This window comes from Skermania sp. ID1734, from assembly GCF_007489285.1.
GTDB lineage: Bacteria > Actinomycetota > Actinomycetes > Mycobacteriales > Mycobacteriaceae > ID1734.
The window spans coordinates 1-55,517 of sequence record NZ_VLIY01000014.1 but is presented as its reverse complement, the minus strand read 5'-3'; the positions used below and the strand labels follow the sequence as shown (position 1 = coordinate 55,517).

57 protein-coding genes and 1 pseudogene are annotated in these 55,517 nt (G+C 66.2%); 17 read left to right on the top strand and 41 right to left on the bottom strand.

Going from position 1 to position 55,517, the window contains the following annotated elements:
- The first annotated feature begins 205 nt into the window (after positions 1–205).
- The 3 genes from FOS14_RS17635 to disA all read left to right on the top strand — a co-directional run bounded on the left by FOS14_RS17635 (position 206) and on the right by disA (position 3,422).
- Entirely contained in the window at positions 206–808 is a 603-nt protein-coding gene (locus FOS14_RS17635) for a hypothetical protein (RefSeq protein ID WP_143772122.1), read from the top strand.
- A gap of 44 nt (positions 809–852) precedes the next feature.
- Positions 853–2,214 carry a DNA repair protein RadA gene (gene radA, locus FOS14_RS17630; RefSeq protein WP_143772121.1) on the top strand — a complete coding sequence of 454 codons (1,362 nt, stop codon included), beginning with the start codon at positions 853–855 and terminating at the stop codon, positions 2,212–2,214.
- Between the two features lie 92 nt (positions 2,215–2,306).
- Positions 2,307–3,422 (top strand): DNA integrity scanning diadenylate cyclase DisA, encoded by a 1,116-nt coding sequence (disA, locus tag FOS14_RS17625; RefSeq protein ID WP_143772120.1) that lies wholly within the window; start codon positions 2,307–2,309, stop codon positions 3,420–3,422.
- A gap of 12 nt (positions 3,423–3,434) precedes the next feature.
- On the opposite strand, the gene FOS14_RS17620 is transcribed toward disA, so the two are convergent.
- Both FOS14_RS17620 and FOS14_RS17615 read right to left on the bottom strand, forming a co-directional pair.
- Positions 3,435–4,115, bottom strand: coding sequence for a hypothetical protein (locus FOS14_RS17620; RefSeq protein WP_143772119.1), 681 nt, complete (start codon positions 4,113–4,115; stop codon positions 3,435–3,437).
- A 68-nt stretch (positions 4,116–4,183) separates the two neighbouring features.
- Positions 4,184–4,825, bottom strand: a complete 642-nt coding sequence (locus tag FOS14_RS17615; RefSeq protein ID WP_143772118.1) for a carbonic anhydrase — start codon at positions 4,823–4,825, stop codon at positions 4,184–4,186.
- A gap of 63 nt (positions 4,826–4,888) precedes the next feature.
- Between FOS14_RS17615 and FOS14_RS17610 the strand changes: the two genes are divergently transcribed.
- Positions 4,889–5,752 (top strand): A/G-specific adenine glycosylase, encoded by an 864-nt coding sequence (locus tag FOS14_RS17610; protein ID WP_143772117.1) that lies wholly within the window; start codon positions 4,889–4,891, stop codon positions 5,750–5,752.
- On the opposite strand, the gene FOS14_RS17605 is transcribed toward FOS14_RS17610, so the two are convergent.
- Complete coding sequence (locus FOS14_RS17605; protein ID WP_143772116.1) at positions 5,735–6,487, bottom strand: alpha/beta fold hydrolase; 753 nt, start codon at positions 6,485–6,487, stop codon at positions 5,735–5,737. The two genes, FOS14_RS17610 and FOS14_RS17605, sit on opposite strands and share 18 nt — an antisense overlap.
- A 35-nt stretch (positions 6,488–6,522) precedes the next feature.
- Between FOS14_RS17605 and FOS14_RS17600 the strand changes: the two genes are divergently transcribed.
- Positions 6,523–6,840: an antibiotic biosynthesis monooxygenase gene (locus FOS14_RS17600; protein ID WP_143772115.1), complete on the top strand. Its 318-nt coding sequence runs from the start codon at positions 6,523–6,525 to the stop codon at positions 6,838–6,840.
- A 26-nt stretch (positions 6,841–6,866) separates the two neighbouring features.
- Here FOS14_RS17600 and FOS14_RS17595 read toward each other — a convergent pair whose 3' ends face one another.
- The 5 genes from FOS14_RS17595 to FOS14_RS17575 all read right to left on the bottom strand — a co-directional run bounded on the left by FOS14_RS17595 (position 6,867) and on the right by FOS14_RS17575 (position 17,131).
- A complete protein-coding gene (locus FOS14_RS17595) occupies positions 6,867–7,307 on the bottom strand; it encodes an OsmC family peroxiredoxin (RefSeq protein ID WP_143772114.1) in 441 nt (146 codons plus the stop codon).
- A gap of 385 nt (positions 7,308–7,692) precedes the next feature.
- Positions 7,693–11,658 (bottom strand): bifunctional nitrate reductase/sulfite reductase flavoprotein subunit alpha, encoded by a 3,966-nt coding sequence (locus FOS14_RS17590; RefSeq protein ID WP_143772113.1) that lies wholly within the window; start codon positions 11,656–11,658, stop codon positions 7,693–7,695.
- Between the two features lie 262 nt (positions 11,659–11,920).
- Positions 11,921–14,464: an ATP-dependent Clp protease ATP-binding subunit gene (locus FOS14_RS17585; protein WP_143772112.1), complete on the bottom strand. Its 2,544-nt coding sequence runs from the start codon at positions 14,462–14,464 to the stop codon at positions 11,921–11,923.
- 228 nt (positions 14,465–14,692) lie between these two features.
- Positions 14,693–16,177: a phospholipase D-like domain-containing protein gene (locus FOS14_RS17580; protein WP_185981817.1), complete on the bottom strand. Its 1,485-nt coding sequence runs from the start codon at positions 16,175–16,177 to the stop codon at positions 14,693–14,695.
- A 12-nt stretch (positions 16,178–16,189) separates the two neighbouring features.
- The gene (locus tag FOS14_RS17575; protein ID WP_143772111.1) at positions 16,190–17,131 is read right to left on the bottom strand and encodes a triacylglycerol lipase; all 942 of its coding nucleotides are present in this window, start codon (positions 17,129–17,131) and stop codon (positions 16,190–16,192) included.
- A 173-nt stretch (positions 17,132–17,304) separates the two neighbouring features.
- Between FOS14_RS17575 and FOS14_RS17570 the strand changes: the two genes are divergently transcribed.
- On the top strand, positions 17,305–18,288 hold the full coding sequence (locus FOS14_RS17570; protein ID WP_143772110.1) for an alpha/beta fold hydrolase: 984 nt from the start codon (positions 17,305–17,307) through the stop codon (positions 18,286–18,288).
- A gap of 21 nt (positions 18,289–18,309) precedes the next feature.
- Here the strand turns inward: FOS14_RS17570 and FOS14_RS17565 are convergent, their stop codons facing one another.
- The 17 genes from FOS14_RS17565 to ftsH form a co-directional block, all read right to left on the bottom strand.
- Positions 18,310–18,933 (bottom strand): FHA domain-containing protein, encoded by a 624-nt coding sequence (locus FOS14_RS17565; RefSeq protein WP_255450434.1) that lies wholly within the window; start codon positions 18,931–18,933, stop codon positions 18,310–18,312.
- A 61-nt stretch (positions 18,934–18,994) separates the two neighbouring features.
- A complete protein-coding gene (locus FOS14_RS17560; protein WP_143772108.1) occupies positions 18,995–19,306 on the bottom strand; it encodes a chorismate mutase in 312 nt (103 codons plus the stop codon).
- Between the two features lie 137 nt (positions 19,307–19,443).
- The gene (locus FOS14_RS17555; RefSeq protein ID WP_143772107.1) at positions 19,444–19,797 is read right to left on the bottom strand and encodes an Lsr2 family protein; all 354 of its coding nucleotides are present in this window, start codon (positions 19,795–19,797) and stop codon (positions 19,444–19,446) included.
- 197 nt (positions 19,798–19,994) lie between these two features.
- A complete protein-coding gene (lysS, locus tag FOS14_RS17550; RefSeq protein WP_143772106.1) occupies positions 19,995–21,503 on the bottom strand; it encodes a lysine--tRNA ligase in 1,509 nt (502 codons plus the stop codon).
- 51 nt (positions 21,504–21,554) lie between these two features.
- Positions 21,555–21,980 (bottom strand): rhodanese-like domain-containing protein, encoded by a 426-nt coding sequence (locus FOS14_RS17545; RefSeq protein WP_143772207.1) that lies wholly within the window; start codon positions 21,978–21,980, stop codon positions 21,555–21,557.
- 18 nt (positions 21,981–21,998) lie between these two features.
- Positions 21,999–22,565, bottom strand: a complete 567-nt coding sequence (locus tag FOS14_RS17540) for a cysteine dioxygenase family protein (protein WP_255450433.1) — start codon at positions 22,563–22,565, stop codon at positions 21,999–22,001.
- Positions 22,566–22,712: 147 nt separating this feature from the next.
- Positions 22,713–23,513: a type III pantothenate kinase gene (locus tag FOS14_RS17535; protein WP_143772105.1), complete on the bottom strand. Its 801-nt coding sequence runs from the start codon at positions 23,511–23,513 to the stop codon at positions 22,713–22,715.
- Between the two features lie 4 nt (positions 23,514–23,517).
- The gene (gene panD, locus FOS14_RS17530) at positions 23,518–23,937 is read right to left on the bottom strand and encodes an aspartate 1-decarboxylase (RefSeq protein WP_143772104.1); all 420 of its coding nucleotides are present in this window, start codon (positions 23,935–23,937) and stop codon (positions 23,518–23,520) included.
- A gap of 13 nt (positions 23,938–23,950) precedes the next feature.
- A complete protein-coding gene (panC, locus tag FOS14_RS17525; protein ID WP_143772103.1) occupies positions 23,951–24,901 on the bottom strand; it encodes a pantoate--beta-alanine ligase in 951 nt (316 codons plus the stop codon).
- Complete coding sequence (locus FOS14_RS17520; protein ID WP_143772102.1) at positions 24,898–25,851, bottom strand: Rossmann-like and DUF2520 domain-containing protein; 954 nt, start codon at positions 25,849–25,851, stop codon at positions 24,898–24,900. Before FOS14_RS17520 ends, panC begins: the two co-directional genes overlap by 4 nt.
- A 116-nt stretch (positions 25,852–25,967) precedes the next feature.
- Positions 25,968–26,864: a DUF6779 domain-containing protein gene (locus FOS14_RS17515; RefSeq protein WP_185981816.1), complete on the bottom strand. Its 897-nt coding sequence runs from the start codon at positions 26,862–26,864 to the stop codon at positions 25,968–25,970.
- 66 nt (positions 26,865–26,930) lie between these two features.
- A complete protein-coding gene (locus FOS14_RS17510) occupies positions 26,931–27,398 on the bottom strand; it encodes a DUF3180 domain-containing protein (protein WP_143772101.1) in 468 nt (155 codons plus the stop codon).
- Positions 27,395–27,907 (bottom strand): 2-amino-4-hydroxy-6-hydroxymethyldihydropteridine diphosphokinase, encoded by a 513-nt coding sequence (gene folK / locus FOS14_RS17505; RefSeq protein ID WP_143772100.1) that lies wholly within the window; start codon positions 27,905–27,907, stop codon positions 27,395–27,397. The genes FOS14_RS17510 and folK overlap by 4 nt, the downstream gene beginning before the upstream one ends.
- Positions 27,904–28,278, bottom strand: coding sequence for a dihydroneopterin aldolase (gene folB / locus FOS14_RS17500; protein ID WP_143772099.1), 375 nt, complete (start codon positions 28,276–28,278; stop codon positions 27,904–27,906). The genes folK and folB overlap by 4 nt, the downstream gene beginning before the upstream one ends.
- Positions 28,275–29,081, bottom strand: coding sequence for a dihydropteroate synthase (gene folP / locus FOS14_RS17495; RefSeq protein WP_143772204.1), 807 nt, complete (start codon positions 29,079–29,081; stop codon positions 28,275–28,277). The genes folB and folP overlap by 4 nt, the downstream gene beginning before the upstream one ends.
- 41 nt (positions 29,082–29,122) lie before the next feature.
- A complete protein-coding gene (folE, locus tag FOS14_RS17490) occupies positions 29,123–29,752 on the bottom strand; it encodes a GTP cyclohydrolase I FolE (protein WP_143772203.1) in 630 nt (209 codons plus the stop codon).
- Positions 29,753–29,922: 170 nt separating this feature from the next.
- Positions 29,923–32,277 (bottom strand): ATP-dependent zinc metalloprotease FtsH, encoded by a 2,355-nt coding sequence (gene ftsH / locus FOS14_RS17485; RefSeq protein ID WP_143772098.1) that lies wholly within the window; start codon positions 32,275–32,277, stop codon positions 29,923–29,925.
- Between the two features lie 274 nt (positions 32,278–32,551).
- Here ftsH and FOS14_RS17480 point away from each other — a divergent pair, with 274 nt between their 5' ends.
- Positions 32,552–32,800, top strand: coding sequence for a DUF2277 family protein (locus FOS14_RS17480; RefSeq protein ID WP_143772097.1), 249 nt, complete (start codon positions 32,552–32,554; stop codon positions 32,798–32,800).
- Positions 32,801–32,827: 27 nt separating this feature from the next.
- Here FOS14_RS17480 and FOS14_RS17475 read toward each other — a convergent pair whose 3' ends face one another.
- Positions 32,828–34,078: a CdaR family transcriptional regulator gene (locus tag FOS14_RS17475; RefSeq protein WP_143772096.1), complete on the bottom strand. Its 1,251-nt coding sequence runs from the start codon at positions 34,076–34,078 to the stop codon at positions 32,828–32,830.
- A gap of 180 nt (positions 34,079–34,258) precedes the next feature.
- On the opposite strand from FOS14_RS17475, the gene FOS14_RS17470 reads away from it, so the two are divergent.
- Both FOS14_RS17470 and FOS14_RS17465 read left to right on the top strand, forming a co-directional pair.
- On the top strand, positions 34,259–35,806 hold the full coding sequence (locus FOS14_RS17470; protein ID WP_143772095.1) for an aldehyde dehydrogenase family protein: 1,548 nt from the start codon (positions 34,259–34,261) through the stop codon (positions 35,804–35,806).
- Positions 35,807–35,829: 23 nt separating this feature from the next.
- Positions 35,830–36,672, top strand: coding sequence for an SDR family oxidoreductase (locus tag FOS14_RS17465; RefSeq protein WP_143772094.1), 843 nt, complete (start codon positions 35,830–35,832; stop codon positions 36,670–36,672).
- On the opposite strand, the gene FOS14_RS17460 is transcribed toward FOS14_RS17465, so the two are convergent.
- Positions 36,669–37,520: a LysR substrate-binding domain-containing protein gene (locus FOS14_RS17460; protein ID WP_143772093.1), complete on the bottom strand. Its 852-nt coding sequence runs from the start codon at positions 37,518–37,520 to the stop codon at positions 36,669–36,671. The two genes, FOS14_RS17465 and FOS14_RS17460, sit on opposite strands and share 4 nt — an antisense overlap.
- A gap of 23 nt (positions 37,521–37,543) precedes the next feature.
- Positions 37,544–38,914: an amidase gene (locus FOS14_RS17455; RefSeq protein WP_143772092.1), complete on the bottom strand. Its 1,371-nt coding sequence runs from the start codon at positions 38,912–38,914 to the stop codon at positions 37,544–37,546.
- 125 nt (positions 38,915–39,039) lie between these two features.
- Between FOS14_RS17455 and FOS14_RS17450 the strand changes: the two genes are divergently transcribed.
- A complete protein-coding gene (locus FOS14_RS17450) occupies positions 39,040–40,992 on the top strand; it encodes a serine/threonine-protein kinase (protein WP_370512253.1) in 1,953 nt (650 codons plus the stop codon).
- 5 nt (positions 40,993–40,997) lie between these two features.
- On the opposite strand, the gene hpt is transcribed toward FOS14_RS17450, so the two are convergent.
- The 4 genes from hpt to dacB are packed head-to-tail and all read right to left on the bottom strand — an operon-like array spanning position 40,998 to position 44,978.
- Positions 40,998–41,549 carry a hypoxanthine phosphoribosyltransferase gene (gene hpt / locus FOS14_RS17445; protein ID WP_143772202.1) on the bottom strand — a complete coding sequence of 184 codons (552 nt, stop codon included), beginning with the start codon at positions 41,547–41,549 and terminating at the stop codon, positions 40,998–41,000.
- A gap of 14 nt (positions 41,550–41,563) precedes the next feature.
- Positions 41,564–42,592: a tRNA lysidine(34) synthetase TilS gene (gene tilS / locus FOS14_RS17440; RefSeq protein ID WP_143772090.1), complete on the bottom strand. Its 1,029-nt coding sequence runs from the start codon at positions 42,590–42,592 to the stop codon at positions 41,564–41,566.
- Positions 42,568–43,629: a zinc-dependent metalloprotease gene (locus FOS14_RS17435; protein WP_255450427.1), complete on the bottom strand. Its 1,062-nt coding sequence runs from the start codon at positions 43,627–43,629 to the stop codon at positions 42,568–42,570. The genes tilS and FOS14_RS17435 overlap by 25 nt, the downstream gene beginning before the upstream one ends.
- Positions 43,626–44,978, bottom strand: coding sequence for a D-alanyl-D-alanine carboxypeptidase/D-alanyl-D-alanine-endopeptidase (gene dacB / locus FOS14_RS17430; RefSeq protein ID WP_143772201.1), 1,353 nt, complete (start codon positions 44,976–44,978; stop codon positions 43,626–43,628). Before dacB ends, FOS14_RS17435 begins: the two co-directional genes overlap by 4 nt.
- 213 nt (positions 44,979–45,191) lie before the next feature.
- Between dacB and FOS14_RS17425 the strand changes: the two genes are divergently transcribed.
- Complete coding sequence (locus tag FOS14_RS17425; RefSeq protein WP_143772088.1) at positions 45,192–45,683, top strand: inorganic diphosphatase; 492 nt, start codon at positions 45,192–45,194, stop codon at positions 45,681–45,683.
- Positions 45,684–45,792: 109 nt separating this feature from the next.
- On the opposite strand, the gene FOS14_RS17420 is transcribed toward FOS14_RS17425, so the two are convergent.
- The 3 genes from FOS14_RS17420 to FOS14_RS17410 all read right to left on the bottom strand — a co-directional run bounded on the left by FOS14_RS17420 (position 45,793) and on the right by FOS14_RS17410 (position 48,859).
- Positions 45,793–47,409 (bottom strand): MDR family MFS transporter, encoded by a 1,617-nt coding sequence (locus tag FOS14_RS17420; protein ID WP_370512252.1) that lies wholly within the window; start codon positions 47,407–47,409, stop codon positions 45,793–45,795.
- 56 nt (positions 47,410–47,465) lie between these two features.
- The gene (locus tag FOS14_RS17415; RefSeq protein WP_143772086.1) at positions 47,466–47,954 is read right to left on the bottom strand and encodes a MarR family winged helix-turn-helix transcriptional regulator; all 489 of its coding nucleotides are present in this window, start codon (positions 47,952–47,954) and stop codon (positions 47,466–47,468) included.
- 83 nt (positions 47,955–48,037) lie between these two features.
- On the bottom strand, positions 48,038–48,859 hold the full coding sequence (locus FOS14_RS17410; protein ID WP_143772085.1) for a crotonase/enoyl-CoA hydratase family protein: 822 nt from the start codon (positions 48,857–48,859) through the stop codon (positions 48,038–48,040).
- Between the two features lie 121 nt (positions 48,860–48,980).
- On the opposite strand from FOS14_RS17410, the gene FOS14_RS17405 reads away from it, so the two are divergent.
- The 3 genes from FOS14_RS17405 (at position 48,981) to FOS14_RS17395 (ending at position 51,273) form a co-directional block, all read left to right on the top strand.
- On the top strand, positions 48,981–49,304 hold the full coding sequence (locus FOS14_RS17405) for a 2-oxo-4-hydroxy-4-carboxy-5-ureidoimidazoline decarboxylase (RefSeq protein ID WP_143772084.1): 324 nt from the start codon (positions 48,981–48,983) through the stop codon (positions 49,302–49,304).
- Between the two features lie 135 nt (positions 49,305–49,439).
- Complete coding sequence (locus FOS14_RS17400; protein WP_143772200.1) at positions 49,440–49,907, top strand: flavin reductase family protein; 468 nt, start codon at positions 49,440–49,442, stop codon at positions 49,905–49,907.
- Positions 49,908–49,953: 46 nt separating this feature from the next.
- Positions 49,954–51,273: a M1 family metallopeptidase gene (locus tag FOS14_RS17395; RefSeq protein WP_143772083.1), complete on the top strand. Its 1,320-nt coding sequence runs from the start codon at positions 49,954–49,956 to the stop codon at positions 51,271–51,273.
- A 4-nt stretch (positions 51,274–51,277) separates the two neighbouring features.
- On the opposite strand, the gene FOS14_RS17390 is transcribed toward FOS14_RS17395, so the two are convergent.
- The 4 genes from FOS14_RS17390 to FOS14_RS17375 all read right to left on the bottom strand — a co-directional run bounded on the left by FOS14_RS17390 (position 51,278) and on the right by FOS14_RS17375 (position 53,085).
- Complete coding sequence (locus FOS14_RS17390) at positions 51,278–51,475, bottom strand: hypothetical protein (protein ID WP_143772082.1); 198 nt, start codon at positions 51,473–51,475, stop codon at positions 51,278–51,280.
- A 68-nt stretch (positions 51,476–51,543) separates the two neighbouring features.
- A complete protein-coding gene (locus FOS14_RS17385) occupies positions 51,544–51,975 on the bottom strand; it encodes a DUF2752 domain-containing protein (protein WP_143772081.1) in 432 nt (143 codons plus the stop codon).
- 158 nt (positions 51,976–52,133) lie between these two features.
- Complete coding sequence (locus FOS14_RS17380) at positions 52,134–52,544, bottom strand: HIT family protein (protein WP_143772080.1); 411 nt, start codon at positions 52,542–52,544, stop codon at positions 52,134–52,136.
- A gap of 61 nt (positions 52,545–52,605) precedes the next feature.
- Positions 52,606–53,085 carry a MaoC family dehydratase gene (locus FOS14_RS17375; protein ID WP_143772079.1) on the bottom strand — a complete coding sequence of 160 codons (480 nt, stop codon included), beginning with the start codon at positions 53,083–53,085 and terminating at the stop codon, positions 52,606–52,608.
- A gap of 129 nt (positions 53,086–53,214) precedes the next feature.
- Between FOS14_RS17375 and FOS14_RS17370 the strand changes: the two genes are divergently transcribed.
- Positions 53,215–53,778, top strand: coding sequence for a helix-turn-helix domain-containing protein (locus FOS14_RS17370; protein ID WP_143772078.1), 564 nt, complete (start codon positions 53,215–53,217; stop codon positions 53,776–53,778).
- Between the two features lie 221 nt (positions 53,779–53,999).
- Positions 54,000–54,152, top strand: coding sequence for a hypothetical protein (locus tag FOS14_RS24800; RefSeq protein WP_185981815.1), 153 nt, complete (start codon positions 54,000–54,002; stop codon positions 54,150–54,152).
- 92 nt (positions 54,153–54,244) lie between these two features.
- On the opposite strand, the gene FOS14_RS17365 is transcribed toward FOS14_RS24800, so the two are convergent.
- Both FOS14_RS17365 and FOS14_RS25010 read right to left on the bottom strand, forming a co-directional pair.
- On the bottom strand, positions 54,245–54,478 hold the full coding sequence (locus FOS14_RS17365) for a hypothetical protein (RefSeq protein ID WP_143772077.1): 234 nt from the start codon (positions 54,476–54,478) through the stop codon (positions 54,245–54,247).
- Complete coding sequence (locus FOS14_RS25010; RefSeq protein WP_221936734.1) at positions 54,475–55,164, bottom strand: DUF2510 domain-containing protein; 690 nt, start codon at positions 55,162–55,164, stop codon at positions 54,475–54,477. The genes FOS14_RS17365 and FOS14_RS25010 overlap by 4 nt, the downstream gene beginning before the upstream one ends.
- A 190-nt stretch (positions 55,165–55,354) precedes the next feature.
- Between FOS14_RS25010 and FOS14_RS17355 the strand changes: the two are divergent.
- Positions 55,355–55,517 (top strand): annotated as a pseudogene (locus FOS14_RS17355) (IS256 family transposase); the annotation flags it as partial.

Sequence of the window (55,517 nt, the reverse complement as noted above, 5' to 3'; positions counted from 1 at the left end):
TCATGCATCGCGCCGGCTCCCGGCCGCGTGTGCGGTAGTCCTGACCTGGCTACGACACCATCGAATCGACGGATTCCCCACGGCACGCAACCCGCAAGACCTAGGCTTCCTGCTTGACTACTACGCTCACCTACTACGCTGCCTAGTTGATTGCGCTTGTAGTCACTGTCGGCAGTCATTCGGCCTGACTCGATGGAGGAACACCGTGAACGCTCGGACAGCTGTGGGAGCTCGTCGAGTTACCGTCGCCGCCATTGCCGTAGGCGCAGCGCTGGCCCTTTCCGGCTGCGGCGCTGGTCAAATTTCGCAGACCGCGCAGCAGGTCGCGGCCGTCAACGGCAACTACGCTACGCAGGGCCAGATCGCGCTCCGCGACGTCCGGATCCTCTATCCCGCGACTCAGGAATACACCAACAGCAAGGGCGGCAAGGCTGCCTTGGCGTTCAATGCGATCAACTCCAGTGCCGACAAGCCGGACCAGCTCACCGGCATCAGCACCGACCTCGGTGACATCCACGTGACACCCGCCGACAAGGCCACGATCAAGCCGCTCAGCGAACTCGTCGCGGCCGGGCCCGGCGTGCAGAGCAACCCGAGCGCGGACGCCAATGGCGCCGACCCCGAGGCCAAGCCGATCCGGGTCGAGATCACCGGCCTGCGAAAGAACGTCACTCCCGGACTGACGTACCCGATGACGTTCACGTTTGCCAAGGCGGGCACCATCAAGATCGACGTGCCGGTGGATGCCGGCCCGAAGACGCCGCGCTTCGAGTCCTCCAAGTCCGGCACCGCCGGCGGCGAGGGCTGATCAAGCTGCGGGATTTGTCGTAGCGGCACCCTAGGCTGCCCTGCGTGACCAAACCGAAGACCGAGTACCGCTGCCGCGAGTGCGGCCATGTTGTCGCGAAGTGGGTGGGCAAATGCCCCGACTGCGGCGGGTGGGGGTCGATCGAAGAGTCCGTCGTGAGTCCGCTCGTGCGTTCTGGTTCGTCGCGAGCCGCCATGCTGCCGAGCTCGGTCGCCACCCCGATCACAGCGGTCGATGCGCAGGCAGCGCTCGTCAAACCGACCGGCGTCGGCGAGTTGGATCGGGTGCTCGGCGGCGGACTAGTTCCAGGCTCGGTCGTCCTGCTCGCCGGTGAGCCGGGCGTGGGCAAGTCCACCTTGCTGCTCGAGGTCGTGCACAACTGGGCGCGGCGCTCACCGGAAGACCGGGCACTTTACGTGACCGGCGAGGAATCCGCGGGTCAGGTTCGATTGCGCGCGGATCGCACCGGCGCGCTGCACGATCGGGTCTACCTCGCCGCCGAATCGGATCTGGCCATGGTCTGTGCTCAAGTCGACGCCGTCGCCCCGACGCTGCTGGTGGTCGACTCGGTGCAAACACTGAGCACGTCGGAAGCCGACGGCGTGCTCGGTGGCGTAACACAGGTCCGGGCCATCACCGCGGCATTGACCGGGCTGGCGAAGCGCACCGGCGTCGCGGTCGTGCTGGTCGGCCATGTGACGAAAGAAGGCGCGATCGCCGGACCGCGCACGCTCGAGCATCTAGTGGACGTCGTATTGCATTTCGAAGGCGACCGACACTCGACCTTGCGACTGGTCCGCGGAGTGAAGAACCGCTTCGGCGCTGCCGACGAGGTCGGTTGCTTCGAACTGCACGATGCGGGCATCGTCGGGATCGCAGATCCGTCTGCGCTATTCCTTCACCACCAATCCGACCCCGTACCCGGCACCGCAGTGACGGTGACGATGGACGGCAAGCGCGCCATGGTGGCTGAGGTGCAAGCACTGGTGCACAAGACCGCCAACCCGGCGCCCCGGCGGGCCGTCAGCGGGCTCGATTACAACCGCGTGTCGATGACCGTCGCAGTGCTCGGAAGTCGCTGCGGCGTAAAGCTTTTCGAGCATGACGTGTACACGTCAACGGTTGGCGGCATGCGGATCGGCGAGCCGGCCGCGGATCTCGCGGTCGCCGTAGCCATTGCCTCGGCGGCCGGCGGCACGGCGCTGCCGAGCGGGATGGTGGCGATCGGTGAGGTCGGTCTCGCGGGCGAAGTGCGGCGCGTCTCCGCCATCGGTCGTCGACTGCTCGAGGCCCGACGCCTCGGCTTCGATCGCGCACTCGTGCCGCCGCAAGCGGGACCGGTACCACCAGGTATGGAAGTGCTCGAGGTCGCTGACCTGGCCGGCGCGCTACGGCACCTCAGCTAGCCCGAGACATCGTCCAACCTGCACGAATCTGTAATCAGCTGTGAGCTGGGTAACCTGAATAGTCGCGCGCAACCGGAAGGAAAGGGGGCGAAATGGACCAGTCGAGGTCAGCGGCGCTGCGGTCGTCGGCGCTGCACACGTCCGCAGCGCTGCGTGATGCCATCGCCCGCCTTGCTCCCGGCACGGCTCTGCGGGACGGCCTCGAACGCATTCTGCGTGGTCGCACCGGCGGGCTGATTGTGCTCGGCTACGACGAAAACGTCGAAGCCATCTGCGACGGCGGCTTCGAATTGGACGTCGAGTTCGCGCCCACCCGGTTGCGGGAGTTGTCGAAGATGGACGGCGCCGTGGTGCTGTCCACCGACGGCAAACGGGTGGTCCGCGCGAACGTGCAGTTGGTGCCGGATCCGAAGATTCCCACGGTGGAGTCCGGCACCCGGCATCGCGCGGCGGAGCGCACGGCCATCCAGACGGGTTATCCCGTCGTGTCGGTGAGCCAGTCGATGAGCATAGTCAGCGTTTATGTAGACAGCGTGCGACATGTGATGGTCGGTTCGCCGACCATTCTGTCGCGCGCGAACCAGGCAGTGGCGACCCTCGAGCGCTATAAGGCCCGGCTCGACGAGGTGACCACCCAGCTTTCCCTCGTCGAGATCGAGGACTACGTGACGCTGCGGGATGCGCTGACCGTCGTGCAGCGACTCGAGATGGTTCGCCGGATATCCCTGGAGATTTCCCAGGATGTCCTCGAGCTCGGCAGCGACGGACGCCAGTTGGCCCTGCAACTCGAGGAGCTCGTGGGCGACAACGAGGCCGTGCGCCAGTTGTTGATTCGCGACTACCTCGCCGGCTCGAGCGCGCCCAGCAGAGTCGCCGTCGAACAGGCGCTGGCCATGCTCGACGCTCTTACGGACTCCGATTTGCTGGACCTCACGGCGCTGGCTCCGGTTCTGGGCCAACCCGCCACAATCGAGGCTCTCGATACCCCGATGAGCCCGCGGGGTTACCGGATGCTGTCGCGCATTCCGCGGGTTCAGTCGACGCAGATCGACCGGCTGGTGACCGCGTTCGGCACCTTGCAGGGACTGCTCGCGGCAACCGCGGCCGACCTGGAAACGGTTGCCGGGATCGGCAACCACTGGGCCCGCCACATCCGGGAGGGCCTGTCCCGACTGGCCGAGGCGGGTATCGCTGGCCAGTTCGACTGACCAGCGGCGCCTTTAAGAAATGTTGAACGGCTCGGGCGGACTGCGCAGCGCCCCGAGTTGTGCGACCACCGTGTAGGCGCCCGGCTGGACCGGTACCCGGTCTCCCGCGCACTGCGGCTGGGAGGTCTCGCCCGACCATTCCACCTTGAACACGGCCTGCTGGCCTGGGTTCAGGGTCCGGACGTCGGGAGTGTTGCTGGGGAAGCAGTCGGTGTTCGACCAGATCCGCTGGGTGCCATCGATGCTGTACACCAGCATCTGCTGCAGACCTGCGCCGAGATCGCGCTGGCAAGGCGCGGTCGAGATGTTGGTGATAACCATTCCGAACTGCGGCTTCTGACCGGCCGGGTAGGTGGGCTGACCAACCGTTGCCTTGAGCGCCAACGACTGGTCCGGGCATTGCCCGGCCGGCACCGGCGCGGCCGCCTGACCGCTGGGCGCCGCCACACCGCTGGCGGCAGGCTGTCCCGGTGCGGGTGCGCCCGACGCCCCGGCCGTTGCGCTGGCCGCAGTCGAGGAGGCCGCAGCAGCGGAACTGGACGCGGCAGCGGCCGCAGACGACGAGTCGTCACCACCTCGCATCGAGGCGATGATCCAGACGAGTACAACGAGGACAACCACCGCGATGACTATCGCGGCAACTCTGCGCCGCCGATAGACCTCAGGCGGCAGCGGGCCGTTCGGTTCCAACACGTTTCCACGGTAGGCGCAGCGACCCCGCACGCCGTCGATCAGACATCGGCGTGTCGGGGGCTAGCGCGTCACACTGTCAGTGGCGCGTCGGGTTGGGCGCCGATGTCGCCGACCACGCTGCGCAAAATCGCGCGGCCGTCTTCGAGTCGGTAGGTGACGGCAGCGACGGCGAGCTTTCCGGTGGCGATCTTCTCGGCGATTATTGGCGAGTAGTCGGCGAGCAGCGTGCAGGTTTCCACGACATGGCGCGCTTCCAGGTCGTCAACGCTCGACAGCCCTTCCTTGCGTCCGATCAGAATCGACGGCATCACGCGCTCGACCAGGCTACGGATGTGACCGGGCGGGATGCTGCCGGCGTCGATCGCGTCCAGGCTGGCCTTCACGGCACCGCAGGAGTCGTGGCCGAGCACGACGATCAGCGGGACGTTGAGCAACTCGACCGCGTATTCGATCGACCCGAGCACCGAGCTGTCGATGACATGGCCGGCCGTCCGGACGACGAACATGTCGCCGAGACCCTGGTCGAAGATGATCTCTGCCGCGACGCGGGAATCTCCGCAACCGAAGAGTACGGCGGTGGGATGTTGGCCCTTGACCAACTCTTCACGGTCCGCCGCACCCTGACTAGGATGCTGCTGCGAGCCTGCAACAAAGCGCTCGTTTCCTTCGCGCAACGACTTCCAGGCACTGATCGGGTTGCTGTTCGGCATAAGGCCATTCTGCACACCTCGTTAACGGGTAGGAACACCTACCGTCGAAACTGGTTGGAGGCCATGATCGACGCTGCACTGCGACACTGGTATCGCGACGTCGCCCGCGACCTGCCGTGGCGGCGCTATGGCGTGACCGCGTGGCAGATTCTGATGAGCGAGATCATGCTGCAGCAAACGCCGGTGGCACGGGTAGAACCGATCTGGCTCGAATGGGTGACCCGCTGGCCGGTTCCGTCTGCCATGGCTGCCGACAGCCCAGGAGAAGTGCTGCGAGCCTGGGGGAAACTCGGCTATCCGCGCCGCGCGCTGCGGTTGCACGAATGCGCCGGAATCATCGCGCGCGAACACGGCGACATCGTTCCGTCCGACGTCGACACGCTGCTCACGCTACCCGGAATCGGCGAATACACCGCGCGGGCCGTCGCCTGTTTTGCCTACGGTGCGCGCGTGCCGGTGGTCGACACGAACGTGCGCAGAGTCGTCGCCAGAGCTGTCCTCGGGCAGGCGGTCCCGGGTGCGCCCAGCCGTCGCGACCTGGCCGATGTCGAGGCCTTACTTCCCGCGAAAAAGGCTGCAGCAGCGGAATTTTCCGCGGCGCTGATGGAGCTGGGCGCAACCGTGTGCACCGCCCGGTCACCACGCTGCCAGGACTGTCCGCTGCCGCGCTGCGCCTGGCGGGAGGCGGGCCGTCCCGACTCAGCGCAACGCCAGCGCACGCAACGCTACGAGGGCACCGACCGCCAAGCCCGCGGCCGGTTGCTCGACGTGTTGCGCTCAGCCCACCACCCGGTTCCCAAGGCGCAACTGGACGTGGCATGGACGCGCGATCCGGCGCAGCGCGACCGCGCACTGGATTCCCTGCTGGTCGACGGGCTCGTCGAGCAGACCGACAATGGCCTCTTCGCGCTAGCCGGCGAAGCCTGACTGGTTGCGCAGGAACCTCTCGACTTCGCGACGAAAGAGCTCCGGTTGCTCATCGTGCACCAGGTGGGCGGCGCCGACAACCCGCACGTACTCGGAGTTCGGGTGCAATTGCGCCATCCGCCGCATCTGACCGGGCGGGGTGATCGAGTGTTCGCCCTCGATCAGCAGCGCCGGCGCCCGAACCTGCGCCCACTCGTCCCAGAAATGCCTTGTCCCCCACTCCTCGGAGATGGCCACAAAGGTGTCGACGGAGCCGTGCAGGTGCCAGCCGTCGCCGCGGTGTTCGAACGAGTCGAGAAAGTAGCGGCCGGCGACCGGCCCGAAATAGTCGAGCATCGCCTGCTCGGAAGCGAACGGCTGCGGCCACGACTTGATCAGCCGTGCCCAATCGGCGGCCGTGCGGCCCCGGAAATCCGGCGCCATGTCCTCGACTACCAGTGCGGATACCCGGTCGGGTTCGGACGCCGCGAGACACCAGGCATGCAGGCCGCCCATAGAGTGCCCGATAACGGTCATCGGCTCGTCGATCACTCCGAGCGCGGCGAGGAGGTCGGCAACGAACGCTTCGGTGCTGAGTTGTGCCGGAGCCGGCCTGCCGTGCGCGGCGGCGTCAAAGGTGTAGACCCTGCCGTGACCGCGCAGCCACGGCAGTTGGCGGGCCCATGTGCGGGCGCTGCCCATCAATCCATGCAAGAGCAGGATCGGCGCGCCTTCGCCACCCTCGTCATGCAGCACAGGCTCGACGGTAACCGCGCGAGTACTGTTCAACCATGGCTGTGGTGAAGATCAACGCAATCGAGGTGCCCGAGGGCGCGGGCCCCGAACTGGAGAAGCGGTTCGCCAACCGAGCCCACACGGTGGACAGCGCCAAGGGCTTCCTGGGCTTCCAGTTGTTGCGCCCGGTCCGTGGGGACGACCGCTATTTCGTTGTCACGCAGTGGGATTCCGAGGAGTCCTTCGCGGCGTGGCGGGACGGCCCCGCGCGCGAGGCGCACGCCGGTGAGCGATCGCGACCGGTCGCATCGGGATCGTCACTGCTCGAATTCGAGGTGGTCCTCGACGTTACGGCTCAGCCCGCGGAGGGCTGAGCCGTAGTCATGGGTTCGTCCCGGGACTAACTGTCCATCGCCGCGTCGAGGGTGATCTCGGTGCCACTGAGCGCCTTGCTGACCGGGCAGCCCGATTTCGCGGCCTCGGCCGCCTTGACGAAGCCTGCCTCATCGAGCCCACCGGCCTTGCCGCGCACGGTGAGCTTGATGCCGGTGAGCCGGAAGCCGCCGGCGGGGTCGGGGCCCAGCGACACGGCGGCCGACACGTCGAGGCTCTCCGGCGTCCCGCCGGCACGGGCGATTTCACCCGACATGGCCATGGCAAAGCACGACGAATGCGCTGCCGCGATCAGTTCCTCGGGGCTCGTGGTGCCGTCGGCCTCTTCGGCAGCACGCTTGGGGAAGGACACGTCGTACGTGCCGACCCCGGAACTCGACAGCTCTACTCGGCCGGAGCCGTCCTGCAACGAGCCAGTCCAAGCAGTTTTCGCGGTACGTGTTGCCATGAGTGCGTTTCCCTCCAGTCGTTCGCCGAAAGCCTCTCAAGTCGAACCTACTCCGATCACCACGTCAGGTCTCGAGTACGCGTCAACCATGTCATGACGGCGCCGCATACGACGAGATAGATAGCCAGTGCCACAACGGATTCCGACCTGTTCAGCACGTTGAGAACTCCAGGCACCGATTCTCCGCCGACGCTGCGCAACCAACCGGCGAGCGAGCTGTTCCGGCCCGCGGGCGATGGCACCGATCAACGCGCTATGAGTCGGGATTGGTCCGGCCGGGCTGGTGACTGCACGTATCGGCGTTGCGGTGAGCCAACCACTTGCGGTCGCTCGACGCCACGAACGAGCAGTCGCGGCGACAACTGGAGCGTCACCGTAACTGCCGCTAGTAGACGTCGCGCACGTAGCGTTTCTCGTTCATCAGTTGCTTGCGAAACGCCAGCGCTTCCTCCTCGTCCAGGTTGCCGTGGATGCCGAAAATCTGTACGAGTGTGTCGTCGACATCCTTGGCCATCCGGGCAGCATCACCGCACACGTAGAAGTGGGCGCCGTCGGAGATCCATCGCCATAGTTGCGCGCCATGCTCGATCATCCTGTGCTGCACATAGATTCGCTCGCGCTGGTCGCGTGAAAAGGCAAGGTCAAGGCGGTTGAGGAAGCCGTCGCGGAACATGTCTTCCAGCTCGTCGCGGTAATAGAAGTTGGTGGCCGAATTCTGTTCGCCGAAGAACAGCCAGTTCTTGCCCGTGGCGCCCAAGGCTCGCCGCTCCTGCAGGAAGGCGCGAAACGGAGCGACCCCCGTGCCGGGCCCGACCATGATCATCGGTACCGTCGGGTCCGCTGGCGGCCGGAAGTGCGGCGCACGTTGCAAAAAGATCGGCACGGGCTGCTCTGCGCGATCAGCCAGAAATGTGGAACACACTCCCCCGGCGCCGCTTTCGTAGCGCACCACCGACACGGTCAGTTCCACCTCGCGAGGGCTGACCAACGGGCTCGACGAAATGGAGTAGAGCCGCGGCTGCAGCTTCTTCAGCACGCTCAACCAGTCGACAAGATCAGCGTCAACCGGGAAGGCGCGCAGCACGTCGACCATCTGCCGGCCCCAGAGCCAGCTGTCGAGTTCATTTCGGTTGTCGCGCCGAAGCAATTTGGCCAGCAGTGGGTCTTCGTTGCGGTCCGCAACGAAGCGCAGCAACGCCGGTGTGACACCACAGATGTCGAGCCGGGTCCGCAAGGTTTCGGCGAGTGGCAGCTCGCCATCGAGGTCCACGGTCTGGGCGCCGTCCAATCCCGTCACCGATAGCCATTCCGACACCGCGCCTTCGGCGATGGTGGGAAATACTCCGAGCGCGTCACCGGCGTCGTAGGTGACACCCTCACCGAGCTCGAACCCTAGCTGGCGCACCTCCTTCGCCGAACCTGTGCCGGTAAGAAGCACATTGCGTACCAACGGCGCCTGCAGCGGATCGGTGCGGGTAAAGCCAGGTGCCGCAGTCGGAGCGACGCGGGGCGAGGAGAGCAGCTTGACAACGTCGGCCGCCCAACGGTGCGCGAGGTCATCGTCATCAGCCTCACACTCCACGCGAGTGAGCATCCGCCGGGCGCCCAACTCGGCCAGCCGATCGTCGATCTTGCGGCCGTGGCCGCAGAAGTCGTCGTACGACGAATCACCAAGGGCCAGCACCGAATAGTGCAGACTGTCCAGCTTGGGCGCATCGGCCGCGGTGAGTCGCTCCCAGAAATCGGCACCATTGTCCGGTGGTCCGCCATCACCGAAGGTACTCGAAAAGATCACGGCGCGTTCGGCCTTGGCCAGCTCGGCAATGTCGCACGCGTCCATGCTGAGCGTGCGGGCACGAATATTGGTGCCGGACAACCGGTCCGCAAATCGATGCGCCAGTTCCTCCGCGTTGCCCGTTTGCGAAGCCCATAGTACGAGCACGGGTGCGTCGACCTCGACCGAGGTTTCGGTGGCGTCGGCCAGCCGTGGCGCGGAATAGGTTCCGGCGAGCAACCCTTCCACCCAGACGCGGGTAGCTGGAGCCAACGGTGCGCTGGCGGGCAACGTCGGCACCCCGAGAGGCGCAGCGAGATCCAATGCCGCGAAGAACCCGTTCAGGAAGGTTCTTTCTAACTCGGTCGGGACCGGTGGAGTGACCGTGTCTGCGCCGGTGATTGCGGCAAGGCGGCGTGCGGGATTCACGGAGGTGGGCTGCGTCTTGGTCATTGGCGCCACCGGGCGCAGGCTCACCGCGCTGACCTTGAACTCCGGCTGCAGTGACTCCTGGTCTACCGCGTCGTTGGTGACGGCGTTGACAGTGAGGTATTCGCCGTGCTCGTCGTTCCAGTGGAACGGTGCGAAGCAATTGCCCGGTGATACGCGGTCGGTGCGGACTGCGGGCAGCACCGCTCGTCCTCGCCGCGAGGTGATTTCGACTTGATGCTCCTCGGTGATGCCCAGCGCGTCGGCATCCGCAGCATTGATTTCGACAAACGGTGCGGGACTGAGCTTGTTGAGCTTGTCCACCTTTCCGGTTTTGGTCATCGTGTGCCATTGGTATTGTAGCCGACCGGTATTGAGCACGAACGGGTAGTTGTCGTCGGGCATTTCCGCCGGTGCCAGGTGCGGACGCGGGAGAAACTTCGCCCTGCCGTTGGGCGTCGGGAAACGTAGGCGTTCTTCCGTGACATACCGAATTGGATTGCGCGGCGACGCACCCGGTGGCGCCGGCCACTGCATCGATGATCGCCGCAATCGCGGGTAATCGATTCCGCGCAGGTCGTATCCCGTTCGGGGATTGACGAATTGCCGAATTTCATCGAAGATCTCTGCGCTGCTGGCATAGTCGAACGCGGCGCCATAACCGAGCGCGGCGGCCATCTGCGCGATCAGCTGCCAGTCCGGCCGCGCCTGCCCTACCGGCTCGACCGCCTGCTGCACCAACGTCACGTTCCGCTCCGAATTCACCATGACGCCTTCGGATTCGGTCCACGATGCGGCCGGGAGCATGATGTCGGCATAGGCGTTGGTGGCGGTTTCCGTAAACACGTCCTGCGTGATGACGAGGTCCGCGGCCTCCAATCCCGCCACGACGGTCTTCCGGTTTGCCACGGACGCCACAGGATTGGTGCAGATGATCCAGCAGGCCTTGATTTCACCCGCCGCAATCTTGGCGAACATGTCGACAGTGCCGGTGCCGATGTCGGTGCGGATGGTTCCCGGGCCGAGTCCCCATGCGGCCTCCACAAATGCGCGATCGGCGGGGTCGACCACGCTGCGTTGTCCGGGCAAACCCGGCCCCATGTAGCCCATTTCGCGACCACCCATGGCGTTCGGTTGGCCGGTCAGCGAGAACGGCCCACTGCCCGTTCGGCAGATCGCGCCGGTGGCCAGGTGCAGGTTACAGATGGCGTTGGTGTTCCAGGTGCCGTGCGTGCTCTGGTTCAGACCCATCGTCCAGCAGGACATCCAGTTGTCGGCCGCACCTATCCACCGGGCGGCCGTGCGGATATCGTCCTCTGTGAGCCCGGTGATTGCCGCGACGCGGCTCGGTGGGTAGTCCGCCAGCAGCGGCTCCATGGCTGCCCAGCCCTCGGTGTGTTCGGCAATGAATTCCCGGTCTATATCGCCATTTTCGACGAGCAGGTGCAGCAGCCCGTTCAGCAGCGCCAGGTCGGTGCCCGGCTTGATCTGCAGAAACAGGTCGGCCTTGTCCGCCGTAGCGGTGCGTCGCGGGCCGACGACGATCAGCTTCGCACCTGACTTGATCCGGTCGGTCATGCGCAGGAAAAGGATCGGGTGGCAGTCGGCCATGTTGGAGCCGCTGACGAAGAAGAGATCGGCGTGGTCGAAATCGTCGTAGCTGCCGGGCGGGCCGTCGGCGCCGAGAGACTGTTTGTAGCCCGTGCCGGCACTGGCCATGCACAGCCGCGAGTTCGATTCGAGGTGCACAGTGCGCAGGTAGCCCTTGGCGAGTTTGGCCGCCAGATACTGCGCCTCGAGCGTCATCTGGCCGGAGACGTAGATCGCCACCGCATCGGGCCCGTGCTCGTCGACGATGTCGCGGATCCGCGCGGCAGCCTGTTGAATCGCGCCGTCGACGTCGACCGGTTCCGGTGGGTGCTGGCGGGAAGGACGGACGTAGGCGGTCGTCATTCGGCCGGGGGCGCTCATCATTTCGGCGTGGGTCGCACCCTTGGTGCACAGCCTGCCTGCGTTTGCCGGGTGCAGTTTGTCGCCCGACACCTTTGCGATGACCTGCCTGGTCGCGTCGGTTTCCACGGTGATCCCGCAGCCGACACCGCAGTACGAGCATTGCGCTCGCACCGTGGGCGTCTCGTTGGCGGTCATGAGTCGATGATCGCGGCGCGGCGTTTCGCCGACGTTTCGGCTGGTGTTAGCAGCCGGTGACGGCGCGGGGCCGGTTGTTACGTCTGGATGTCGCGGGTGACGCGTGATTGGGCGCAACTGCACGAACAAATCTGCGGCCGATAGACGGTTTTCCGTCGCTGAGCCGAACTTTTGTTGGGTGAGTTGCGGCTCCTCGCACTAGCCGCAAACACGCAAAAGCCCGGGCTCCGATGAACCGGAACCCGGGCTTTGCGCTGTGTGGTTACTCCGCTTCGGCCGCGCCCTCACCGGCGCCCGCCAGCGCTGGAGCCGGCGAGTCCGGCACCTTGGCCGGCTTCGGCGCACCGCGGAAGGTGAACTTGGCGTCCTCGCCGGAGCCTTCGCCGTCCCAGCCTTCGACGTCGACCAACACGATCTGGCCGGGGCCGATCTCGCCGAAGAGGATCTTCTCCGACAGCTGGTCTTCGATCTCGCGCTGGATGGTCCGGCGCAGCGGCCGCGCGCCGAGCACCGGGTCGAAGCCGCGCTTGGCCAGCAGCGCCTTGGCCTTCTCGGTGAGCTTGAGCGCCATGTCCTTGTTCTTCAACTGGGCCTCGACGCGGGTGATCATCAGATCCACCATCTCCACGATCTGCTGCGTGGTGAGCTGGTGGAAGACGATCACGTCGTCGATGCGGTTGAGGAATTCAGGCCGGAAGTGCTTCTTCAGCTCGTCGTTGACCTTCATCTTCATGCGCTCGTAGTTCGAGCCCTCAGCGTTGGACTGCGTGAAGCCCAAGCCGACCGCCTTGGAGATGTCGGAGGTACCCAGGTTCGAGGTGAAGATCAGCACGGTGTTCTTGAAGTCGACCGTGCGACCCTGGCCGTCGGTGAGACGACCATCCTCGAGCACCTGCAGGAGGGTGTTGTAGATCTCCTGGTGCGCCTTCTCGATCTCGTCGAACAGAACCACACTGAACGGCTTGCGGCGCACCTTCTCGGTGAGCTGGCCGCCCTCCTCGTAGCCGACGTATCCAGGGGGAGCGCCGAACAGCCGCGACGCGGTGAAGCGGTCGTGGAACTCGCCCATGTCGATCTGAATCAGCGCATCGTCGTCGCCGAAGAGGAAGTTCGCCAGCGCCTTGGACAGCTCGGTCTTACCGACACCCGACGGGCCGGCGAAGATGAACGAGCCCGAGGGCCGCTTGGGGTCCTTCAGGCCGGCACGGGTACGCCGGATCGCCTTCGAGACAGCCCGAACCGCATCCTCTTGACCGATGATGCGCTTGTGCAGCTCGTCCTCCATCCGGAGCAGGCGAGTGGTCTCCTCCTCGGTGAGCTTGAACACCGGGATACCGGTCCAGTTGGCCAGCACCTCGGCGATCTGCTCGTCGTCGACCTCGGCGATCACGTCGAGGTCGCCGGAGCGCCACTGCTTCTCCCGCTCGGCCCGCTTGGCGACGAGTTGCTTCTCCTTGTCGCGCAACGACGCGGCCTTCTCGAAGTCCTGCGCGTCGATCGCGGACTCCTTTTCACGCCGCGCCTCGGCGATCTTGTCGTCGAACTCGCGCAGGTCTGGCGGTGCGGTCATCCGGCGGATACGCATCCGTGCACCGGCCTCGTCGATCAGGTCGATCGCCTTGTCCGGCAAGAAGCGGTCGTTGATGTAGCGGTCCGCGAGGGTCGCCGCGGCCACCAGCGCACCGTCGGTGATGGAGACCCGGTGGTGTGCCTCGTAGCGGTCACGAAGGCCTTTGAGGATGTTGATGGTGTGCTCGACCGTCGGCTCGCCGACCTGCACCGGCTGGAACCGGCGCTCGAGGGCGGCGTCCTTCTCGATGTACTTGCGGTACTCGTCGAGGGTGGTGGCGCCGATGGTCTGCAATTCACCGCGGGCCAACTTCGGCTTCAAGATGCTCGCCGCGTCGATCGCGCCTTCCGCGGCGCCCGCCCCGACCAGCGTGTGCAGCTCGTCGATGAACAGGATGATGTCGCCACGCGTGTTGATCTCCTTGAGCACCTTCTTCAGGCGCTCCTCGAAGTCACCGCGGTAACGGCTGCCGGCGACCAGCGAACCGAGGTCAAGGGTGTAGAGCTGCTTGTCCTTGAGCGTCTCCGGCACCTCGCCGTTGACGATCGCCTGGGCCAGCCCCTCGACCACGGCGGTCTTACCGACGCCGGGCTCTCCGATCAGCACCGGGTTGTTCTTGGTGCGCCGGCTCAGCACCTGCATGACCCGCTCGATTTCCTTCGAGCGGCCGATCACCGGGTCGAGTTTGCCTTCTAGTGCGGCCTGGGTGAGGTTGCGCCCGAACTGGTCGAGCACCAGCGACGTCGACGGGGTGCCCGCTTCGCCGCGGCTGCCGCCGGACTCCGCCGGCTCCTTGCCCTGGTAGCCCGAGAGCAGTTGAATGACCTGCTGGCGCACGCGGTTCAGGTCAGCGCCGAGCTTCACCAAGACTTGCGCCGCGACACCTTCACCCTCACGGATGAGGCCCAGCAGGATGTGCTCGGTGCCTATGTAGTTGTGGCCGAGCTGCAATGCCTCGCGCAGGCTGAGCTCGAGCACCTTCTTGGCCCGTGGCGTAAATGGAATGTGTCCGGACGGGGCTTGCTGGCCCTGCCCGATGATCTCTTCGACCTGGCTGCGCACGCCCTCGAGCGAAATACCCAACGACTCCAGCGACTTGGCCGCGACGCCCTCGCCCTCGTGGATGAGGCCCAGCAGGATGTGCTCGGTGCCGATGTAGTTGTGGTTGAGCATCCGGGCCTCTTCTTGGGCCAGGACGACAACCCGCCGTGCCCGGTCGGTAAACCTCTCGAACATCGCTCTCCCTCACTTTTGGCAACGAATCCGGCACGCAAACGCGCACCGAGCCCATTCCCGGATCACCGTGAAACCGGTCCTTGGCGGCTCGACCAAAACTGGTTCCTCTGCCCCGATGTCTACTCTAGTTCCCGGGGATTCCGACCGCCGCTCGTCCACCTGTTTTGCACGAGTTGCACCGGCTTACGTAGATAACGCCGCGACGTGACCTTTCGTTTCCCGCCGCCGCTACGCTGACAGCGAACGGCCGCGCAGGTCGATTACCCGCCGAAGGCGACCGAGCAAACTAAACGGTCGCCGCGCGGGATCGAGAAGCTCGCTTTCGGCCAGTGGGCTGTCCTCGCCCGCGACGACACCCGAATCGAATGGCACCAGCGTTCGGCCTTCGCCGGCCTCGAGGCGCAGCGCGTCGATCGCTGCGACCAGTGAACCGTTGGAGTCCGTCAACTCCGCGCGCAACCGGTCGATTCCAACTCCGAGGTGCTCGGCGATCAGATCGTCGCGAATATCGAGAATGCGGCCGGCGAGCTCAGCGTCGGACGCGTTCGCCTCCACCGCGATGTCGCACTCGGTGTCGAAGCCCATGGATCGGTTGTTCAGATTCGCCGAGCCGACCCGAACCAGCCGGTCATCGACAACCAGCAACTTGGCATGCACATAGATCGGCTGCCCGCCGGCCGTGACGGGGAAGTACACCCGCAGCCGGTCGTGCTCGTCGGCCTCCCATAACTCGGCGAGCAGGCGGTACCGGGCTCCGTCCATCGCCTGACGTTCGAGCCATCCCTCTGAGTGCCGGGGCAGCACGATGACAACTTCCGGTCCGTCCTGCGCGCGCAACCGTGCCGCGATTTCATCGACCAGCCCGCGTGCGGCCAGATACTGATTCTCGAAGTACAAGACGTTGCGCGCCGCCCGGATCGCCCGCACGTACAGCTCCTCGATCTCGCGGACCTCGGTGCGCTCGTTGAGTTCGGGCAAGGTCCGGGCGATCGCGACGTCCACCTTTTCCATCGTCGGCTGCAGTGCCCGCGGCCACAGCCGTGCCGCGGCGATGCCCGCGTCGATCGGCTCCAGGTTCTCGCCCGTCATCGTGAGCCACCGCTCCCGCGCCACCTCCCCGATCAGCGCGGCCGCCGCGCCATCGACGGCAACCGTGGCGTCGTGCCACGGGCCATGCTGCGCACCGTTCGGGTTGGTGCGCCGCACGTCGTCGTCGGGGTGGTCCCGGGTGTCCCAGCGGTCCACCGTCATGTCGATACCGCCGCAGAACGCCAGGGCATCGTCGATCACGACGATCTTCTGATGGTGTGCGGCGCCCGGCGGGTGCGCACCGTCCTCGACCAGGTGCATCCGCTTACTTGTGAACAGGTTGAGCAGAAACACCGGAGGCATGCCGCGGGCGAGGCCATCGGTGAGGGTGCCGAGGTCCCACTTGAGCAGATAGATATGCACGTCCGGGCGCGACTTGGTCAGCCAGACCAGGAATCGACCCAGCCGGTTGGGGCCCGGAAGCTCCCGTTCACGCGGTTCCAACTCGATGCGGGTGTCGAAGTCCCAACCGATCAGCATGATCCGGTGCTGCGCGGCCAGCATCGCGGCCTTGGCGGCACGGAAGTACCCGTCCGCATCCACGATCAGGGCCAACCGGTCCGCCGGCGCTGTCCGCCAGCACGTCTGGCCCGGCACCAGCAGCGGTGTCGAGTCCGCGATCATGTCTCCAGTCTGTCAGCCGGTGAACGGGGGCACGAAGACGCACGGCACCGGGTGTGGGTGCGCCGGGTCGAGCGCGTTGAGGACGAACGCTGCCGCTCGTGGGCTGCCGGCCAGCCCGGCGTGGTCCGAATAGTCCTGGGCACAGCCGTTCTGCACGACGATGTTGGTCGCGTTCGGCGCGGCCAGCAGTCCGCTCGTGTAGGGCACCACCGCCTCGTCGTACGCCGTGGTGATGTTCGTATAGGTGATGTTGGGCGCGTAGATCCCGCCGCTTTGCAGGTCCTGCATGAACGGCGCACCGGTCAGGAACTCGACGCAGGCACCGCACAACGCGCCGACCGATGAGTTCAGGACGTCGGCTGCGCCCAGGCGACGGGCGAACGCTGCGATGTCGCCGCCACCCGCCGCGTTTGAGCCGTTCCACAGCGGCGCCAACGAAATGTACTTGTCGATCTTGGCCGCCCCGCCGAGGTGCTTGACGTAGTAGGTGGGCATCAGCGTGCCCTGCGAATGTCCGACGATGTCCACGCGGTTGGCGCCGGTAGCCGCGAGCACGCGATCCACGAACGCGCTGAGCTCAGCGGCACTCTGCTCCATCGGCCGCATGCCGCCGATCGCCGATATCGGCCACGGCAGGTTGGTGTAGTTGCCGTACGTCAGCGCGTAGACGCAGTACCCCTCGTTCGCCAACAGCGGCGCGTACACGCCCCAGTTGGTTTGCGCACCACCGCCGGTGCCGTGCACCAGCACAACCGGGTTCGGGTGCTCCGGCGAAGGCTTGCAGTTCCAGTCGTTGCTGCCTGGCAGAGACCCGCCCGGATGCGTCAACTCGTCGGGAATTCCGGCGAAGAAGTTGTAGTCGACCGGCAATGGAGCCGGCGCCGCGAAGGCGGGCGCCGAGAAGGCCAAACAGCAGCTCAGAACCACCGACAGCACCGCGAGCAGCTTGCGCACGAATCACTCCATCATCCCCGCGAATTAGAACGTGTTGCAGGATAGCAACCGGCTCACACCTTGGGTGGTAAAAGACGCACCCTGCAGGGCGGACCGCTCACCACTCGGGTTCCTACTTTCGGTTGCCCGCGCGCGCGACATTGATTAGGCAACCCGCGCAGAAGGAGCCCGGCATGTTCACCACGCAGAACGCCAATGGCCCAAGCACCACCGTGCACAGCACCGTGGTGACCCCGGACGGCGTGCGGCTCGCGGTGCGCGAAGAGGGCGACCTTAGCGCCGACCTGACCGTCCTGTTGCTGCACGGGCACTGCCTACGCAGCGAAAGCTGGGCCTACGTGCGCGATCAGATCGACCCCAACCTCTCGGTGCGGGTGGTCAGCTACGACCACCGCGGGCACGGCGATTCCGAGGAAGCGCCGGCGAGCACATACACCATCGGCCAGCTTGCCGATGACCTGCACGCGGTGATCGACGCGGTGGCTCCCACCGGGCCCGTCATGCTGGTCGGACACTCGATGGGCGGGATGACGGCCATTACCTACGCCGGGCGCTACCCCGCCGAGATCGGCACCCGCATCGTCGGGATGGGCCTGGTCGCCACCGCCGCGAGCAACCTGTCCGACGCCGGATTCGGCCGCTTGCTGCGCAACCCCGCGACGGGGTGGTTTCAAGCCGCCGTTCGACGGGCGCCCGGGCTGATGCGGCGGGTCAAGCACCTGGGCTGCCGCGCGCTCGCTCCGGTCATCGAGACGGCCGAGTTCGGCAACCGCAAGGTAAGCCCGCGGATCGTCGCACTGGCGGCAGCGATGCACAACCAGACCCCGATCACCACGATGGCGACCTTCCTGAGTTCGTTTCGCACCTTCGACGAAACCGACTCGCTTGGCGTGCTCGCCGAGATCCCTACGCTGGTGCTGTGCGGGACAGCGGACCTGATGACCCCGCTGACGCATTCGGTCACGATCGCTGCCCAGGTCCGCGGCGCCGAGTTGGTGTGCGTCGACGGCGCCGGGCACTCGGTGATCCTCGAGCAGCCGGCCGCCGTGGCACACGGGATTGCGCGGCTCATCTCGCGCGCCCGGGCAGCGAGCGGTGACACGGCCCACGACGCGAGCGGTGACTCTGTCGGCGCTCGCGTCGTACTCGCCGCGTGAGCCGGCTGTACAAGTAGCGCCTTAAAGATCTCGCTCGGAGATGACGCCGTTCTGCATGGCCAGTTCAGCCAGCCGGATGCGCTTCTGATTCTGCGGTAAGTCTTCTACGCCGAACTTCGAAAAAAGCGCGCGCAGATGAGTCTTGATGGCGTCGACGCTGAGGAACAGTTCCGCGGCGATCTGTTGATTGGAGGCAGGACTCGCGAAGGCGGCACCGTGCTTGTACGGCCGGCACAACGCGAGCAGCACCGAACGCTGTGTCTCGGTCAGTGACCGAACGGTCGGGATCGCGCCGGACGACACTCTCGTGACATCGTCGGCGCCCGCGCCGAACTCGTGAAACGTCAAAACGACAGCGCCGATACGGATCCGGTCTCCGGCGTGCAGCCGACGCCGGCCAGCCAGGCGCTCGCCGTTGATGAATGTTCCGTTGCGGGACAGCCCGTCATCGAGAATCGTCCAGTGGGTGCCCATCCATTCCAGGGCCGCATGCAGACGCGACACCTCACCGTCCCAGGTGAGTGCAATATCAGCCTGCGCCGATCTGCCTACCGTCAACCGCGGCTTCTCGACCGACAGCCCAACCTCATGCTGTCGGCCGGAGCCGTCGGCAAAACGTAAACAGGGTCCGTCAAGTACAGACACGTTGGCCTCGTCCCACGAGCACAATCGTGCCTGTACCGGCGGCTTAGTAGCAACATCTGGCTCAGCGCAGGCAACCGCCCGAGCGACCGAGCCGCAGCAGCGACAGCGCGATGCTGACGCCATCGCGGCCGAAGTGTCGCTCGTAGTGGCGGACCACGCTCATCTCGTCGTGGTGCGCGGCAGTGACAACGCTGACCGACTTGCGAATCAGTCCGGCCCGCCGAGTCAGTTCAGCGCGACGGCGCACGATGGCGACCAATTCGGCGTCGAGTCGCTCGAGTTCGCTGCGCACTCGCTGTGCTTCCGCATCCGACGCCGCCGGCACCGTGGCGTCGAACGGCGTTGCTGCTGCGGCGTTCATGGTGACAGTCATATCTACTCCCGAAGACGAAGGCGTTGGATCTAGGAACAATCCTCTGCTCGTACAACCGTCCTCGAAAGCCACCCCAGGGGTGGTTACTCACCACCCCTGGGCACCCGCTTGGATTCGCCGACTATTCGGCTACGCGATTACTTCTTGGCCTTGTTGTAGGCCTCGGTTATTTCTGCCGAGATCCGGCCGCGCGCGGAAACCTTGTAACCATTTCGGCGTGCCCAATCGCGGATTGCTGCACTCTGCTCACGATCGACCGCGGCCCGGCTCTTCGGGGCCGAGGTGGCAGCCGCAGCCTTTCCGCGGCGGCGGCCGCTGACCTTTCGCGCACTCGCAATCCAAGCTTCGAGTTCATCGCGAAGTTTACTGGCGTTCCCAGCAGACAGGTCTATTTCGTAATTGACCCCATCCAAACCAAACTCAACGGTCTCATCGGCAGCAGCCTCGCCGTCCAGATCATCGATCAGAGTGACGGTGACCTTCTTTGCCATGCGGGTATTTTCCTCTCGGATGAAGTACCGAAACTTCGGCGGTTCTTACTCGCACTAAGGGTAGGCGGAATTTCGAAAGATTCCAACTACCGAAAATTAAGAAATTGGCCAAAAGGGTGATCGCCGACACAGGATTGGCAATGCCGCGGTCAAGTCACATCGCAACGCGCCGTAATGCCAGAAAGTGCTAGCAAAAGTTAGCGCGACAACGGCCGAACGATCGGGAAGAGTATCGTTTCGCGGATTCCCAAACCGGTCAACGCCATGAGCAGCCGGTCGATGCCCATACCAGTGCCCGTGGTCGGGGGCATGCCGTGTTCCATTGCCGCCAAGAATTCTTCGTCGAGCACCATTGCCTCGTCATCGCCCGCGGCCGCCAACCGGGCCTGGTCGATGAATCGGTCGCGCTGCACGACAGGGTCGACCAGTTCCGAATAGCCGGTGGCCAATTCGAAACCGCGGACGTAGAGATCCCATTTCTCCGTCACGCCCGGTTTACTGCGGTGCTGTCGCGTGAGCGGAGATGTCTCCACGGGAAAGTCGCGGACGAACGTCGGGGCGTAAAGCTTGTCGCCGTAGGCGTGCTCCCACAATTCCTCGACGAGTTTGCCGTGGCCGTACCCCTTGCCTTCCGGTATCTCGAGTCCGGCGCGCTGGGCGAGCGCTGTCAATTCGGCGACCGTGGTGTCCGGGGTGATTTCCGTACCGACCGATTCCGACAACGACGGATACATCTCAACGGTGGTCCACTCGCCGCCGAGATCGTATTCGGTGCCGTCCGCGAGCGTGACCACCTGCGTGCCGAAAACCTCTTGGGCCACCTCCTGGATCAATTCACGCATCATCGTGGCGGAATCGTCATAGGTGCCGTAGGCCTCGTAGGTTTCGAGCATCGCGAATTCCGGCGAATGCGTCGAATCAGCACCCTCGTTACGGAAATTCCGGTTGATCTCGAAGACCTTCTCTATACCACCCACCACGCACCGCTTGAGAAACAGCTCCGGAGCGATTCGAAGGTATAGGTCTATGTCGAGCGCATTCGAGTGCGTCACGAACGGCCGCGCGGCCGCACCGCCGTGCAGCGTCTGCAGCATGGGCGTCTCGACTTCGAGAAAGCCGCGACGCTCCAACGCACCCCGCAAGGCTCGCACTACCGCTACCCGCTGGCGCGCCATTTCCCGGGCTTGTGGCCGCACGATCAGATCGACGTAACGCTGGCGCACCCGGGACTCTTCATTCATCTCTTTATGGGCGACCGGCAGCGGCCGCAGGGCCTTCGAAGCCATCGACCAGGAATCGGCCAGCACGCTGAGCTCACCGCGGCGGGAGGTGATCACCTCGCCGTGCACATAAATAATGTCGCCGAGATCCACGTCGGTCTTCCAATCGGCGAGCGCCTGCTCCCCTACGCCGGCCAGGCTGATCATCGCCTGCAGCTGCGTGCCGTCACCTTCTTGCAGGGTGGCAAAACACAGTTTTCCGGTGTTGCGCAGGAAAATAACGCGGCCGGCGACACCGACCGGTTTGCCGGTTGCCGTGTCCGCAGGCAAGTCGCCGAATTCTTGCCGAATCTCCGACAGCGCATGGGTGCGGGCGACCGTGACCGGGTACGGCTCACGACCAGCGTCAAGCAAGCGCTCCCGCTTGTCCCGGCGGATGCGAATCTGCTCGGGCGTGTCGTCGGTGGGCGTGCTGGCTTGATTCACGAACCGCAAGCCTAGTGGCTGCTGCGGAGGCCCTGCTCGAGTCCCCCGTGCTCAGGAAGCCATCGCGAGCGTGTCCGCGCACCGGACGAAATGCGGGGCATCCGCAATGACATGGCGCAGACCGGTGGCTTGCAGCGCCTCGAAGCCACCGACGAGGTCCGTGGCCCGGTGCAGGCCGAGATCCTGCAAGGCAGCCGCCGCCAGGCTGGAGGTGTAGCCCTGCGAGCACACGATGATCCACTCGACGTCGTGGTCGACCGCGAAGGACAGTTTCGCGGAACTTGCCGGGTCGCAACGCCATTCGAGCACGTTGCGTTCGATGGCCAAGGCGCCGGGCAACGTTCCCTCCCGATCACGCTGGGCCTGGGGCCGGATGTCCACCACGATCGCGCCGCGTTCGACGGCGGCACGCAGTTCATGCGGATGAATGCGGCGCAGCCGAGACCGCGCCGCGTCCAGCATTCGGTCGATAGTCATTGCAGCCATGAGAAATTCCTAAAAGTGCGCGGCGGTGGCGATGTGGTCGAGGTCGGTCAAGGCGGAGTGGGTGCGCCGCAACCAGCCGTCGGAGGTGATCTCGTAGTAGGACATGGCGGTCAGCGGCGGACTGTAGGCATGCACGCTCAGCGTCGGCTCGACCGGCGTCTGCACCGCCGCGTCCGGGGCCCGCACCACGTCGTGCACCCAGCCGATCGGAAACGACGCCTGGTCACCGGCCTCGAGCACGCGCTCGCGCAATTGCGTTCCGGTCCAGCGAAGTTCCTGCAGGGCACCGCTGAGCACGGTGAGCGCGCCGATCGATCCGGCATGATCGTGCAGCTGGGTGGACTTGTCGGGCGTCCAGCTGATCAGCCACACGTCCACTTCATCGTCGCGGTGCAGCCGTGCGGACCACCGCTCGTCGCGGGGCCACTGCTCACCGTCCGGCAACAACTCGTCGTAGCGACCGGCCAGCACGCCGTCTGCGGCTTCGTCGGTGAGTTGCAGCAGGTCCGCAGGGCGAAGCCGCGTCGGCGCGGAAGAGGGAACTGCGCGCAAAGGGCGCTTTGATGCGGAAAGCATGAGCAAAACTCCAGGAATGTGCGAAAACTATCGAGGCGGACGTCAGCCTCGACAACACTCCTGGGCGCTCATGCGGTAAGACACGCCGTACAGGCTAGCAGCTCGGCCGCGGGATGGGAAAGGGCAACACTTATTTGCCAAGGTTCCCTACCGGCGTCGTTGTAGCCGCTGGTTGCGCTCATACACCAACCGCAGCCCCTCGAGCGTCAGGTCCGGTTCGTGGTGTTCGATGGTCTCGGATTCCGGCACGATGAGCGGCGCGCTGTCGCCGGTGGCAATCACTGCGACGTCGGTGCCGGCGAAGGGTTCCATTTCGTCGAGCACCCGGTTGACCAGTCCGTCGACGAGCCCGGCGAAGCCGTAGATCGCCCCCGATTGCAGGCACTCGACAGTGTTCTTACCGATGACGTTTCGCGGCCGGACCAGTTCGACCTTGCGCAGCGCGGCAGAGTGGGTGACCTGCGCATCGGCCGACACTTCCACGCCGGGCGCAATGGACCCACCGAGGAACTCACCCTTGGCCGATACCACGTCGACGCACGTCGAGCTGCCGAAATCCACGACCACACAGGGCTGTTGGTAAAAGTGATGGGCGGCAAGGGTGTTGATGATGCGGTCGGCGCCGACTTCTTTGGGATTGTCCACGAGCAGCGGAACACCCGTGCGCACACCAGGTTCCACCACCACGTGCGGAATCGCACCCCAGTACTTGGTGAGCATCAGCCGAATCTCGCGCAAAACGGAGGGCACCGTGGACAACGCCGAAACCCCGGAGATCTGTTCGACCGCGTTGCCGATCAAACCGCGGATCTTCAGCGCCAACTCGTCGGCCGTGATCCGCGGGTCGGTACGCAAACGCCAGTGCTGCAACAACTTTGCATGCGCTCCGGAGCCGCTGAAGAGCCCCAGAATGATGTTCGCGTTGCGGACGTCAATGGTGAGCAGCACGGGACTAGACAGTGGAAAGCAAGCGAGGGCTCGTCAGACCAGAACCCTCGGGCGCGTGCGCGGGGTCGGCGCCGAGTTCGACGGGCCGATTGCGTTCGTCGACGAAGACGACCCGCGGCTGGTACCGCTTCAGCTCCTGCTCATCCATCATCCCGTACGCGATGAGAATGACAAGGTCTCCCGGATTGACCAGATGCGCTGCCGCACCGTTGATTCCGATCACGCCCGAGCCGGGCTCGCCGGTGATCACATAGGTTTCCAGGCGTGCGCCGTTGGTGATGTCGACAATGCACACCTGCTCCCCCTCGAGCAGGTCGGCGGCTTCCATGAGGTCGCGGTCGACCGTCACCGAGCCGACATAGTGCAGATCGGCGTGCGTCACCGTCGCGCGGTGAATCTTGGATTTCATCATGGTGCGCAACATCGTTGGTGCCTTTCTAGCTGGACAGCGGGTCCGGGTCCCGCCCGTTGGCCGACGCGCTGGGAACGGCGTGGCCGTCCGGTGCGCCGGTGCCGAGCGAAACGTCTACGTTGTCGATCAATCGCGTGCTGCCTACCCGGGCGGCAATGAGCAGTCGCGCACGCCCGTGCGTCGGCGCTGGGCCCAGGTCAGGCGCGCGCAGTTCGAGATAGTCGAGTTCGATACCGTCAGTCGCGTCGATCACCGACCGCGCGGCCTCCAGGATCCCGGCCGGCCCGCGCCCACGGGCGTAGCGGCCCGCGGCAAGCGCTGCCGACAGGCTCACCGCGGCCTCGCGCTCGCTGGGGCTGAGGTACCGATTGCGCGAGGAGAGCGCCAGACCGTCCGGCTCGCGAACGGTCGCGACCGGCACGATCTTGACGTCGAAATTCAGGTCCCGCACCATTTGCCGAATCAGCACGAGTTGCTGATAGTCCTTTTCCCCGAAGTAGGCCACCCGCGGCCGGGTGATCTGCAGCAGTTTCGCAACGACGGTGAGCATGCCAGCGAAATGCGTTGGGCGGCTTGCTCCTTCCAGTTGCGAACCGACCGGGCCGGGGTGCACGGTGGTGCGTTGACCGTCCGGGTACATCTCGGCCACCGACGGCGCGAAGACGAGTTCGACGCCGGCCTCGCGCAGCAATTCGACGTCGGCATCCAGCGTCCGCGGATACGCGTCGAGATCCTCACCGGCGCCGAACTGCAACGGATTGACGAAGATCGACACGATCACCACGGCGTTGCCGCGCCTGGCCTGGCGCACCAACTCCAGGTGGCCCTCGTGCAGTGCACCCATCGTCGGCACCAGCGCCACCTTGCGGCCTACCGCGCGCAATGCGTTCGAAACGGCCGTGACGATTGCCGGGTCATGATGAACGGTCAGCTCGCCGGGACGGAAGCTGCCGCGCAACTGCGGGTTTGGGTTCATCTCTGCTCCAGCAGGTCAATGAGCGCGGGCTGGGCGGCACGCTGCGCCGAACGTAAGGACAGTGCTCGATAGGCGGCGGCGATGTCGGGGTCGACGTCGGTCAATACGCGCAGATGTTCGGCCACCGCGGCCGCGTCACCACGCGCCACCGGACCGGTCAGCGCCGCGGGCCCGCGTCGAAGTGCGTTGTCCAGCGCCGCGGACAGCAGCGGTGCGAGTACCCGCTCGGCAAGCCCGTTGGGCTGGTCGTCGATGGTTGCCTGGCCCATCAGTTCCGCTCCGGCCAGCGCGGCGCGCAAGGCGGCCACCGCGTCGACAACAAGCGTCACCAGGTGATTGCTGCCATGCGCCAACGCCGCGTGATAGAGGGCGCGGCGCTCCTCAGGGACCCGTACGGGTTCGCCACCTATCTCCAGTACCAGCGCCTGGGCGATCGCGAACCCGATCTCGTCGGCTGCGGTGATGCCGAAGCAAGCGTTGGCGAGCCGCGCCGTGTCTTCGTCATGGCCGGTGAACGTCATCGCCGGGTGGATGGCCAGCGGCGTGGCGCCACGCCGGGTCAGCGGCGCGAGAATACCGATTCCGTTGGCGCCCGAGGTGTGTGCGACCAACGTCCCGGGACGGACCGCATCGGTGGCGGCGAGGCCGCGCACCAGACCGGCGAGCTCGGCGTCGGTAACGGTGAGAAGCAGCAGTTCGCTGCGTGCGGCGACCTCGTCGACCGGCAGGATGCGTGATTCGGGCAGCCGGGTGCGGGCCCGATGGACGGACTGGTCAGAGACTGCACTGACGCCAAAGACGACATGGCCCACGCGCTCGAGCGCTGCGCCGATGGCGGTGCCCACGCGTCCCGCCGAAACGATGCCAACTGTGAGTCGTGCGGGCGCTGGATCACCGGTGAGCCCGAACGTGCCGCCTTGGCCAGCACTGGGCGCGCCGAATGAGGTCAACGTTGTCCTCTTCTCATTTTTCGTTCCAGTCCCACGCGCGGGGTACCGGACGTTGCAAGGTTGAGGATATCCGCAGCGCCCAATCGGCGGCTACGGCGGTGGTAGTGATCTACAACTCAGTTGGCGCGGCGCCGACTGCGCCCGGCGGGCTGCGCGCTGGAGTTTTCGGCATTCAGATTGGCCAACAGCTCGGCGACGGAGACTCCCGTCGAGTGCCCGCCCGAGCCGGCGTCGTCGCCGTCCGCGGCCGCCGCCCGACGGTGCCGGCGTGAACCCGGTGCCGGCTCCGGGAGCGCCTCATGGTGGGACCCTTCGTCGGCGTCCAACGATGCCGCGGCAGCCTTGCGGGAATCGCCATTGCCGGATTGCTCACTGAGGGATTCGAGCACGACGACGGACGTCTCGGCGGTCACCGGATCATCGGACGGGCTGGCGAACCGGGGCGGATCCGCGCGGCCCGGGCCAAACGCCGGCGGCGGGGTGGCGGCGCCCGGCACCAAGAGCCCGGAATCGGACGCTTGGAAGCTGCCGCGCCCGAGTTCACCCACTCGCGACGAATCCGCCCGCACGGCATGGCGCTCGGGCGGGAGGTCTGCGTCGAAGCCTTTGAACAATGCCTCGAGGTTGCTGCGTAGGTGCTCCAGCTCGCGCCGCAGCGCCGCGAGCTCCTGCGCGTCCGCGCCCACCTCCTGTCGAACGCGCGCTTCGACACCCATCTCGAACTCGCGCCGGGCCGAAATCTCGCGCTCGAGTTGCAGCTCGTAAACAGTCTGCAGATCGCGCGCTTTGACGCGGTCCAGCGCTGACTCCCGGCGGTACTTCGTCATGGCGATCGACGCCAGTACGGCGGCCCACAGGGCGACCACCAAGCCCACCCGCAACAGCTGGACGCTGTCACTGAAGATCAGAAAAATGCTGGCCAGCACGCCGAGCACGGTCAGTCCGGCCAGAATCAGCTTGCTCGTGCTGCGCCGGCCGCGACGCGGCGGTCGGGTGCGGGCAGCAGCGGTCATGAACTCAGCCTAACTTGACTACTCGCCACCCAAACGCATTCGTGCGGCGATTCACCCCCGCACTCGTCAATGCGCCGGCTCATCGGGGGGTTCGGGCGGCGTTTTGCAGCAATGCTCGAGCCACAGCGCCGCCCCGGCGAGCAACACTGCAGCGACTAAACCGACGATCGTGCCCGAACTGTCCGACATGGCCGCGTGCACGGTCGAGCGCTGTGGCAGCAGGAAGACCAAGAAACCGAGCCACACCCCGGCACAGGCGGCACCAACGAGTGCTGACGCCTTCGCCAAGGCCGCCGCCTTCGCCGCGGTGATCGGGTGTAGTTGGCGCGGGCCGTCGCCGATCTGGCGCGCGTTGACCCGAGAGCGAATCACGAAGGCGGCGACCGCCTCGATGGCCGCCACCGGGTACAGCGACGCTCCCGCGTACACCGGCACCGGCGGCAGCTGGCCATAGAAGGCCCGCACGAGCAGCCAGGAGGCGACAGTCGCGAGCACGAACAGGACGGCCAGGTCCAGCACCCGGGTCGGCTTCATAACTTCCGCCCAGCCAGCGTCAGCTCAGTCGCGCGCACCCCCGCGATTTCGGCCGGATCCAGCCCGTCCAGCAGTTCGGTGAGCGGCACCTGCTCGGCGCCGACCAGCAGCCTTGCGGCCGGATCGATCTCCAGCCACGGAACCAGGACGAAGGCGCGATCCTTCGCACGCGGGTGCGGCAGCGTCAACTCCGGGTCGGCGCTGGAGCGGCCGTCGCAGTCGATGATGTCGACGTCGAGCGTGCGTGGACCCCATCGAACATCGCGAACCCGGTCCGCGGCACGCTCGCAATCCTGGGCGAGGCGCAACCAGCCGCGGCAGTCCAGCTCGGTGTCCGCGGCAATGACTATGGCATTGAGAAAATCCTGCTGCTCGACACCGCCCCACGGCGGGGTCCGATACACCCGGGAAACGGCCAGGGTGCGCGGGCCCAATCGGTCGAGGACGCCTTGCAAGTGTGCGTGCGAGTCGCCCACATTGGATCCGATGGACAGCACGACCTGGCTCATCGGCTCGACCCGTCCCGATCGCGACGCACGCGCACACACACGTCGGCAAAGGTGTGCGGGATAGGCGCCGACGGCTTGTGAACGGTGACTTCGACCTCGCCGATGCGGTCATCGCGCAGGACTCCGTCGGCGATCTCGGCGGCGACGGACTCGATGAGGTTGCGTGGTTCGCCGGTGATCACCTCGACAGCGACGTTGGCGAGTCGGCCGTAATCGACCGTGTCGGCGAGGTCATCGGAGGCCGCGGCCGCCCCCAAATCCAGCCAGACGACGAGGTCCACGACGAATTCCTGACCGTCACGACGCTCGTGGTCGAACACGCCGTGGTACCCCCGCGCGCGTAGCCCGCGAAGTTCGATCCGATCACTCACCGCGGGCTACCTCCGCGATCCCAGGCGTCACACACGGCCAGCGCGTCGGCGGTCGCGCGAACGTCGTGAACGCGGACACCCCAGGCCCCGTTGGCGGCCGCAAGCGCCGAGATGACCGCGGTAGCCACCTCGCGACCGTCCGGTGGCCGGATGCCGTTGTCGTCGGCCAACAGGGTGCCCAAGAACCGCTTGCGGGACGCCCCGATCAGTACCGGAAAGCCGAGCGCGACCAGCTGCGGCAGCGCGTGCAGCAGGGCCCAGTTGTGTTGCGCGTTCTTGGCGAAACCCAAGCCGGGATCGAGGATTAGGTCCTCGGCGGCGACCCCGGCGGCGACCGCCCGATCGGCCTGTTCGAGCAGCTCGGCGCGGACGTCGGCGACGACGTCGGCATAGCTGGCCGCCGTGCCGGCGTGCACGTATTCGTCGGCCCGCCAGTGCATGAGAATCCACGGAACCCGCGCGCTCGCAACTACTTTGGCCATCTCGGCGTCCGCGCGGCCGCCCGACACATCGTTGACCACGCTGGCGCCGGCGTCGAGCGCGGCTGCCGCGACGCTGGCCCGCATCGTGTCCACACTAACTGGAATGCCTTCTGCCACAAGGTCTTTGATGACTCCAACGACTCGGCCGGCCTCGACCTCCGGCGCGATTCGGCCGGCACCCGGTCGCGTGGACTCGCCGCCGACGTCGATGATGTCGGCGCCCAGGTCCCGTAACTGCAGGCCGTGGGCGAGCGCCGCATCGCGATCGAGGTACCGACCGCCGTCGGAGAAGGAATCGCTCGTGACATTGAGGACGCCCATCACCACCACTCGGCGCGCGCCCTGCGGGACGGGTAGCGGACTCACCTGCGCAAGATCAAGTCGAGCGCCTCGGCGCGCGAGACGGCGCTGGACTGCAGCAGGCCGCGCACCGCCGAAGTGGTGGTGCTGGCACCGGGTTTGCGGATTCCACGCATGGCCATGCACAGATGCTCGGCCTCGATCACGACGATCGCTCCGCGCGGGTCGAGCTTGCGCATCACAGCGTCGGCGATTTGGCTGGTCAACCGCTCCTGCACCTGAGGCCGCTTGGCGTAGAGGTCTACCAGCCGCGCCAGCTTCGACAACCCGGTCACCCGGCCGGACGGACCCGGGATGTAGCCGACGTGCGCGACGCCGTGGAAGGAGACCAAGTGGTGTTCGCAGGTGGAATAGAGCGGGATGTCGCGGACCAGGACCAGTTCCTGGTGTCCCTCGTCGAAAGTGGTGTCCAGTACCGAGTCCGGTTCCACGTACAGGCCGGCGAACACCTCGCGATATGACCGCGCCACCCGCGCTGGCGTGTCGACCAGACCGGGCCGGTCGGGATCCTCACCCACGGCCAGCAGCAACTCCCGGATAGCCGCTTCGGCGCGCGCCTGGTCGAAGCGCCGCCCCGTCTCGAGCGCTGTCAGTTCGTGGTGATCTCGTCCGGCCCGACCGTCTTGCGACACCGGCTGTTCGCCGTTCCGGTCTCCGTCGAGCTGCCTCACCGCCAACGGTCGACACCTCCCAAAATGTCGAGGAAGTTCACCGGCGGACTCCTGCGGGTCATGGCCCCAACGGGGCAGCGGACAACTCTCGCGATCAGCGCTTAACGCAACCACAGCGTAGGGCCGGCCGATCAATAGTGCCCGTTCGGTCCGTCCCAACTCTGCTGGTCGCTCTCGCCAGGCTGGTTGTGCTCCCCGTGCCGTGGGTACCGCTCACCGGCATCGTGGCGGGGACCCGGCGGGCCCCAGTGGTAGGCCCGTTCGGACTCGCGCGGCTGCGTGGGCTGACGGCCCTGCTGCCCCTGCTGGCCCTGTTCCGGACCGTTGTAATGCCGGTTGTCCTCCGTGGGCGGCCACCCGGGGGCGGACCAGCCCGCCGGCGCACCGTAGTCCGGACGCGAGCCGTGCGACGCCGGCGGATAGCCGCCGTACTGCGGCGGCGGGGGGTAACCGTTGGGTTGGCCGGGGTAGCCGTTCGGCTGCGCCGGGACCGGCCGCGGCTGATGCTGTTGCGGCTGTGGCGGTTTCGGCGCGGTCTCATTCGGCTCGGGATACGGCTCGCCACGCTCGATCGCCAGCTCGCGCGGCGTCTTGACCGGCGGCTTGTCCGAGGGAACCCGCTCACCGAAGTCGTTGAAGGCCGTAATCCGGGGCCGCTTCTCCACAGTCGTGAAGATCTGCTCGAGGTCGCGGCGGTGCAGCGTCTCACGTTCGAGCAGCGCGGTGGCCAGCTCGTCCAGCACGTCGCGGTACTCGTTGAGAATTGCCCAGGCCTCGGTGTGCGCGGCCTCGATGAGGTTGCGCACCTCCTCATCGATCTCGCGGGCGATCTCGTGGCTGTAGTCCGGCGCGGTACCCATCGTGCGGCCCAGGAACGGGTCGCCGTGGTCGGTACCGTAGCGGACCGCGCCGAGCTTGGAGCTCATGCCGTACTCGGTCACCATTGCACGCGCGATCTTGGTGGCCTGGTCGATGTCGGAGGACGCCCCCGTGGTGGGCTCCGCGAAGACCAACTCCTCGGCGGCGCGACCGCCCATTGCCATAACCAGGCGCGCGATCATCTCCGAGCGGGTCATCAGACCCTTGTCGTCCTCGGGCACCGTCATCGCGTGGCCACCGGTGCGGCCGCGGGCCAGGATGGTGACCTTGTAGACCGGCTCGATGTCCGGCATCGCCCAGGCCGCCAAGGTGTGCCCACCCTCGTGGTAGGCAGTGATCTTCTTTTCCTGCTCGCTGATGATGCGGCTCTTGCGACGAGGACCGCCGATCACGCGGTCGACGGCCTCCTCCAGGGCGTCGCGGGTGATCACCGCGCCGTTTTCCCGGGCGGTGAGCAGCGCGGCCTCGTTGATGACATTGGCCAGGTCCGCACCCGACATGCCGACGGTCCGCTTGGCGAGACCGTCCAGATCCGCATCCGGGGAAATCGGCTTGCCCTGCGAGTGCACGCGCAGGATCGCGCGCCGGCCGGCGAGGTCCGGATTGCCGACGGGGATCTGGCGGTCGAAGCGACCGGGACGCAGCAACGCCGGGTCGAGGATGTCGGGCCGGTTGGTGGCCGCGATCAGGATGATGCCGGTGCGGTCGCCGAAGCCGTCCATCTCCACGAGCAGCTGGTTGAGCGTTTGTTCGCGCTCGTCGTGGCCGCCACCGAGGCCGGCGCCGCGCTGGCGGCCGACCGCGTCGATCTCATCGACGAAGATGATGCACGGGCTGTTCTGTTTGGCCTGCTCGAACAGATCGCGCACCCGGGACGCACCGACGCCCACGAACATCTCCACGAAGTCCGAACCGGAGATCGTGAAGAACGGCACGCCGGCCTCGCCGGCCACCGCGCGGGCCAGCAGCGTCTTACCGGTTCCCGGCGGGCCGTACAGCAGCACGCCCTTCGGGATCTTGGCGCCGAGGGCCTGATACCGCGTGGGGTTCTGCAGAAAGTCCTTGATTTCGTAGAGCTCTTCGACCGCTTCGTCGGCGCCGGCCACATCGGCGAACGTGGTCTTCGGCATGTCCTTGCTGAGCTGCTTCGCCTTGGATCGCCCGAAGCCCATCACGCCGCCGCGACCACCGCCCTGCATGCGGCCCATGATGTAAACGAAGATGGCCAGCAGCGCCACCATGGGCACTACGAACATCAACATCGAAGTGAACCAGCTTTCCTGGTTCACAACGGTGTCGTAGCTCTGCGCCCCGGATTGCTGGACCTTCGTAAAGATTTCGCCAGCGGCCGAATTTGGATATTTGGTGATGATTTCGGTCTTGTTATCGGTGGCGTCGTTACCCTTTTTCAGGGTCAGCCGTAACTGCTGCTCTTTGTCATCGATCTGGGCCTTGGCCACGTTCTTTGCGTCGAGCTGCGAGATCGCCACCGAGGTGTCGACCTTTTTCCAACCGCGAGTGTCATTACCGAAGTAGCTGAACGCATAGATGATCAGCAAAATCGCCGCCACTATGGCCAGGTTGCGAAAGACAGTCTTGCGGTTCATACAGCGTCGGCCGCGGCGGCCAGTCCTTTCCCAAAGTGCGGGGTCTCGTCGGTATTCCCATTTCCGGTCTTCGCAGCTGCGCCGGATCCGGTTTGTCCCGGACACACCAGGCTACCGCGAAGCACTTACCCCCGCGTACCCAGCGCCCAACCACCAATGCAGAGCTTCTAACTGCAGTTCCTTATTACTGAACAACGCGGAGATTTGCGCCCGGGTTCCCGACGTCTCTTCCGCGCCCGACCCGGCGCCCGTGCGCCAGCCGTACCCTCGGCCTATGTGCCGAAACATCACCGCACTCAGGGGCCTGGAACCACCGGCGACGGAGGAAGAGATCGAGGCGGCCGCACTGCAGTACGTGCGCAAGGTAGGTGGGCTGTCGGCGATATCCGACAGTAATCGGCTGGCGGTCGAGGCGGCAGTCGCCGACGTCGCAGCGGCCACCCGTCGACTGCTTGCCGATTTGCCGGAACGGCGGGTGCCACCGAAGAACCTGCCGCCGCTGCGGCGCATCCACGCGCACTGATCCGATCTGGGTCAACGTGGGTCAGCGTCACGGCAACACCGATTCGCCATAGGCCGCCACACACGCCAGCGCGATCTCCAACTGCACTCGCCGGCTGTCGATGTTGTGCCCGAGTAACTCCTCGATCCGCTGCATCCGGTAGCGCACGGTGTTCTTGTGAACGCCCAGATGGCGGGCGGCCGCCTCTGGACTTCGATGGTTGCCGAGATAGGCCGCCAGGGTGTCCCGCAATCGCGCCGCATGGGCGTCGCGGCCGGTGATGCCGGCCAATTCGCGCGCGACCAGGGTCCGCATAGCCGTGTTGTCCGCACCCACCAGGGAGGCGATTTCCACGTCGGAATATCTGGTGAGCCAGTCGTGGCGCCCCGACGTTTCGACGATCCGCCGCGCTGCCAGGGCTTCGCGATGACTGCTCCGAAAACCGTCCAGACCGGCGCCGGCATTGCCGAATGCGACCTGCACCGATCGACTGGCGCCCACCGCCTCGCGATTGGTTAGCGCGGAAGAGTCGAGGGGCGCCTCAACGCCGAGCCAGCCCCACAGCCCGCGCGCCCCGGAGGGAGCTGTCAACAGTCGAGTCGTGCCCGCGGCCGCCGCGATCCGGCCCGCGACCCGCTCGAGGGTTCCGATCGCATCGCCGGAGTAGCCGGTCTCCGCCTCGGTGTCCCACAGTGCAAACGCGAGGTGTGTGCGTGAGAGCCGGTAGTCCAGGTGCAGCGATGCCCGATCGACGTCGATGTGGTCGCCGGCAAGCAACGCCCGAATGGTTTCGGAGCGCCGGGTGAATGCATCGCGGAAGCCGCGCTCGCGTTCTCGGCTGAAGGTGTCGCTAAGCGTTTCCACCGATGTCGCGAACCAGGCCGCTGTTCGCTCGAAAAACCACAGCAGCAATGCGCGCTCAAACGCCGGGTCGAGTTGTCGGGCCTCGATGACTTCCGTCAGATAGTCGATCGCGGCCTGCTGGCCGACCCGATAGATCTGCAGCAAAACCCGCAGATCGAGGCCGCGCCTGGCGATGCTGCGGGCGAGGCCGTGGGCTTCGGGCGGCAAGGTGACGTCGCCGAGGTCATCGGTGAACCCGAACATGATGGCCTGCAGTTGGGCCTCGGTGCTCGCCGCGAGGTCGCGCTGCAGTTCATGGTCGGCCAACTCGGGCACCAATTCGATGACGGCCGTGTTGATACGGCCGACGATCTGCGCGGTCTGGGCCGGTCGCATCGTGTCCGCGACGTATTCGAGCATCCAGTCGCGGAGCTCTTTGGACAGCTGCTTAGACATTTGTATCGAGAGTACAAGATTGCTGCCCCAACTTGACCTGCTGGACCAAGCGCAGCGCAATTTGTTGTGCCAGCATCATAGGCCAGTGCGCCTCATCACAGCGCGTGTTCGAGGAGTGCGCAGGTATGAATCGCGGGCACCGACCGGGCACGGGCGCCCAGCCAACACAGGAGAGCATCGATGACCGAAATTGCCACCGCGTCACCAGCGTCAAAGGCCAAACGGCCCGTCATCGAGGTCCGCAACCCCGCTGATGGACGGGTGGTCGGCACTGTCGCAGATGAGTCGGCACAGGTCGTGGCCGCCAAGGTCGCCCAACTGCGCGCCGCGCAACCGGAGTGGGAGGCAATCGGGCCGAAGGGCCGCGCCGAGTGGTTGCGCAAGCTACAGGACTGGATCTTCGATCACGCGGAAACGATCTCCGACGTACTGCAATCGGAGACGTCCAAACCGCGGGTGGACGCCACCATCGAGGCGCCGTTCGTCGCCGACCTGATCGGCTACTACGCCCGCCACGCACCGACATTTCTGGCCGACGAGCACCCGGCGCCGCACAGCCCGCTCGGCAAGGTCAAGAAACTGACCACGATTTACCGTCCGTATCAAGTGGTCGGCGTGATCACGCCGTGGAACTTCCCCTTTGCGATGCCCGGCATCGACGTCGTTCCGGCACTGGCGGCGGGTGCCGCGGTGCTGCTCAAGCCGTCGGAGGTCACCCCGCTCGGTGGTGAACTGCTGGTCCGAGGCTGGCAGGAGATCGGCGCACCGCCGGTGCTCGCGCTGGCCACCGGACGTGGAGAAACCGGCGCGGCGGTGGTCGCCAACGTCGATTACGTGCAGTTCACCGGGTCCACGCGCACCGGGCGGGTGATCGCCAAGGCCTGTGCGGAGCGGCTCATCCCGTACAGCTTGGAACTGGGCGGCAAGGATCCCGCGCTGGTTCTGGCCGATGCTGATCTGGACCGCGCCGCCTACGGCGTGGCCTTCGGCGGCCTGCTCAACGCCGGGCAGGTCTGCGTCAGCGTCGAACGCGTCTACGTCGAGGCGCCGGTGTACGACGAGTTCGTGGCCAAGCTGACCAAGCACGTCGGCGAACTGCGTCAGGGCGCAGACGACCGCGGCTACCGCTACGACGTGGGCGCGCTGGCCAACGCCGCCCAACGCGACGTGGTGCAGCGCCATGTTGACGAAGCGGTCGCGGGCGGCGCCCGCGCGGTCGTGGGCGGCAAGCCAACCGGCGTCGGAACCTTCTTCCAGCCAACGGTTTTGGTGGACGTGGACCAGTCGATGTCGTGCATTCGCGAGGAGACGTTCGGCCCGACGCTGCCGATCATCAAGGTGGCCGACGAGGAGGAGGCAATCCGGCTCGCCAACGACTCGGTGTATGGGCTCTCGGCGACCGTGTGGACCGGTGACCGCTCCCGCGGCGAACGCGTGGCGCGGCGCCTCGAGGTCGGTGCGGTCAACATCAACGACGCTGCCGCAAACCTTTTCAGCTTCGCGCTGCCGATGGGCGGTTGGAAAGAATCCGGGCTCGGTGCGCGCTGGGGTGGGCCGAACGGGGTGCGCAAGTACTGCCGCGTACAAGCCATTACGGCACCGCGAGTGCCCACGCAGACGAAGGAACTCATCTGGTTCCCGTACAACAAGAACAAGGTCAAGTTTGCGATGTCGGTGATGCGCGCGGCGAGTGCCCGTGGCCTGCGCCGCTTCGGAATCTCGCTCTGACCCCGCACCCGGAAAGGCAGCACATGGCTGAGGTAACCGCGACGGTCCGCGGCAAAGTTGTCGTAATCACCGGTGGCGCAAGAGGAATCGGGCTCGCCACCGCCACCGCGCTGCACCGGGCCGGCGCCAAGGTCGCTATTGGCGACGTCGACGAGGCCACCGTCAAGGAGTCGGGCTCGACGCTGAATCTTGATGTGTACGGCACTCTCGATGTCACAGACCTGGACTCGTTCACGAGCTTTCTCGATCAGGTCGAGCGCCAACTCGGACCTATCGACGTGCTCGTCAACAACGCCGGAATCATGCCGGTGGGCCGGTTGATCGACGAGCCCGACCGGGTGACGCGAAGGATCCTCGACATCAACGTCTACGGCGTCATTCTCGGCAGCAAGCTTGCCGCCGAGCGGATGGTTGCCCGCGGCAGCGGGCACGTCATCAACATCGCCTCACTCGCTGGCGAGACCCCGACACCCGGCATGGCGACCTATTGCGCGAGCAAGGCCGCGGTACTGGCGTTCACCGACTCGGCCCGGCGCGAATATCGCGACAGCGGCGTGCACTTCTCCGCGGTGCTACCCACCTTCACCAACACCGAGTTGATCGCCGGCACCGCCGGCGCGAAGGGACTGCGCAACGCCGAACCCGCCGATATCGCGAACGCCGTGCTCGAGTTGATAGCGACGCCGAAGCCGCGAGTGGCGGTCACCCGGATCGCCGGACTGCTCGTTGCCAGCCAGAAGTTCATGCCGGGCCCGCTCACGGACTGGATGGGCCGCGCGTTCGGTCTCGACCACGTCTTCCTCGACGACGTCGACAGCGCGGCGCGCAAGGCGTACGAGGACCGGGCGCGGGGTGTGGAAGGTTAGCCGGCCACTCGCTCCACGTACGCGCGTAGCTCCGGGCGCTCGTCATCAGGACGCCACACCAGGGCGAATTCGCAGTCGGTGACCCCGTCGACCGGGCGCGCGACGACGCCCGGCCACTGATACATCGCTAAGTTGCCCTCGGCGACCAAGCACACGCCGAGACCCATTCCGACGTCTTCCAGGGTCTCCTCGGGGGTGGCCGCTTCGGCACCGATGATGGGTGCTCGGCCGCCGCGATCGGCCACGGCCAGCCAGTAGTCACGAGTGGCCCCAGCCTCGGCGGGCAGCGCGATGAACGGTTCGTCGAGCAGGTCGGCGAAGTCGATGCGCTCGGCCGCGGCAAGCGGATGCGCCTCGGGCAGCAACACCCATCGCCGTTCGACGCTGAGCACCCGGTAGTCGTACCGATCGAGATCCGGGATCGGCAGCCATACTGCGGCGACATCGGCCGTTCGGGTCGCCAGCCCGCAGGACGGATCCGACCAGGGCGCATGCCGGATCTCGAGTTGTACGTCCGGCGCGGTGACCAGATCCCCGATCGCCCCGAGTCCGACGCCCGGTTGGACGCCCACCCGCAGGGTCTGCTGCGCACTGCCCAACTCGGCGGCGGTTTCATCCCACAAGGCGAGGATCTGCCGCGCGCGCTCCAACAGTTGGCGACCGGCCACCGTCAACGCGACCGACCGCTGGTCGCGGTCGAGCAGCGTTGCCCCAAGCTGTGATTCGAGCTGCCGGATCTGCCGCGACAGGGTCGGCTGCTTGATCTGCAGGCGTTGGGCAGCGTTGGTGAAGTGCAGTTCCTCGGCCACCGCGACGAAATAGCGCAGGTCGCGAAGGTGTGGATCCATAGCACCTTGCTATCAGATGGCGCTCAGTCGACAAACTCCGGTGCAACCCGCTGCCAGGGGCGATGGGCTTCGATTTGAGCGGCCAAAGCGAGCAGAACCGCCTCGCTGCCGGGCGGCCCGGCCAGTTGCGCAGCCATCGGCGTGCCCGTCACCGGATGCAAACCCACCGGCACGCTCGCGGCCGGCCAGCCGAGCAGGTTCCACAGCGCCGCGAACGGCGCGTACCTGACGTTGGCGAGTATGTTTGCCAGCCAACCCTTTTCGCTCCATTCGCGGGACTTCGGCGGATTTTGCGCGAGCGTCGGCGTAATAACCACATCGTGGGTCGCGAAGAACTGCTGCAACCGGTGGTGGGCGCGGTCGATGGAACGCGGCCGCACCAACTGCAGCTCATTGACCACCCGTCCCACGGCCACGTGCCGCCGATTCCGCTTCTGCAACAGCGACCGGTCGAGCGCCTCGGCATCGTTGGCCGCACCCCCGGTCCAGCGGACGAATTCCGCCACGTCGCTGGGCTGGTACGGCAATGTGGTGGTCTCGACCAAGTGACCGGCCGAAACGAGAACCGACCCGGCGGTGCGGGCGGCCGCCGTCCAGTGCCGATCCACCCGCACCAGCGGCGTGGGTGACCCGGCCGCGAGCCCGATGCGCAGACCCTTAGGGTTAGCCAGCGCCGCCAACTCCGGCCGTTGCGCGAGAACCGACAGCATCAGCGCGGCGTCGCCGACGGTGGTGGCCAGCGGGCCGTTCTCGGTCATCCCGAACCATGACGTTCGACCGACCTCCGACGGCACCAGCCCGCTGCCGGGCTTGATCCCGAACAATCCGCAGCAGGCCGACGGAATCCGGATGGAGCCGAGGCCGTCGTTGCCGTGTGCGATGGGCACCATGCCCGCGCTGACCGCGGCGGCCGCGCCGCCGGACGACCCGCCGGCCGTTCGCGTCGAATCCCACGGATTGCGGGTCACACGGCCCGGACTGTCCGTTGTTCCCCAGATCCCGAGTTCGGGCATCGCGGTGAGCCCGACGATGACCGCGCCGGCCTCCCGCAACCGGGCGACCACCGGGTGATCGACGGCGGACGGTTCGGCGGCGGTTGCCCGCGAACCCATCCGCAACGGCAGACCCTTGACCGCGATGTTGTCCTTGACCGCGACCGGCACACCCGCCATCGGCAGCGACGGCAGATCGCGGCGCAGCGACAGCTCCTTCGCCTCGGCCAGCGCCGCTTCCCCACGCACCGCGATGAATGCGTCGATCCCACTGTCGCGCTTGGCGATTCGGTCCAACGCCTCCTGCACCGACCGCACCGGATCCAACTCGCCGGCGCGCACCCTGGTGGCAATGGAAGTAGCGGTGAAGTCGTCGGCGCGGAACTCACCCGAGCGCAGCATGCTACGAGTATCCGCTAGCGCCGTGTCGAGGCGGAGTATCCGCGCCCGAAATGGGCGCTTATCGAAGTTACGGGGCTAGTATTTTTCATGCGATTGACTCCCCGGTCGCGCCCACGGGGACAGAGATGACCATGAGCAGCAACGCCGACGACGCCACCGCGCGCCCCGGCGAAGCGACGGTGGCGCCCACCGCGACGGTGGGAGCCGAATTCGACGCCACCCTGGCCCCGACCGTCGGCCCGCGCACCATCGCAGCGATCACCCCCAACACCGACCCGCTCGAGAGCATCGACGTTGGCCAGTGCCTCGACGACTTCGATCTGCTCACTCCCCTGGGGGCGGGCGCGTTCGCGCGCGTGTTTCTCGCCCGGCAGCGCACCATGCAGCGCCTGGTGGCGGTCAAGGTGTCGGAGAACCACGGCACCGAGCCACAGACGCTCGCGCAACTCGACCACGACTACATCGTGCGGGTCTTCGACCAGCGCATCCTCGATGACCGCCGGCTGCGCCTGCTCTACATGCAGTACCTGCCCGGGGGAACCCTGCTCAACGTCTTGCAACGGGTGCGTGCCACACCGATCGAGCAGCGCAGCGGAGCTCTGCTGCTGGCCTCGGTCGACGCGGCGATGGCCAGCCGCGGTGAGATCCGGCCGAGCGACTCCAGCGTGCGCACCGAGATCGCCGGGCTCAACTGGCCGGACACCGTGGCCTGGCTCGGCCGACGACTCGCCGAGGCGCTCGATTACGCCGGTGAGCGCGGCGTGTTGCACCGCGACGTGAAACCCGCCAATGTGCTGCTCACCTCGGAAGGCGTGCCGAAACTCGCGGACTTCAATATCAGCTTCAGCGGTTCGGTGACCGGCGCGGACGGTCGGCGGTCGAGCCCGGTCGCCTACTTCGGCGGTTCGCTGTCGTACATGAGCCCGGAGCAACTCGAGGCGTGCCACCCCGGCCGGTCGGGTACGGCGGCCGACCTGGACACCCGCAGCGACATCTACTCGCTCGGCGTGTTGCTGTGGGAATTACTCACGGGGAGAAAGCCTTTCGACGACGGCGACATCGTCGGCGGGGACACCACCACCCTCGACGCCATGCTGAGCCGCCGCCACGGCGGCATCACCGAGCAGTCGATCGAACGCCTGCCCCCAAATTGTTCGGCGGCCCTGCGCCGCGTGTTGCTGACGTGTCTGGCGGCGAACCCGGCCGAGCGCTGGCCCACCGGTGCCGCATTGGCCCAGCAATTCGAGGTGTGCCTCGACGCCCGCGCTTGTGACCTGGTCGACCCGCCGGCACACAGTTGGCGACTCCGGCTGCGGCGCTGGACGGTCCCGATTGTCACGCTGGCCATCGCCGTTCCCAACGCGCTGGCCGCCCTGTACAACATCCAGCAGAACCAGATGCTGGTGGTGACCAAGCTCAAGCTCGATGCCCAGCGGACCTTCGACCTGATCGCTGCGTTCAACAACATCGTCGCGTTCGCGCTCGGTGGACTGCTGATCCTCTACCTGTGCCGGCGGCTGCTCATCGTGCCGCGCGGGCTGCGATTGGGCCGCACCTACGACGCGGAAACACTCGCGGCCGCCCGCCGCGACACGCTGCTGATGGGCGACCGGATCGTGGCCGTGTGCTTCGGCCTGTGGATGATCTTCGGCATATTCTGGCCGATCGGCCTGCAGGTTGCCGCGGGCCGAATTCCGCCCAACGCCTGGGTCCATTTCGTCGCTGCGCAGGTGGTTTGCGGCGCCATCGCGGTGGCCTACCCGTTCATCCTGATCATGTTCTTCGCCATCCGCTGCCTGTACCCGACGTTCCTACCGCACGGCGAAACCAGCGCAACCGACGCGCGACTACTGCGCGGTCTGGACCGGCGCGGCAGCCTGTACCTGGCGATCGCAGCGTCCGTGCCGTTGCTCGGCGTGGCCGGGCTGACCTTCGTGCCGACGGACGAAATTCCGCTGGTCATCGTGGCCGTGCGGATCGTCTGCCTCGGCGGCACCATCGCATTCGTGGTGGCCTACCGAGTTTTCCGCGCCTTCGAGGCGGACCTGCAGGCGCTGGACCGGGTGGTCTCGGCCTAGCCCGCCTACTCGTAGACCTTCGGCTCCAGCGTGCCGATGTAGGGCAGGTCGCGGTAGCGCTCGCCGTAATCGAGGCCGTACCCGACGACGAATTCCTTGGGAATGTCGAAGCCGACGTTGGCGACCTCGAGGTCGACCTTCACCGCGTCCGGCTTGCGCAGCAGCGTCACCACTTCGAGCGAGGCCGGATTGCGGCTCGACAGGTTGCGCATCAACCAGGACAGCGTCAGACCGGAGTCGATGATGTCTTCGACGATGAGCACGTTGCGGCCGGTGATGTCCTTGTCCAGGTCCTTGAGGATCCGCACCACGCCCGACGACGAGGTCGCAGAACCATAGGAACTGACCGCCATGAATTCCATCTGGGTCGGCAGCGGAAGCGCGCGGGCAAGGTCGGTCATGAAGAAGATCGCGCCCTTGAGAACGCCGACGAGCAGCAGGTCGCCCTCGGGCGCGTCCGGGCGGTAGCGAGTTGCGATTTCGGCGGCGAGTTCGGAGATGCGGCTCTGGATCTGGTCCTCGGTGAGCAGTACCGACGCAATGTCACCGTCGTACACGCCTGCCTTCTCCTTCACGTCGACCGACCCGCTCCAGGGACCGACGGCCGCGCAGACTCATCAAGACCCAGCGACAGCCTGCCATGCTCGCGCGTGACGACCAACCTGGCATCACCCACACCGCCCCCGACCGCGACGCCGCCCTGCCCTCGCCAGCCCACCACGAGCTCGTCGACCGCGTGTAAATGCTTGCTGGTCAACGCCTTTGCGCCATTCCCGAGCAGCCAGAGCCGAATTGCGCGGCGGCGGATGGCGGCCGGTTGCGCGCGCAGAACACTCACCGGCAGCTGCGCGGCATCATCGAGACCGTCGATCAGTCGCTGCGCCAACCCGTCCAGAACCGCGCCGTCGGCCCGTAACTGCTCGCCGGTGCGGGCCAGCGCCGCGGCCACGCCACCGCCGAGCACGTCCTCTAGCAGCGGCAAGACCTCGTGCCGTAGGCGCACGCGCACAAAGTCCGGGCATTCGTTGTGCGGGTCTTCGTGCGCCACAACGCCCAGATCGGCGCAGGCCTGCCGGGTGACGGCGCGACCTACCCCGAGCAGCGGCCTGCCCCACGGCGGGTCCCACGGTTGCATGCCCCACATCGAGCGCGGCCCGGACCCGCGCGCGAGCCCGAGCAACACGGTTTCGGCCTGGTCGTCGAGGGTGTGCCCGAGCAGCACCGGCAGACCGTCGCGGGCTATCTCGAGCGCGCCGTAGCGGGCGCGCCGGGCCGCGGCCTCCAACCCGCCGGCACCGGTCACGGTCACCGGCAAGACCCGCGCCGACGCGCAGCCGAGCCGCTCGGCCGTCGCCGCGGCATCCCGCGCAACCTCCCCAGACCCTTGCTGCAAACCGTGGTCGACGATCAGGGCGTGCGCGGCCGGCGCTTCCGCCACTGCCGCCGCAACCAGTGCCAGCGAGTCCGCTCCACCCGAAACCGCAACGCAGACCGGGGCGTTGGGAACAATCTGACGGAGCCAAGCGCGCACCGCGTGGCGCAGTTGCAGGATGGCGCCGGTCTCCGGTAGGCGGATCAGCCGAGCACTCGGGCGATCCATCGATTCGGTTCTTCGATCTCCGCGAGCAGCGGCAAGGTCTCCGGGCCGGTCCAGATCGCGTTGAAGCGCTCCATGCCGACCTCGCCGACGACGGCATCGACGAACCGCTTGCCGCGCACGTATTGCGCCATCTTGGCGTCCATACCCAGCAGTGCACGCACCAGTCGTTGCAGCGGGTTGACGGAGCGGCGGCGCCGATCGTCGAAGGCCGCCCGAATTTGGGCGACGCTCGGGACCACCGCCGGGCCGACCGCATCCATCACGTGATCGGCATGGCCCTCCAGCAAGGTGCCGAGCACCAACAACCGGTCCAGTGCCTCGCGTTGCGGCGGCGCTTGGGTCGCACGCAGGAGCCCGATCACACCGCGCTGCTCCATCGGTTGGCTGTCCGACCGCCGCCGTTGTTTGAGTGCATCGACCAGTCGGCTGAGCATCTCGTTCATGGACTCTTCGCCGACCGCACCGAGCACGTCGACGGCATCACGCATGAAGTCGGAAATCCATGGGGCAGAAGAGAACTGGACGCGGTGCGTCACCTCGTGCAGGCAGACCCACAGCCGGAAGTCGCTGGGCGGCACCCGCAGCGCCCGCTCGACCATGACGATGTTGGGCGCCACCAGCAGCAGCGTGCCGTTGTCGCCGGTGAACGGGTCGTACTGCCCGAGAATTGCCGACGAGAGGTAGGCGAGCATGGCACCGGCCTGCAATCCGGCGGGCTTGCCGGCCAGCAGGCTGCGTTCGGTCTCCTCGGCACTGCCGGTGAGCTGCGCCATCGATTGCGCCGCCGCCCGTGCCCACGTCTTGCGGTCCACCACCTGCGCCGCCGGAACCGGCAACCCGTCGGCGAGACCGGTGACGTCACGCACGGGACCCTCGGCACGCACTGACGCCTCGGACAGTTCGCTCACGGCCTGCTGCGCGGTGTAGCGCGACGCCGCGGGACCGCGCGGGGAAAGCCGTACCGCGGTCTTGGCGGCCACCTCCCAGTCGACGGCGGCAGCTAGGAGATTGCGCTTTTCGCTCTGGGTTTCGCTCACGTGCACCCACAAGTTCGCAGTGTCGACGCAATGGCGTCGAGGGCTGGCCGGCTCACGTCGGGCGGCCGGTCGTTGGACATGAGCGCGAACGTCAAGACGCGCCCGCTGTTGTCGACGACATACCCGACCAACGCGCTGGCCACCGACAGAGTTCCGGTCTTGGCGCGCACCCAGCCGGCACCGGCACGATCGGCCGGTCCGTAGCGGTCGGCGAGGGTACCGGTGGCGCCCGCGACCGGTAGGTAGTCCAGCATCGGCCGCAGCTTCGGATTCGCGTTTCCGGCGGCCTCGTTGAGCACCTGATCGAGCAGCCGCGGCGGAATGCGGTCGTCGACCGACAGCCCGCTCACGTCGTGCAGGGTCACGCCGGACAGGTCAAAGCCGTTGTCGCGCAGCGTGTCCGTGACCGCCTTGACCGCGCCGTCGAAGCTGAGCGGGTCCCCGAGCGATTTGGCGATTTCCCGGCCCACCTCCTCGGCCAGCACGTTGTCGGACCGGCGCATCATCTGTCCAAGCCGGTCACGCAGCGGCGCCGACTGCACACTGGCCAGCGGCGCGGCGCCCGACGGCGCCGATCCGATTCGGACGTTCGCCGGGTCGATGCCAAGGGCGGTGGCGAGTTGACGGCCCGCGTCGAGGGCCGGTGTGGGGCTGCGCGGGGACTCGTCGACGAGCGGGTTGGACCGGCCACCGTCGATCATGAGCGGTTCGATCGGCGTGATGTTGCCGCCGGCGATGTCGGAGTTGTCCCAGCCTTGGGCCATCGTCGGCCCGCTGAACGCGCTGGTGTCGACGACAATGCTCGTCGGCGTTACTCCGCTGCGCTTGATCTGCTGCACCAGGTCCTCGAGCCGGGCCGAGCCCGGATAGAAGCTCGGCTGACCGACCGGCTGAGCGGTCAGGGTCGGATCGCCGCCGCCGACCAGCACGATCTCGTCGGGTGTCGACCCGCGCACCACCGTGGTGGACACCCGATGGTCCAGCGGCAGCGCCAGTATCGCGGCGGCCGTGGTGAGCACCTTGGTGGTCGATGCCGGAGTCATCGGACGATCGGGATTACTGCTCCACAGTGTGGTGGCCGAGAGCGCGTCCGACACCGACGCCGAGAAGGTGCCCAGATCGGGATTGCCGACGACCTTGGCCAGTTGCGCGCTCAACGCGGCGGCGGTCGGCTCCGGTGCGGTCGCGGGCACCGGCGCGATTTGCGGTGCCGGCAGCACTAGCGCCGGCGGCGGGGCGACGGTCAACGCGCCGAGCGCAGCCGTGGCCCGCCAAGGATGCTGAATAAGGACGAGCGCGCCCGTCGTGCCGACGAGCAACAGGACTATGGCAACGACCAACGCTTGCATATTGCGGTGACGACGAGCGGCCAGAGCACCACGAGCCTTCTTGTTCCGCCCAGCCAAAATCCCTCGCTCATCGTTCACACAATGCACAAACTCGCCCGGTCACGGCGGCGAAACTGCGCTGTGATCCTCGGCTGCGGGTTCCACACTAACCTCGACGCGATAACCTTCCCTCAACGAATTGCCGAGTTTCATCGAGAGACAAGGACCAGCGGCGTGGAGTTCGACGTCACCATCGAGATCCCCAAGGGGCAACGGAACAAGTACGAAGTCGATCACGAAACCGGACGGGTCCGGCTCGACCGCTTCCTCTACACCTCGATGGTGTACCCGGCGGACTACGGCTACATCGACAACAGTCTCGGTGAGGACGGGGACCCGCTCGACGTGCTCGTGCTGCTGCCGGAGCCGGTCTTCCCTGGCGTGATCATCAACGTGCGTCCCGTCGCCATGTACAAGATGACCGACGAGAAGGGCGGCGACGACAAGGTGCTGTGCGTGCCCGCCGGCGACCCTCGGTGGGATCACATTCAGGAGTTGGAGGACGTGCCCGAATTCGTCCTCGACCCGATCAAGCACTTCTTCGAGCGGTACAAGGATCTCGAGCCGGGCAAGTTCGTGAAGGGTTCGGAGTGGGTCGGCCGCGCCGAGGCCGAGGCCGAGGTCGAGCGGTCGTTCAAGCGCCTGCAGGAGCAGGGCGGCCACTAGCCGCTGGCTTACCTGGCTTACCTGCTTCACCGCCGCGCGCGAACTTGCGGTGCCGCACCCTAATTGTCTTGTGCAGGTGGGCAAGAACGCGCGCGGCAACTCCGCATAGCTACTCCACCGCGGCCCGTTCTGCGTCGGCGCGGGCCTGAATGCCGGCGGTGAGCCGCAACGGCACTTCCTTCCAGAACAACACCAGCACGAACGCCACAAACGCCATCACGGTCACCGACAAGAACACCGTCGACATGGCGTCGGCGAAGCCGACCTTGAACGGCCGGGCCAGTTCCGGACTCAGCTTCTGCACCACCGAGCTGTCCTGCAGCACGCCGCCCGCGGCCGAGACGTCGTGGTTGACCAGCCCGCGCGAGAGCGCCACATCCGTCGGGTTGGTGCTGTGCAATCCTTCCCGAACCGCTTGCTGGAAGGCCGGCGTCGTCGCGCTGACCTGCAACTCGTGGGAGATGTTCGGGCCGAGCTGGGCGAACAGGATCGACAGGAACACCGCCACACCCATGGTGCCGCCGATCTGGCGGAAGAACGTGGCCGCCGCGGTGGACACTCCCATGTCGGCCGGGGGCAGCGCGTTCTGCAGGGCCAGGGTCAGCGGCTGCATCAGGTTGCCCAGGCCGAACCCGGTGATCGCCATGAACACCATCACCACCCACATGTGGGTATCCGCCGTGACGTAGTGCAGCAGGAACAGCCCGAGGGTGAGCATGGCTGAACCGATCAGCGGATAAGCGCGGTAGCGGCCGGTCCGGGCGATCAGCTGGCCGGAGACGATCGAACCGGTCATCAATCCCAGCACCAGCGGCAGCATCTGCAGACCGGCCATCGTCGGGCTCGACCCGCGATCAACCTGCAGATACTGCGGCACCAGGGTGATGCCGCCGAACATCGCCGCACCCACCACCACCGAAATCACCACGCCGAGCGCGAACGTCGAGTTTTTGAACATCCGCAGCGGGATCAGGGCCGCATCGCGCAGCGCCGCCTCCACCGCGATGAACGCGACCACGCCGGCCACACCCACCACGTAGCAGGCGACCGACGCCACGCTGCCCCAACCCCAGTCACGGCCCTGCTCGGCGACGATCAGCAGCGGCACGATGCCGACCACCAGGGCGAGCACACCCCACCAGTCCACCCGCACCATCGGCTTGGTCACGCGCGGCAGGTGCAGCACCCGGAACACCACGACCAGAGCGGCGATGCCGACCGGGACGTTGACGAGGAATACCCAGCGCCAGCCGGAGATCCCCAGGATGCTGCTCTGACCGGCCAGCAGGCCGCCCAGCACTGGGCCGACCACACTCGATGTCCCGAACACCGCCAGGAAGTAGCCCTGATACTTGGCGCGCTCGCGCGGCGCGACGATGTCGCCCATGATGGCCAGCGCCAACGACATCAGGCCGCCGGCGCCGAGCCCCTGAAATGCGCGGAATGCGGCCAGCATGTACATCGACTGAGCGATGGTGCACAGCAGCGATCCGACGACGAAGATGGTGATCGCACCCATGAAGAACGGCTTGCGGCCGTACATGTCGGAGAGCTTGCCGTAGAGCGGGGTCGCCAGCGTGGCGGTGATCAGGTACGCGGTGGTGACCCAGGCCTGCAGCGCATAGCCGTTGAGGTCGTCGGCGATGGTCCGGATCGCGGTGGCGACAATCGTCTGGTCGAGCGCGGCCAACAGCATGCCGAGCATCAGCCCGGTGAGGATCGTCAAGATCTGTTTATGCGTGAAACCCGTTGGCGAGGCTTCCGTCGTTGTTTGGGATGCGATCACTTCTTGCCCTTCACCTCGTCGGCGGCCGCGATCACTTCGGGGCGCCGGCATTCGTAGTCGGTGACGAACTTGCCCAGCAGGCGGGCAAAGTCACGTCGCTCGTCGTCGGTCCAGTCGGACAGGATGCGGTCCAGTCGCGCGTTGCGAAGCTGCCGCAAATGTGCGGCCATCTCCCGCCCGACCTCGGTGACGGCGAGCACGCTCGCCCGACCGTCGCCGGGATCCGCTCGCCGTTCCACCAGCCCGCGCTCGACCAGCTGGGCGACCTGGCGGCTCATCGTCGACGGATCGGCATACATGGCCTCGGCGAGTGCACCGGAACGCATCGGACCCTCCGCGAGCAGCCGGAACAGGCACGCGTAGGCCGCCGGGTCGACCACTCCCTTGGTCATGGTCGACAGCTGTGACAGCGTTCGGTCCCGGATCCGCTGCAGCCGAACTAGGTGCAGGCCGATCTTGTCGGTGTACTCAGATGGGTCGTGCATCGCCGAATCCTTGCATTCGTCAACTAGTTGCACAAAGCAATTATGTTGGCGCGGCTATCGCGTGGCAAGTGATTGTTCGAGCTTTACTTTCCCTTGAACTCCGGCGGGCGCTTCTCGAAGACCGCCTGAATGGCCTCGGTCAGGTCCTCCGACGGCAGGAACGCGGCATTCCATGCGGCTACGTAGCGCAGGCCATCGGAGACCATGCCGGCACGCTCCCGGTCCAGCACGTCCTTGACGCCCTGCACCACCAGCGGCGGGTTCGCAGCGATCTCGCGAGCCGTCGCGTGGGCGGCCGCCAATGCTGCGTCAGCGTCCGGTAGGACGTCGTTCACCAGGCCGATCTGCGCCGCTCGGGCGGCATCTATGTCCTTGCCGGTGTACGCCAGTTCGCGCAGGTGGCCATCGCCGATGATGGCCGGTAGTCGCTGCAACGAGCCCATGTCCGCCACGATGGCCACCTTGGCTTCGCGCACGCTGAACTTCGCGTCGGCCGATGCGTAGCGAATGTCGGCCGCGGAGATCAGGTCGACTCCGCCGCCAATGCACCAGCCCTGCACCGCCGCGACCACCGGCTTCCGACAGTCCGCGACAGCGTTGATAGAACCCTGCATCCGCTTGATCGTTTCCAGGAACGCCGTGCGCGGCGCCGCGAAGGCCCGGTCGGCCAGCAACGGCGCAAACTCGCCGCCCATCGCGGCGAGGTCGAGCCCGAACGAGAAGTGCTTGCCACTTCCCGCCAACACGACCGCCCGCACCTCGGGATCCGCGTCGAGTGCAGTGAATACCTCGGGCAGCTCGCGCCAGAAATCCGGGCCCATGGCGTTGCCCTTGCCTGGACCAATAAGCGTGACCTGGGCGACCTGTCCGGTGGTCTCGACCGTGAACGCGTTCCAATCCGTCATGGGGTGCAAGCGTAGCGGTGTTACGTGTCTGAAAACTTCCGCGCCAACCCATTGAATGGGTGCAGTGCCGGTCGCAGTATTGATTCGCCCTCCCACTCCCGCCCTACTTGCGGAGGTTGCGATGCTGTTGCACAAGGGAATCGGGCTCGACACGTTCAATGCCCTGCCGCGCAGTCGGGCGGTACACGCCTTGTATGAATGCTGCTGCTGCGTGACGTGGGCCCAGAAAGTCGCCGACGCAAGACCTTTCGCGTCGTATGCAGACCTGCTGAACACCGCCGAGGAGGAGTTGGGAGAAGTTTCGCCCAGCGATGTCGACCGGGCCTTCGACGGCTGCGTACATGAACGAATATCCGCGCACACGCTGCAGGAGCTGTCGAGCATCAACCGGGACCGGCTCGCGGCCATGCTCGGACCGGAGGAGGGCTACCCCGACTTCGGCTGATCGTGCACCACGCGACGTACGTAGACTCGGGCCGTACCCAACGAGCCCGCGCGGGCAGTACGGGAGTGCCGAATTTTGTCCGATCCACGTCTGCCCGACGTCGCTGGCATCACCGCGGATCAATATCGCGCTGCCATGCGCCGGTACCCGTCCGGCGTGACGATCGTGACGATGTACTCCGAGACCGGACCGGTCGGATTCACCGCGAGTTCGTTCGCGTCGATTTCGCTGGACCCGCCGCTGGTGTCGTTCAATATCGCCCATACGTCGTCGAGCATCCGTGCGTTGCACGCAGCGGATTCGCTGGTCATCCACTTCTTGGGTGAGCATCAGCAGCATCTGGCGCAACGCTTCGCCCGCGCGGCGCACGAGCGCTTCAGTGACCGTTCGCTGTGGACACGCCTGGACAGCGGCGAACCGGTGCTGCACGGCACTCCTATGTGGCTGCGCGTGATTGTTGACCGGCTCATCCCGATCGGCGACCACACTCTCGTCATCGGGCTGGTCACTCGGGTTCATACCCAAGCCGCCGACGAACCGGCGATCGCGCCACTGCTCTATCACGACGGGCGGTACCACCGGCCGACACCGCTAGAAGATTGACGTCTCGCTACGTGCAAACTGCCGCCGTTCATGATCGGATCGACGTGTGTGGAGCGGAACCGACGACGAACCGCTCGACTCCTACCTGCCCGGGAGCGGCAATCGCGGCTACCGGGTCTCCCGCTATGAACTCGACCTCGACTACGAGCCCGCGCGCAACCGGCTGAGCGGCACCGCAACCATAGTTGCCACCGCGACCGAATCACGGCATGCGTTCACCCTCGATTTGTCTCAGTCGATGCAGGTGACGGCGGTGACGGTCAACGGCACTGCGGCTCAGCCGACGCATCAGCACCGCAAGCTCACAGTCCGGCCGGCACAACATGTTCCGGCGGGCGGCCTGCTGTCGATCGTCGTGCAGTATGCGGGTCAACCACGGCCGCATCCCGGCCCACGCACACCGATCGGCTGGCAACAGTTCGCCGACGGCGTGATCGTGACCGACGAGCCCGACGGCGCCGCGACGTGGTTCCCGTGCAATGACCACCCCAGCACTAAGGCCACCTACGCCATCTCGATCACAACCGCAGCTGCGCTGTACGTCGTCGCCAACGGCACGTTGGTTCGCAAGAAGGCGGACGGTCCGCATATCACTTGGGCGTACGAACAGGCGCAACCGCTGGCGACGTCCCGGGTGACGGTGCAGATCGGCACCTACGAGCGGCATCGGCTCGGCCGATCGAGCGTCCCCGTCAGCACCATTGCCGACAGATCGCTGCGTACCGACGTCGAGCGCGACTTTGCGCGGGTGCCCGAAATGCTGACCGCGTTCGAGCGATTCTTCGGCGCCTATCCGTTTGCCGACTACACGCTCGTGATCGCCGACGTCGATGTGGCCGTGCCAATTGCCGCCGCCGGGTTGTCGGTGTACGGCATCAATCACTGCGACGGCCAGGGCAACGCCGAACGTCTTGCCGCTCGGCAGCTAGCGCAGCAATGGTTCGGCGGCAGCCTGACAGTCCGGCGTTGGAAGGACATCTGGCTGCACGACGGCTTTTCCACGTATGCCGAGTGGCTGTGGTCTGAAGCGGCCGGTGGTCCCGCAACCGAGCAGTTGGCCCGGGCCGCGCGCCACAATCTGTCCCGTCAGCCGGCCGACATAGTCGCCGCCGACCCTGGGCCCAACTCGATGTTCGACTCCCGTGTCGGCAAACGAGGCGCGCTCGCTCTGCACTCGCTGCGGCTCGAGCTCGGCTCGAACCGCTTCTTCGAATTGCTGCACGACTGGACGGCACGGCATCGATACGGTTCGGTCAGCGCCGACGAATTCACCGATCTCGCTGCGCATTACACGCATATTCCGCTGTGGCCGCTGTGGGACAACTGGCTGTATCAGGCGGCACTGCCGCATTTGCCACCGCGTTAGGGCGTCAGGGCACCCAGTATCTGCTGGCCAATTCCTCGATCACCGGATCACCGTCTTGGGCCTCATCGAGCGCTGCAAGATCGGCGGCAACGGACAGCAACCTCGGATCGTCGGTCTCCTCAAGATCGACGGGCCTCCCACCGTCTTCCGAGAGCTGCCGCAGCAGTTTCTCTCGCACGCGCGCCTTGAGCGAATCGGCCATCCGTGCAGCATACGGTTAGTGACACGGCCGCCGCCGCGGCCCCGGTGACACGGCCGCCGTCGTAGTGGCTATGCCGGTGCCAGCCAATGCGCCCACGGCGTATTGCGCGCCACCGTGAACAGCAGCAGCACAGCAACCAGCACGCCAAGTGCCGGCTTCGGTAACTCCGGTACCCGTACGGCCGCGCCTTTCCACCGCAGAACGGTCCATCGCACCCACGCTGCTGCCACGACGAGAATCAGCGGCAGCACGAAAATGTTGCTCGACAGTGCGGCGATCACATGCCCGTCGGTGAGGTCGTTGACTGCGCGCAGTCCCCCACAAGCGGGACACCACAGACCGGTCAGGCGGTGAAACGGACAGAACCCGTACGCGCCGGAGACGTGTGGATCGCGCCAGTGCAGCAGCGCTACCGATGCCGCGGCCGCACCGGCTACCGCCACCGGAGCCGCGAGGGCCCTCAGCTTTGGTGCGGCAGTGGTCGAGTCCGCAGCAGTCACACGCCCAAAGTAGTCCGCCGCCGGTTCGCGGCTCTACCCATTGCCGTCGCGCGGGCTTTTGGGGTCTCTGCTGTCGCGCGGGCTTTTGCGGTGCCGCACCCGGCTCGTGGTATGGCCGCGCAGCAAAAACGCGCGCGGCAGCGTGGTCTGAGTGCGGATTAGACGAGCGCCGCGCGGATGCGGTCGGCGTACTCGGCCGCCTCCCCCGCCGCGTAGCGCGTCCGCGGCCAGAAGAACCCACGCAGACCATCTCCCTTGGTACGCGGTACGACGTGCATGTGTAGGTGCGGCACGCTCTGACTGACCACGTTGTTCATGGCGACGAATGTGCCCTGGGCGCCCAGGGCGCGGGGTAGTGCTGCCGCCAACCGTTGCCCCGCGGCCAGGAACGGATCCCGCAGTTCGGCGGGGAGATCCGGCAGTGTCTCGACGTGCGGCCGGGTAACCAGCAGCACGTGTCCCTTGAAGACCGGTCGATGGTCGAGAAAAGCCACGGTGTGCGCGTCTTCCGTGACAACAGCGGCGTCGACCGCGCCGGAAACAATGTCGCAAAACAAGCAACCGGCCATCGCCCGAGAGTAGTCGGTTGGATGCCGCTCGATTGGCGCCGGGGAGTCCTGCCCGTCGGCGCTACAGCTGCCGAATCGGCGCGCCGTTGCTGCAGGGCTTGGCGAACGCCAGGAGCCGTCCGGCGGCGTGTTGGCGGATGTCGCCGTGCTGGTTGAGGGTGTCGTAGGTCGCCGTGATGAATCCGCGGGTGGAATCGGATTTGGATCTGCGGACGTCGGTCACCTCCAGTTCGACGTGCAGTTGGTCCCCGGGCAGGGTCGGGGTCGGCCAGGCGAGGTCCATGGAAGCGCCGATGATGCCGGTGGCTAACGGCAATCCGGTGGTGACCAGCAGCCGCATGGTGATTGCCGCGGTCTGCCAACCACTGGCCGCGAGCCCCTTGAAGAACGTGCCCTGGGCGGTGTCCTCGCCGAGGTGGAACGGTTGGGGATCCCACTCGGACGCGAAGTCGATGATCGCATCGGCCGTGAGGTCATAGGTGTCGGTGCGGAATCGATCTCCAATGTTGACGTCGTCGAGCCAAAGAGCGGTGTCGTTCATGATCGCCTTCCGTTGTGACATCGTCGCGCCACAGAGTAGAGTCAGTTTCAAAATAAAACTTACTTCCCACCGCCACCCAAGGCAAGCTGAACATGCGGCGTTGTAGACGCGGAAGGATGTGGTGGTTACATGCGCGAGACGAGCCTGGCCCGAATGGACTGTTCGATCGCCCGGACGGCCGAGATCATCGGGGATCGGTGGACCCTGATGATCGTTCGATCGATGTTCGCGTTCAAGGGGTTGCACCGATTCGAAGAATTGCGCAGCGAACTGCGAATCGCGAGAAATATCCTCAGCGACCGCCTAGGGATACTCATTGAGCATGGGATCGTCGAGCAGCGCCAATACAGCGACAAGCCGCCCCGCTATGAGTACCACCTGACCACGGCAGGCAAGGATCTGCTGCCGGTCATCCTTGCGTTGCTGCGGTGGGGCGACACGTATCTGATGGGTGAGGAAGGTCCGCCGGTCATCCTGCACCACGCCGAATGCGGACACGACATGGTTCCGTACCTGGCCTGCAGTCACTGTCACCAGCCGGTCGCCGCGCGAGATGTCGTCGGCCGCGACGCCGCATCGCGACGCTCACCCGCGGATCTGTCAGGGGTTTCGGTTGATCCGACCGAAACTGGTCAAGAGATGGAGCCGCCTGGGGGAATCGAACCCCCGACCTTTTCATTACGAGTTATCTAGTCCCGATGTTTCATCAGTAACTCGCTGTAATGACATCTGATTCGGTGTCATACGTTATCGCAGGTAGTAGCGATTCTTCGAGTCACACAGGTAACGTGATCCGGTACCGCGGTCAGCCGTGACACATGCCGTTGTGTGTACCTAGTGTGTACGCAGGGTCGCCGGGGTATCCGCACTTGGTACTCGCGTACCAGTATTCACCGCAAAGGGGACACCAAGAAATGACCGACAAGGATTTCCGCGTGTTCGGCAACGGGCACAGTTGGACTGTCCGGATGCGGTGCGGCACCCACTGGGAGCCGATGGGCCGATATCAGTCGAAGGCCGATGCAGTGGCCGCGAAGAAGCGCTTACGCGCCGAGTACGGCAATTAGAATCTGGAGTTGCGGACCTTGATCGGGTCCGTCGTTGTCCAGTCGCAGCGAACCCCGCACGCAATGGTGTCCGCGTGCGGGGTTCGCCGTGCCTAAGGCGCTAGTCCGGCCCGGTCGGCTATCGGTTGCGGAATGGGCTCGCCGTTGGCGCGGAGGTCGCCGACCGCCCACGCAACCAGGTCGACTATGCCGCGCATTGCCTCGACTGGGTCTAAATCCAGGTGTGACAGCGCTGGGCCGAACTCGACGCTGGTCGCAACGTATTCGCCATCCTCGGGTGACCACTCGACGTGGTATGCGTAGTGCGGTGAATCGCTGCTGCTCACGGCTGCCGCGCCACCGACCGCTTGGCATCGCTCCATGCCCTGCCGTCCCACCAGCGCTGCACCCCCGGCACATGCGGGTCGGGGTACCAGCCCGCGGGGACCGTCCCCGCCGACGCGGCGACTTCGGCCATGACCTGCTCGGTGGGGGTGTGGAAACTGTTGATCACGGCCATGTTATGCGCGTATTCGGCATCGGCACGCGCCGCAATCTCCGCGGCAGCGATGTCACGCAAACGGTAGGTTTCCCAACCCGCCCAGGCTAGGGCTGAGATGACGAGCAGCACGCACACTGCCGCCGCACCATAGTGGTGTTCCGACAGGTTGCCGAGCACCGAGAGGGTGGTGAAGCCGGCGAGCCCGTAGGCGATACCGCGCCGCAGCCGGGCTTTCTGCGCCGGACTGCGCGACAGCCTTGGCGGCGTGTTAGCGGGCAGGACTGCGGTGGGAGCGAACGCGGCGTGCGGCCGGGTCGGCGCAGCACTAGCAGCACGGCTGCTGTTGGCACGGTTGACCGTCCAGGCGATGCCCTTCAGTAGCCACGTGAACACATACAACGGGGCAGCGAGCAGATACCCCAACCCGATCATGGCGTCGGTGAACCCGCTCTTGCTGCGGCGGCGTCGGTGGCCGGTTAGAGGGACGGAGGCACGCAGGGGGCCGATGCCGCCGCGCAGGTATAAGCCCATGTGGGTTCCTTCGGGTGCTGGGGATGGTGTACCACGTATAGCACCCGAAACCGGCATAGTAGTGCCCCATAGAGTGGTGTAACTCGGTGGCCGAGATCGTCTCCGACATCCGTGTCGTTGACGGATGTAGAGCGGCCACCGCGTGATCTTTCGAGTCAACCGTCTAAAGAATCCTCGAGGAGTCATCGCGATGACCGCACCCCATATTGTCGACCCTGCAGGCCTGCTTGGCCAAGCCCTATCTGACGCGTCGCCGGATCTGATGCGCGAGCTGCTGCAGACCATGATCAACGCACTGCTCTCCGCCGATGCCGACGCTGTGTGCGGCGCCGAGTGGAACGCCCGCTCGGCTG

What these genes read in the sequence shown, in the direction of transcription:
- disA (WP_143772120.1), top strand. Translation starts at nt 2,307, where the DNA reads ATGGACCAGTCGAGGTCAGCGGCGCTGCGGTCGTCGGCGCTGCACACG.
- FOS14_RS17615 (WP_143772118.1), bottom strand. Translation starts at nt 4,825, where the DNA reads ATGCCGAACAGCAACCCGATCAGTGCCTGGAAGTCGTTGCGCGAAGGA.
- FOS14_RS17610 (WP_143772117.1), top strand. Translation starts at nt 4,889, where the DNA reads ATGATCGACGCTGCACTGCGACACTGGTATCGCGACGTCGCCCGCGAC.
- FOS14_RS17600 (WP_143772115.1), top strand. Translation starts at nt 6,523, where the DNA reads ATGGCTGTGGTGAAGATCAACGCAATCGAGGTGCCCGAGGGCGCGGGC.
- FOS14_RS17595 (WP_143772114.1), bottom strand. Translation starts at nt 7,307, where the DNA reads ATGGCAACACGTACCGCGAAAACTGCTTGGACTGGCTCGTTGCAGGAC.
- FOS14_RS17590 (WP_143772113.1), bottom strand. Translation starts at nt 11,658, where the DNA reads ATGACCGCCAACGAGACGCCCACGGTGCGAGCGCAATGCTCGTACTGC.
- FOS14_RS17585 (WP_143772112.1), bottom strand. Translation starts at nt 14,464, where the DNA reads ATGTTCGAGAGGTTTACCGACCGGGCACGGCGGGTTGTCGTCCTGGCC.
- FOS14_RS17580 (WP_185981817.1), bottom strand. Translation starts at nt 16,177, where the DNA reads ATGATCGCGGACTCGACACCGCTGCTGGTGCCGGGCCAGACGTGCTGG.
- FOS14_RS17570 (WP_143772110.1), top strand. Translation starts at nt 17,305, where the DNA reads ATGTTCACCACGCAGAACGCCAATGGCCCAAGCACCACCGTGCACAGC.
- FOS14_RS17560 (WP_143772108.1), bottom strand. Translation starts at nt 19,306, where the DNA reads ATGACTGTCACCATGAACGCCGCAGCAGCAACGCCGTTCGACGCCACG.
- FOS14_RS17555 (WP_143772107.1), bottom strand. Translation starts at nt 19,797, where the DNA reads ATGGCAAAGAAGGTCACCGTCACTCTGATCGATGATCTGGACGGCGAG.
- FOS14_RS17545 (WP_143772207.1), bottom strand. Translation starts at nt 21,980, where the DNA reads ATGACTATCGACCGAATGCTGGACGCGGCGCGGTCTCGGCTGCGCCGC.
- FOS14_RS17540 (WP_255450433.1), bottom strand. Translation starts at nt 22,565, where the DNA reads ATGCTTTCCGCATCAAAGCGCCCTTTGCGCGCAGTTCCCTCTTCCGCG.
- panD (WP_143772104.1), bottom strand. Translation starts at nt 23,937, where the DNA reads ATGTTGCGCACCATGATGAAATCCAAGATTCACCGCGCGACGGTGACG.
- panC (WP_143772103.1), bottom strand. Translation starts at nt 24,901, where the DNA reads ATGAACCCAAACCCGCAGTTGCGCGGCAGCTTCCGTCCCGGCGAGCTG.
- FOS14_RS17515 (WP_185981816.1), bottom strand. Translation starts at nt 26,864, where the DNA reads ATGACCGCTGCTGCCCGCACCCGACCGCCGCGTCGCGGCCGGCGCAGC.
- FOS14_RS17510 (WP_143772101.1), bottom strand. Translation starts at nt 27,398, where the DNA reads ATGAAGCCGACCCGGGTGCTGGACCTGGCCGTCCTGTTCGTGCTCGCG.
- folK (WP_143772100.1), bottom strand. Translation starts at nt 27,907, where the DNA reads ATGAGCCAGGTCGTGCTGTCCATCGGATCCAATGTGGGCGACTCGCAC.
- folP (WP_143772204.1), bottom strand. Translation starts at nt 29,081, where the DNA reads ATGGGCGTCCTCAATGTCACGAGCGATTCCTTCTCCGACGGCGGTCGG.
- ftsH (WP_143772098.1), bottom strand. Translation starts at nt 32,277, where the DNA reads ATGAACCGCAAGACTGTCTTTCGCAACCTGGCCATAGTGGCGGCGATT.
- FOS14_RS17480 (WP_143772097.1), top strand. Translation starts at nt 32,552, where the DNA reads ATGTGCCGAAACATCACCGCACTCAGGGGCCTGGAACCACCGGCGACG.
- FOS14_RS17475 (WP_143772096.1), bottom strand. Translation starts at nt 34,078, where the DNA reads ATGTCTAAGCAGCTGTCCAAAGAGCTCCGCGACTGGATGCTCGAATAC.
- FOS14_RS17470 (WP_143772095.1), top strand. Translation starts at nt 34,259, where the DNA reads ATGACCGAAATTGCCACCGCGTCACCAGCGTCAAAGGCCAAACGGCCC.
- FOS14_RS17465 (WP_143772094.1), top strand. Translation starts at nt 35,830, where the DNA reads ATGGCTGAGGTAACCGCGACGGTCCGCGGCAAAGTTGTCGTAATCACC.
- FOS14_RS17460 (WP_143772093.1), bottom strand. Translation starts at nt 37,520, where the DNA reads ATGGATCCACACCTTCGCGACCTGCGCTATTTCGTCGCGGTGGCCGAG.
- FOS14_RS17455 (WP_143772092.1), bottom strand. Translation starts at nt 38,914, where the DNA reads ATGCTGCGCTCGGGTGAGTTCCGCGCCGACGACTTCACCGCTACTTCC.
- FOS14_RS17450 (WP_370512253.1), top strand. Translation starts at nt 39,040, where the DNA reads ATGACCATGAGCAGCAACGCCGACGACGCCACCGCGCGCCCCGGCGAA.
- tilS (WP_143772090.1), bottom strand. Translation starts at nt 42,592, where the DNA reads ATGGATCGCCCGAGTGCTCGGCTGATCCGCCTACCGGAGACCGGCGCC.
- dacB (WP_143772201.1), bottom strand. Translation starts at nt 44,978, where the DNA reads ATGCAAGCGTTGGTCGTTGCCATAGTCCTGTTGCTCGTCGGCACGACG.
- FOS14_RS17415 (WP_143772086.1), bottom strand. Translation starts at nt 47,954, where the DNA reads ATGCACGACCCATCTGAGTACACCGACAAGATCGGCCTGCACCTAGTT.
- FOS14_RS17410 (WP_143772085.1), bottom strand. Translation starts at nt 48,859, where the DNA reads ATGACGGATTGGAACGCGTTCACGGTCGAGACCACCGGACAGGTCGCC.
- FOS14_RS17405 (WP_143772084.1), top strand. Translation starts at nt 48,981, where the DNA reads ATGCTGTTGCACAAGGGAATCGGGCTCGACACGTTCAATGCCCTGCCG.
- FOS14_RS17400 (WP_143772200.1), top strand. Translation starts at nt 49,440, where the DNA reads ATGCGCCGGTACCCGTCCGGCGTGACGATCGTGACGATGTACTCCGAG.
- FOS14_RS17390 (WP_143772082.1), bottom strand. Translation starts at nt 51,475, where the DNA reads ATGGCCGATTCGCTCAAGGCGCGCGTGCGAGAGAAACTGCTGCGGCAG.
- FOS14_RS17380 (WP_143772080.1), bottom strand. Translation starts at nt 52,544, where the DNA reads ATGGCCGGTTGCTTGTTTTGCGACATTGTTTCCGGCGCGGTCGACGCC.
- FOS14_RS17375 (WP_143772079.1), bottom strand. Translation starts at nt 53,085, where the DNA reads ATGAACGACACCGCTCTTTGGCTCGACGACGTCAACATTGGAGATCGA.
- FOS14_RS17370 (WP_143772078.1), top strand. Translation starts at nt 53,215, where the DNA reads ATGCGCGAGACGAGCCTGGCCCGAATGGACTGTTCGATCGCCCGGACG.
- FOS14_RS24800 (WP_185981815.1), top strand. Translation starts at nt 54,000, where the DNA reads ATGACCGACAAGGATTTCCGCGTGTTCGGCAACGGGCACAGTTGGACT.
- FOS14_RS25010 (WP_221936734.1), bottom strand. Translation starts at nt 55,164, where the DNA reads ATGGGCTTATACCTGCGCGGCGGCATCGGCCCCCTGCGTGCCTCCGTC.